Source organism: Micromonospora coerulea (assembly GCF_016598485.1).
GTDB lineage: Bacteria > Actinomycetota > Actinomycetes > Mycobacteriales > Micromonosporaceae > Micromonospora > Micromonospora coerulea.
Window position 1 is genome coordinate 1 of record NZ_JAEMUW010000031.1, and the last position, 53,830, is coordinate 53,830.

The 53,830-nt window shown below is 73.0% G+C and carries 42 protein-coding genes and 2 tRNA genes; 36 read left to right on the forward strand and 8 right to left on the reverse strand.

Features of this window, described 5'->3' with window-relative positions:
• Window positions 1-489: 489 nt before the first annotated feature.
• Window positions 490-2,325, reverse strand: a complete 1,836-nt coding sequence (locus tag I8N68_RS28010; protein WP_372433874.1) for a beta-N-acetylhexosaminidase — start codon at window positions 2,323-2,325, stop codon at window positions 490-492.
• 289 nt (window positions 2,326-2,614) lie between these two features.
• Here I8N68_RS28010 and ppdK point away from each other — a divergent pair, with 289 nt between their 5' ends.
• The 9 genes from ppdK to I8N68_RS28055 all read left to right on the forward strand — a co-directional run bounded on the left by ppdK (window position 2,615) and on the right by I8N68_RS28055 (window position 12,773).
• Window positions 2,615-5,323, forward strand: coding sequence for a pyruvate, phosphate dikinase (ppdK, locus tag I8N68_RS28015; protein ID WP_200215498.1), 2,709 nt, complete (start codon window positions 2,615-2,617; stop codon window positions 5,321-5,323).
• Between the two features lie 196 nt (window positions 5,324-5,519).
• Window positions 5,520-5,870: a VOC family protein gene (locus I8N68_RS28020; RefSeq protein ID WP_200215499.1), complete on the forward strand. Its 351-nt coding sequence runs from the start codon at window positions 5,520-5,522 to the stop codon at window positions 5,868-5,870.
• Window positions 5,871-5,873: 3 nt separating this feature from the next.
• Window positions 5,874-7,127 carry a deoxyguanosinetriphosphate triphosphohydrolase gene (locus I8N68_RS28025; protein ID WP_234040741.1) on the forward strand — a complete coding sequence of 418 codons (1,254 nt, stop codon included), beginning with the start codon at window positions 5,874-5,876 and terminating at the stop codon, window positions 7,125-7,127.
• Window positions 7,128-7,235: 108 nt separating this feature from the next.
• Window positions 7,236-8,069 carry a siderophore-interacting protein gene (locus tag I8N68_RS28030; protein ID WP_200215500.1) on the forward strand — a complete coding sequence of 278 codons (834 nt, stop codon included), beginning with the start codon at window positions 7,236-7,238 and terminating at the stop codon, window positions 8,067-8,069.
• 124 nt (window positions 8,070-8,193) lie between these two features.
• Window positions 8,194-9,168: an ABC transporter ATP-binding protein gene (locus I8N68_RS28035; RefSeq protein WP_372433872.1), complete on the forward strand. Its 975-nt coding sequence runs from the start codon at window positions 8,194-8,196 to the stop codon at window positions 9,166-9,168.
• Entirely contained in the window at window positions 9,165-10,016 is an 852-nt protein-coding gene (locus I8N68_RS28040; protein WP_200215501.1) for an ABC transporter permease, read from the forward strand. The genes I8N68_RS28035 and I8N68_RS28040 overlap by 4 nt, the downstream gene beginning before the upstream one ends.
• A gap of 10 nt (window positions 10,017-10,026) precedes the next feature.
• Complete coding sequence (locus tag I8N68_RS28045; protein WP_200215502.1) at window positions 10,027-10,275, forward strand: helix-turn-helix transcriptional regulator; 249 nt, start codon at window positions 10,027-10,029, stop codon at window positions 10,273-10,275.
• A gap of 69 nt (window positions 10,276-10,344) precedes the next feature.
• Window positions 10,345-12,237 carry a DNA primase gene (gene dnaG, locus I8N68_RS28050; RefSeq protein WP_200215503.1) on the forward strand — a complete coding sequence of 631 codons (1,893 nt, stop codon included), beginning with the start codon at window positions 10,345-10,347 and terminating at the stop codon, window positions 12,235-12,237.
• Window positions 12,237-12,773, forward strand: coding sequence for a hypothetical protein (locus I8N68_RS28055; RefSeq protein WP_200215504.1), 537 nt, complete (start codon window positions 12,237-12,239; stop codon window positions 12,771-12,773). The genes dnaG and I8N68_RS28055 overlap by 1 nt, the downstream gene beginning before the upstream one ends.
• 129 nt (window positions 12,774-12,902) lie before the next feature.
• On the opposite strand, the gene I8N68_RS28060 is transcribed toward I8N68_RS28055, so the two are convergent.
• The gene (locus I8N68_RS28060) at window positions 12,903-13,922 is read right to left on the reverse strand and encodes a TAXI family TRAP transporter solute-binding subunit (protein WP_200215505.1); all 1,020 of its coding nucleotides are present in this window, start codon (window positions 13,920-13,922) and stop codon (window positions 12,903-12,905) included.
• Window positions 13,922-16,204 (reverse strand): TRAP transporter permease, encoded by a 2,283-nt coding sequence (locus I8N68_RS28065; protein WP_200215506.1) that lies wholly within the window; start codon window positions 16,202-16,204, stop codon window positions 13,922-13,924. The genes I8N68_RS28060 and I8N68_RS28065 overlap by 1 nt, the downstream gene beginning before the upstream one ends.
• A 320-nt stretch (window positions 16,205-16,524) precedes the next feature.
• Here I8N68_RS28065 and I8N68_RS28070 point away from each other — a divergent pair, with 320 nt between their 5' ends.
• From I8N68_RS28070 to I8N68_RS28160, 19 genes are all read left to right on the forward strand, one after another.
• Entirely contained in the window at window positions 16,525-17,457 is a 933-nt protein-coding gene (locus I8N68_RS28070) for an ABC transporter ATP-binding protein (RefSeq protein ID WP_200215507.1), read from the forward strand.
• Window positions 17,458-17,465: 8 nt separating this feature from the next.
• Window positions 17,466-18,260, forward strand: coding sequence for an ABC transporter permease (locus tag I8N68_RS28075; protein WP_372433875.1), 795 nt, complete (start codon window positions 17,466-17,468; stop codon window positions 18,258-18,260).
• 11 nt (window positions 18,261-18,271) lie between these two features.
• A complete protein-coding gene (locus tag I8N68_RS28080) occupies window positions 18,272-19,081 on the forward strand; it encodes an ABC transporter permease (protein ID WP_200215509.1) in 810 nt (269 codons plus the stop codon).
• Between the two features lie 64 nt (window positions 19,082-19,145).
• A complete protein-coding gene (locus tag I8N68_RS28085) occupies window positions 19,146-20,282 on the forward strand; it encodes a YihY/virulence factor BrkB family protein (protein WP_200215510.1) in 1,137 nt (378 codons plus the stop codon).
• Between the two features lie 335 nt (window positions 20,283-20,617).
• Entirely contained in the window at window positions 20,618-21,796 is a 1,179-nt protein-coding gene (locus I8N68_RS28090) for an ROK family protein (protein ID WP_200215511.1), read from the forward strand.
• A gap of 47 nt (window positions 21,797-21,843) precedes the next feature.
• Window positions 21,844-23,424, forward strand: coding sequence for a sugar ABC transporter ATP-binding protein (locus I8N68_RS28095; protein WP_234040750.1), 1,581 nt, complete (start codon window positions 21,844-21,846; stop codon window positions 23,422-23,424).
• Complete coding sequence (locus I8N68_RS28100; protein WP_200215512.1) at window positions 23,421-24,530, forward strand: ABC transporter permease; 1,110 nt, start codon at window positions 23,421-23,423, stop codon at window positions 24,528-24,530. The genes I8N68_RS28095 and I8N68_RS28100 overlap by 4 nt, the downstream gene beginning before the upstream one ends.
• A gap of 93 nt (window positions 24,531-24,623) precedes the next feature.
• On the forward strand, window positions 24,624-25,676 hold the full coding sequence (locus I8N68_RS28105; protein ID WP_200215513.1) for a substrate-binding domain-containing protein: 1,053 nt from the start codon (window positions 24,624-24,626) through the stop codon (window positions 25,674-25,676).
• 20 nt (window positions 25,677-25,696) lie between these two features.
• Window positions 25,697-26,908, forward strand: coding sequence for a Gfo/Idh/MocA family protein (locus I8N68_RS28110; protein ID WP_234040742.1), 1,212 nt, complete (start codon window positions 25,697-25,699; stop codon window positions 26,906-26,908).
• A 415-nt stretch (window positions 26,909-27,323) separates the two neighbouring features.
• A complete protein-coding gene (locus tag I8N68_RS28115) occupies window positions 27,324-28,484 on the forward strand; it encodes an inositol-3-phosphate synthase (protein ID WP_200215514.1) in 1,161 nt (386 codons plus the stop codon).
• Window positions 28,468-29,361 carry an SCO3242 family prenyltransferase gene (locus I8N68_RS28120; protein ID WP_200215515.1) on the forward strand — a complete coding sequence of 298 codons (894 nt, stop codon included), beginning with the start codon at window positions 28,468-28,470 and terminating at the stop codon, window positions 29,359-29,361. Before I8N68_RS28115 ends, I8N68_RS28120 begins: the two co-directional genes overlap by 17 nt.
• Window positions 29,358-30,353 carry a sugar phosphate isomerase/epimerase family protein gene (locus tag I8N68_RS28125; protein ID WP_200215516.1) on the forward strand — a complete coding sequence of 332 codons (996 nt, stop codon included), beginning with the start codon at window positions 29,358-29,360 and terminating at the stop codon, window positions 30,351-30,353. Before I8N68_RS28120 ends, I8N68_RS28125 begins: the two co-directional genes overlap by 4 nt.
• Before the next feature lie 66 nt (window positions 30,354-30,419).
• Window positions 30,420-31,043, forward strand: coding sequence for an EboA domain-containing protein (locus I8N68_RS28130; RefSeq protein WP_200215517.1), 624 nt, complete (start codon window positions 30,420-30,422; stop codon window positions 31,041-31,043).
• Window positions 31,043-31,894, forward strand: coding sequence for a TatD family hydrolase (locus tag I8N68_RS28135; RefSeq protein ID WP_200215518.1), 852 nt, complete (start codon window positions 31,043-31,045; stop codon window positions 31,892-31,894). Before I8N68_RS28130 ends, I8N68_RS28135 begins: the two co-directional genes overlap by 1 nt.
• Complete coding sequence (eboE, locus tag I8N68_RS28140; RefSeq protein WP_200215519.1) at window positions 31,894-33,087, forward strand: metabolite traffic protein EboE; 1,194 nt, start codon at window positions 31,894-31,896, stop codon at window positions 33,085-33,087. Before I8N68_RS28135 ends, eboE begins: the two co-directional genes overlap by 1 nt.
• Complete coding sequence (locus I8N68_RS28145) at window positions 33,084-34,478, forward strand: alkaline phosphatase family protein (RefSeq protein ID WP_200215520.1); 1,395 nt, start codon at window positions 33,084-33,086, stop codon at window positions 34,476-34,478. Before eboE ends, I8N68_RS28145 begins: the two co-directional genes overlap by 4 nt.
• Entirely contained in the window at window positions 34,475-35,542 is a 1,068-nt protein-coding gene (locus tag I8N68_RS28150) for a polyprenyl synthetase family protein (RefSeq protein ID WP_200215521.1), read from the forward strand. Before I8N68_RS28145 ends, I8N68_RS28150 begins: the two co-directional genes overlap by 4 nt.
• Before the next feature lie 87 nt (window positions 35,543-35,629).
• Entirely contained in the window at window positions 35,630-36,508 is an 879-nt protein-coding gene (locus I8N68_RS28155) for a sensor histidine kinase (protein WP_200215522.1), read from the forward strand.
• Between the two features lie 311 nt (window positions 36,509-36,819).
• Window positions 36,820-37,830 (forward strand): sugar phosphate isomerase/epimerase family protein, encoded by a 1,011-nt coding sequence (locus tag I8N68_RS28160; RefSeq protein ID WP_200215523.1) that lies wholly within the window; start codon window positions 36,820-36,822, stop codon window positions 37,828-37,830.
• Between the two features lie 135 nt (window positions 37,831-37,965).
• On the opposite strand, the gene I8N68_RS28165 is transcribed toward I8N68_RS28160, so the two are convergent.
• From I8N68_RS28165 to I8N68_RS28180, 4 genes are all read right to left on the reverse strand, one after another.
• Window positions 37,966-39,150 carry an ROK family transcriptional regulator gene (locus tag I8N68_RS28165; RefSeq protein ID WP_200215524.1) on the reverse strand — a complete coding sequence of 395 codons (1,185 nt, stop codon included), beginning with the start codon at window positions 39,148-39,150 and terminating at the stop codon, window positions 37,966-37,968.
• A gap of 111 nt (window positions 39,151-39,261) precedes the next feature.
• Complete coding sequence (locus I8N68_RS28170; RefSeq protein WP_234040743.1) at window positions 39,262-40,335, reverse strand: sugar phosphate isomerase/epimerase family protein; 1,074 nt, start codon at window positions 40,333-40,335, stop codon at window positions 39,262-39,264.
• Window positions 40,336-40,417: 82 nt separating this feature from the next.
• Window positions 40,418-43,750, reverse strand: coding sequence for a ThuA domain-containing protein (locus tag I8N68_RS28175; RefSeq protein WP_200215525.1), 3,333 nt, complete (start codon window positions 43,748-43,750; stop codon window positions 40,418-40,420).
• 258 nt (window positions 43,751-44,008) lie between these two features.
• Entirely contained in the window at window positions 44,009-44,413 is a 405-nt protein-coding gene (locus I8N68_RS28180; RefSeq protein ID WP_200215526.1) for a hypothetical protein, read from the reverse strand.
• A gap of 275 nt (window positions 44,414-44,688) precedes the next feature.
• Here I8N68_RS28180 and I8N68_RS28185 point away from each other — a divergent pair.
• The 6 genes from I8N68_RS28185 (at window position 44,689) to I8N68_RS28210 (ending at window position 51,178) form a co-directional block, all read left to right on the forward strand.
• Window positions 44,689-44,761: transfer RNA gene (locus tag I8N68_RS28185), tRNA-Asn, on the forward strand.
• A gap of 199 nt (window positions 44,762-44,960) precedes the next feature.
• Window positions 44,961-47,099: an MMPL family transporter gene (locus I8N68_RS28190; protein WP_200215527.1), complete on the forward strand. Its 2,139-nt coding sequence runs from the start codon at window positions 44,961-44,963 to the stop codon at window positions 47,097-47,099.
• Window positions 47,089-48,372, forward strand: coding sequence for an NAD(P)/FAD-dependent oxidoreductase (locus I8N68_RS28195; protein ID WP_200215528.1), 1,284 nt, complete (start codon window positions 47,089-47,091; stop codon window positions 48,370-48,372). The genes I8N68_RS28190 and I8N68_RS28195 overlap by 11 nt, the downstream gene beginning before the upstream one ends.
• Window positions 48,373-48,390: 18 nt before the next feature.
• On the forward strand, window positions 48,391-49,338 hold the full coding sequence (locus I8N68_RS28200) for a hypothetical protein (protein ID WP_200215529.1): 948 nt from the start codon (window positions 48,391-48,393) through the stop codon (window positions 49,336-49,338).
• Entirely contained in the window at window positions 49,335-51,038 is a 1,704-nt protein-coding gene (locus tag I8N68_RS28205) for a M16 family metallopeptidase (protein WP_200215530.1), read from the forward strand. The genes I8N68_RS28200 and I8N68_RS28205 overlap by 4 nt, the downstream gene beginning before the upstream one ends.
• A gap of 63 nt (window positions 51,039-51,101) precedes the next feature.
• Window positions 51,102-51,178, forward strand: a tRNA-Ile gene (locus I8N68_RS28210).
• A 14-nt stretch (window positions 51,179-51,192) separates the two neighbouring features.
• Here the strand turns inward: I8N68_RS28210 and I8N68_RS28215 are convergent.
• A complete protein-coding gene (locus I8N68_RS28215) occupies window positions 51,193-52,191 on the reverse strand; it encodes a tyrosine-type recombinase/integrase (protein ID WP_372433876.1) in 999 nt (332 codons plus the stop codon).
• A 12-nt stretch (window positions 52,192-52,203) separates the two neighbouring features.
• Here I8N68_RS28215 and I8N68_RS28220 point away from each other — a divergent pair, with 12 nt between their 5' ends.
• Together I8N68_RS28220 and I8N68_RS28225 are read left to right on the forward strand one after the other, a co-directional pair.
• Complete coding sequence (locus tag I8N68_RS28220) at window positions 52,204-52,818, forward strand: DUF5753 domain-containing protein (protein ID WP_200215532.1); 615 nt, start codon at window positions 52,204-52,206, stop codon at window positions 52,816-52,818.
• A 711-nt stretch (window positions 52,819-53,529) separates the two neighbouring features.
• A complete protein-coding gene (locus I8N68_RS28225) occupies window positions 53,530-53,724 on the forward strand; it encodes a hypothetical protein (protein WP_200215533.1) in 195 nt (64 codons plus the stop codon).
• Window positions 53,725-53,830 lie beyond the last annotated feature (106 nt).

Genomic DNA, 53,830 nt, shown 5'->3' on the forward strand with positions numbered 1-53,830 from the left:
ACACGACACCCGCAGGGGGCTGCGGTGGTGCCGCGTGAAACGGAAAGTCTTGGCAGGATCTGCCCGGCGGCAGTGGCCTGTGCTCGGGCGTCCAGGGGGAGGTAACCACCCGGGCCGGCGGCGCATTCCACCAGGCTCACGGGCTCCGGCTGGGGCCGGGGTTCCAGGGGTAGGTAACGGTCCCGGCCGGCCGGGTGTTCCCACCGCCCTGCGGTTTCCAGGCGGCGCACCGGGGTGGGGTTCCTCGGTGGTATGCCATGTTCAACGACCCGGCACCCCGCCGCCATTCCACCCCCGGGGTGGTCCCGGCCACCGGACACTCCACCCCGAACCGGACCCCCCGCCCACCCGGGCCCAGCCCGACCCGGACACCCCGACCTTTCCGGGCGACGCCAGACGCCAGGGCCCGCAGTGGGTGGAGCGCGCGGCGACGGGCCGGCCGCCGGAAAACCGGTCACTGCTCGCGGCGGCCGATTTGGGCGCGGGTTGTCACGCTCCGTTCGTGGCGGGCGGAGGTCCGGGCGTTCCGGCCGGGTCGGGGTGGACCTGGCCGGAGGCCCGATCCGTGACCTCGGCGGTCAACTGGCGCGGCACCGTCGGCCGCGGCGCAGCCGGCTCGCCGGACCAGGGGACGTCCGGGGACCGGTGGAAGGCGATTCCCGCCCGGTCCCACCGCGGGCCCTGGCCGGCCAGTCGGTCCCGGAACCCGACCCAGTCGTGGGCCGCCCGGGGTGACCAGCCCAGTTCGGCGGTGGCGGGCAGCCGGGGCAGCAGCATGAACTCGATCTCCGCCAGCGAGGTGACTGACTCCGTCCAGAGCGGCGCCTCGACGCCGAGCACGGCGTCGGCCGGGACGCCGGTCAGGTGCGTCCCCGGGTCCCAGTCGTACGCCCGGCGCACGTCGATCAGGCCGGCCCAGTCGTGCCCGATGGGGGTGTCCGGGGCGTACTTCATGTCGAAGTAGGCGTGGTTGCCGGGGGAGAGGATCAGCCGGGCGCCCTGGCGTACGGCGGCGGCGATGTCCGGGTCGTCGCCGTTGGTGCCCCACCACTGGAGCACCCGCCCGTCCAGGTGCGCGGCCGGCGCGAGCTGGTGCCAGCCGACCACGGTCTTGCCCAGTCCGGCGACGATCCGCTGCGCCCGCTCGACGAAGCCGGTGTACGCCGCACCCTTGACCTTGAACGCCTCGTCGCCGCCGATGTGCAGCCATGGCCCCGGGGTGAGGGCGGCCACCTCGCCGAGCACGTCGGCGACGAAGTCGTACGTCCGCTCGTCGGCCGGATCGACGTAGCTGAAGCCGACGTCGGTGCCGGTGTACGGCGGCGGCGGGATCTTGCCCGGCGCCAGCTCGGGGTATGCGACCAGCGCCGCGTTGGTGTGCCCGGGCAGGTCGATCTCCGGCACCACGGTGACGTGCCGGCGGGCGGCGTAGCGGACGATGCGTCGGTAGTCGGCGGCGGTGTACCAGCCGCCGGGGCCGCCACCCACCTCCGTGCTGCCGCCGACGGTGGCGAGCCGGGGCCAGGAGTCGATCGCGATCCGCCAGCCCTGGTCGTCGGTGAGGTGCAGGTGCAGGTGGTTGAGCTTGTACCGGGCCAGGTGGTCGATCACCCGCAGCACGTCGGCCACGCCGAAGAAGTGCCGCGCCACGTCGAGCATCGCGCCCCGGTACGGGAACCGGGGCCGGTCCACGATCAGCCCACCGGGCACCACCCACCGCTCGGCGACCGGGGTCGGGCTGTCGATCGCCGCCGGGAGGAGCTGCCGCAGCGTCTGCACCCCGTGGAAGAGCCCGGCCGGGGTGACGGCGACGATCCGGACCCCGCCGGTGGTCACGTCGAGCCGGTACCCCTCGTCGCCCAGGTCGACCGCGCCGACCTCGCCGCTGACGCCTACGGCCAGCGGACCCGGGCCGGCCAGGGTGAGCACGAGCGGACCCTCGGGGTCGGCCACGTCGGTGACCGGCAGCGGGTAGCCGGTCGCCGGGCGCAGCAGCTCGGCGAGCTGCTCGCCGACGTCCCGGGCTGCCGGGTCGAGGCTGACCCGGACCGCGGCGTCCGCCGGTAGAACGAAGTCGGCGGTCGGGTCCGCCGCCACCCGCTCGGGGGCCGGGATCACGTCGCCGAGGCGGACCGGGGCCGGCCCGGCGAGCAGGTCGGCGGCCGTCCGCGCGGCCACCCGGGCCAGGTCGGCCGCCGCCGGCTGGTGGGCGGGGAGTCCGGCCGGGTCGGTCGCGGGTGCCGTCGTGGCCGGTCCCAACGGGTCCGGACCGGTGGCGGGGGTGGCGGAGGGGGTGGGCGGCACGGCGACGGCTCCCGGGTGTATTCGCGTCGGATATGGCAAAGGTGAGGTTCGGCAAAACGAGCGCTGTCAAGAGTACGAGGGGGAGCGGCAATGCGTGATCGTGCGCGTGGAACCGTTCCCAGAAACCGGCACGAACGCGGAAAGTCGTGATGGCTGTGCCTATTGTCACCGAACGGTCCCGGGCCACTCGATGTTCGCTTAACCTTCGCCCACGATCGCGGACGACACCGGGATTAGCGGTGGTCGGCTCCGGGGTATGAGCAACTGAACCTTCGTTAAGTGTCAATGCGGACGCGTGTGGGAGGCTCCGGTGGCAGCGCAAGAGACGGTCGATCACAAGTACGTCTACGACTTCGCCGAGGGCAACAAGGAGCTCAAGGAGCTGCTCGGCGGCAAGGGTGCCAATCTCGCCGAGATGACCAACCTCGGCCTGCCGGTCCCGCCCGGCTTCACCATCACCACCGAGGCCTGCAAGGCGTACCTGGCCACCGGCCGGGAGCCGGACGGGCTGGCCGGCCAGATCGAGGCGCACCTGGAGTCCCTGGAGCGGGAGATGGGGCGCAAGCTCGGCGACCCGCAGGACCCGCTGCTCGTCTCCGTGCGCTCCGGCGCGAAGTTCTCCATGCCCGGCATGATGGAGACCGTCCTCAACGTCGGCCTCAACGACCGCAGCGTCGTCGGGCTGAGCGCACAGGCGGGCGGGAACGACCGGTTCGCCTGGGACTCCTACCGCCGGCTGATCCAGATGTTCGGCAAGACCGTGTGCGAGGTGCCGGGCGAGGAGTTCGAGCACGCGCTCGACGAGGCCAAGCGCGCCAAGGGTACGACGAACGACCTGGACCTGGACGCGGACGATCTGCGCGGGCTGGTCGACGCGTACAAGCGGATCTTCGCCAAGCACACCGGCCGGGAGTTCCCGCAGGAGCCCCGGGAGCAGCTCGACCTGGCCATCCGCGCGGTCTTCGAGTCGTGGAACGCCGAGCGCGCGGTGGTCTACCGCCGGCAGGAGCGGATCCCGGCCGACCTGGGCACCGCGGTCAACGTGGTGGCCATGGTCTTCGGCAACCTCGGCTCCGACTCCGGCACCGGCGTCGCCTTCACCCGCGACCCGGGCAGCGGCGCGCAGGGCATCTACGGTGACTACCTGGCCAACGCGCAGGGCGAGGACGTCGTCGCCGGCATCCGCAACACCGTGCCGTTGCAGGAGTTGGAGCAGCTCGACAAGAAGTCCTACGACGAGCTGCTCAGCTTCATGGCCCGGCTGGAGGAGCACTACAAGGACCTCTGCGACATCGAGTTCACCATCGAGCGCGGCAAGCTCTGGATGCTCCAGACCCGGGTCGGCAAGCGCACCGCCGCCGCCGCGTTCGTCATCGCCGGGCAGCTCGTCGACGAGGGCCTGATCGACCTGGACGAGGCGCTGCACCGGGTCAACGGCGCGCAGCTCGCCCAGCTGATGTTCCCCCGGTTCCGGCTCGACCACGAGTTCCAGCCGGTGGCCAAGGGCATCGGCGCCTCGCCGGGCGCCGCCTCCGGCAAGGTGGTCTTCACCTCCGCCCGCGCGGTCGAGCTGGCCGCCGAGGGGGAGGCGGTGATCCTGGTCCGCCGGGAGACCAACCCCGACGACCTCAACGGCATGATCGCCGCCAAGGGCATTCTCACCTCGCGCGGCGGCAAGACCAGCCACGCCGCCGTGGTGGCCCGCGGCATGGGCAAGACCTGCGTCTCCGGCGCCGACGAGATCGACGTCAACGTGCCGGCGAAGAAGTTCACCGTGGCCGGGCAGACGGTCAGCGAGGGTGACGTCGTCTCCATCGACGGCACCACCGGCAAGGTCTACCTCGGCGAGGTGCCGGTCATGCCGTCGGAGGTGGTGCAGTACTTCGAGGGCAGCCTCGATCCGGAGCACATCGACAACGCGCTGGTCCGGGCCGTACACCGGATCATGACGCACGCCGACGGCAAGCGGCGGCTGGCGGTCCGGACGAACGCCGACACCGGCGCGGACGCCGCGCGGGCGCGGCGGTTCGGTGCCGAGGGCATCGGCCTGTGCCGCACCGAGCACATGTTCCTCGGCGACCGGCGGGAGCTGGTGGAGCGGCTGATCCTGGCCCGCACCGACGACGAGCGGGACGGCGCGCTGGCGGCGCTGCTGCCGCTGCAGCGGGCCGACTTCGAGGAGATCTTCCGCGAGATGGACGGCCTGCCGGTCACCGTGCGGCTGATCGACCCGCCGCTGCACGAGTTCCTGCCGCCGCTGGAGCAGCTCGCGGTCAACGTCGCGGTCGCCCAGGAGCGCGGCGAGGACGTGGCCAAGGAGGAGGCGCTGCTCGCCGCCGTGCGGCGGATGCACGAGGAGAACCCGATGCTCGGCCTGCGCGGCGTACGGCTGGGTCTGGTCATCCCCGGCCTGTTCGCCATGCAGGTCCGGGCGATCGCCGAGGCGGCCGTCACGGTCGCCCGCAGCGGCGCGGTGGCCAAGCCGGAGATCATGGTCCCGCTGGTCGGCGCGGTGCAGGAGCTGGAGACGGTCCGCGCCGAGGCCGAGAAGATCATCGCCGAGGTGGTCGCGGACAGCGGCGTCGAGGTGCTGATCGGCACCATGATCGAGGTACCCCGGGCGGCGCTGACCGCCGGGCAGATCGCCGAGGCGGCGCAGTTCTTCTCCTTCGGCACCAACGACCTGACCCAGATGGCCTGGGGCTTCTCCCGCGACGACGTCGAGGGGGCGTTCTTCTGGCGCTACCTGGAGCTGGGCATCTTCGGCATCTCGCCGTTCGAGTCGATCGACCGGGAAGGCGTCGGCCGGCTGGTCCGAATCGCCGCCGAGGAGGGCCGGGCCGCCCGGCCCGAGCTGAAGCTCGGCGTCTGCGGTGAGCACGGCGGGGACCCCGATTCGGTGCACTTCTTCCACGAGGTCGGCCTGGACTACGTCTCCTGCTCCCCCTTCCGGGTCCCGGTGGCCCGCCTGGAGGCCGGCCGCGCCGCGGTGGAGACCGACGGCTCCGACTCCCGCTGACCCGACCCACCTACCTCCCCACGCCCACCGCCGGGTCGATCCAGGGCAGGCCGTCGTTGGTTGATCTCCGATCACCGTGATCTCTCTGGATCGACGGCGGGGGCGCCACGGGAGGCGGTGGGGCGGGGGCGCGCCGAATCAGGCGGGCGGGCGTAGCCTTGGCGCACTGTCTGATCAACCGGGGAAGGATGGCCGCATGACCAGCGTCTGGGAGAGCCTGACCGTCGATGCCCAGGACCCGTCCCGGCTCGCCCACTGGTGGGCGGAGGCGCTCGGCTACCAGGTGATCAGCGACAAGCCGGACGAGGTGGAGATCCGGCGGGCACCGGACGTGGCCCCGGGCATCGTGTTCGTCCCGGTCGCGGACGGCAAGGTCACCAAGAACCGGCTGCACATCGACTTGCGCCCGGCCGACCAGGAGGCCGAGGTCGAGCGGCTGGTCGACATGGGCGCCCGGCACGTCGACGTGGGCCAGGGGGACGTGCAGTGGACGGTGCTGGCCGACCCGGAGGGCAACGAGTTCTGCGTGCTGCGACAGCGGGGATGACGGTTGAGCGCCGGTCCGTCTGACGATGCGGCGCGCCTGATCGACGAGGCGCCCAAGGACACCGGGTACGGGCGGTCGCCGTACGAGCGGGACCGGGCGCGGGTGCTGCACTCGGCCGCATTCCGCCGGCTCGCCGCGAAGACCCAGGTGCACACGGCCGGCACCGACGACTTCCTGCGAACCCGGCTGACCCACTCGCTGGAGGTGGCGCAGATCGCCCGCGAGATGGGGGCCCGGCTGGGCTGCGACCCCGACGTGGTGGACACCGCCGGGCTGGCGCACGACCTCGGGCACCCGCCGTTCGGGCACAACGGCGAGGAGGCGCTCGACGAGCTGGCCGCCGACTGCGGCGGCTTCGAGGGCAACGCCCAGACGCTGCGGGTGCTCACCCGGCTGGAAGCGAAGGTGCTCGCCCCGGACGGGCGCCCCGCCGGGCTCAACCTGACCCGGGCCTCCCTCGACGCGGTCAGCAAGTACCCGTGGCCGCGCCGCCCCGGCCGGCGCAAGTTCGGCGTGTACGCCGACGACCGCCCGGTCTTCGACTGGTTCCGTGCCGGCGCCCCGGCCGACGGCCGGCGCTGCCTCGAGGCGCAGGTGATGGACTGGGCCGACGACGTGGCCTACTCGGTGCACGACGTCGAGGACGGCATCCACGGCGGGTACGTCAGCCTGCGCCCGCTGCTCGAGGACGCCGACGAGCGGCGGGCGCTCTGCGCCGACGTGGCGGCCGCGTACTCGGGGGAGTCCCCGGACGACCTGGGCGGGGTGCTGGTCGAGCTGGCGGCCGACCCGGTGCTCGCCCCGCTCGTCGGGTACGACGGCAGCCACCGCGCCCAGGCGGCGTTGAAGGCGACCACCAGCGTGCTCACCGGGCGGTTCGTCTCGACCGTGGTGGCCGCCACCCAGCAACGCTTCGGCCCCGGCCCGCACCGTCGGTACGCCGCCGACCTGGTGGTGCCCCGCCGGATCCGGGCGCAGTGCGCGCTGCTCAAGGGCATCGCGCTGCGGTACGTGATGCGCCGCCCGGGCGCCGGCCCCCGGTACGCCGTGCAACGGGAGATCCTCGCCGAGCTGGTCGCCGTCCTGGTCGACCGGGCGCCGGAGGGGCTCGACCCGGTCTTCGCCCCGCTGTGGCGGGACGCGCCGGACGACGCGGCCCGGCTGCGGGTGGTGGTCGACCAGGTGGCCTCGCTCACCGACCCGGCGGCGCTCGCCTGGCACGGCCGCCTGGTGGGCGCCCGGCCCGGTCTCGGCTGACCGCCCGGCGGGTGGCCCCGCGCTCAACCGGCGCGCCCGGCGCCGGCGCCGGCGGGCGCGGGGGGCGGTCGGTGGGCGCTCCGGATGACTTAGGTTAGCCTAAGCAGCATGAGTGAGCGCCCGAAGAAGGTCACCGCCGCCACCGTCCTGCGGACCGAGCGGCCCACCCCGCACCTGATCCGGCTGGTGCTGGGCGGCGAGGAGCTGACCGGCCTGCCGGTGGGCGCGTACACCGACCACTACATCAAGTTCCTCTTCCCGCCCGCCGGGGTGGTCTACCCGCACCCGGTCGACCTGGCCGCGCTCAAGCGTGACCTGCCCCGGGAGCGGTGGCCGCGACTGCGGGCGTACACCGTGCGGGCCTGGGACGCGGTCGCGGGCGAGCTGACCGTGGACGTGGTGCACCACGGCGACGAGGGGCTTGCCGGTCCGTGGGCCGCCGCCCTGCGCCCGGGCGACCGGGTGCTCTTCACCGGCCCCGGTGGCGCGTACGCCCCGGACCCGGCCGCCGACTGGCACCTGCTGGTCGGGGACGAGAGCGCCCTGCCGGCGATCGCCGCCGCCCTGGAGCGGCTGCCGGTCGGCGCGCCCGCCAAGGTCTTCCTCGAGGTGGCCGGCCCGGCCGACGAGTTGCCGCTGGCCAGCCCCGGCGCGGTGGAGCTGACCTGGCTGCACCGGGCCGGTCGTTCGGTCGGCGCGGCGCTGGTCGCGGCGGTGACGGCGCTGGACTTCCCGCCCGGCGCGGTGCACGCCTTCGTGCATGGCGAGGCGGGCTTCGTCAAGGAGTTGCGCCGGCTGCTGCGGGTCGAGCGCGGGGTGCCCCGGGAGGCGCTCTCCATCTCCGGCTACTGGCGCCTCGGCATGAACGACGAGGGCTGGCGCTCCACCAAGGCGGACTGGAACGCCCAGGCCGAGGCCGTGGAGGCGATGGTCGCCGCCTGACCGGTCGCGGTCCGGCTCGCGGTCCGACGGCACCCTGCGCTCCGGCGGGAGTGGGTCTACCTCGGGATGTAGTAGGGGTGCTACATTTCGCCGTACTGATCCGACGCATACCCGGGGAGCGGCCATGACCGCGGTCGAACTACCGGGAGTCGACGCGGCTCCCCACGCACCCGACGACCACCTCGTCCTCGACGTCCGCGACCTGCGCATGCGCTACGGCAGCGTCGACGTGCTGCACGGGGTCGACTTCACCGCCCGGCGCGGCGAGGTGCTCGCCCTGCTCGGGCCGAACGGGGCCGGCAAGACCACCACCATCGAGATCCTCGAGGGCTTCCGGCTGCGTTCGGCCGGCGACGTCCGCGTCCTCGGGGTCGACCCCGGCCGGGGCGACGAGCGGTGGCGGGCCCAGATGGGCGTGGTGCTCCAGTCCTGGCGGGACCACGGCAAGTGGCGGGTCCGGGACCTGCTGGCCCACCTCGGCGACTTCTACGCGCCCTACGCGACCGACCGGATCCGTCGCCCCTGGCCGGTCGACGAGCTGTTGGACACGGTCGGCCTCGCCGTGCACGCCGAGAGGCGGGTGCACCAGCTCTCCGGCGGCCAGCGTCGCCGGCTGGACGTGGCGGTCGGCATCGTCGGCCGCCCGGAGCTGCTCTTCCTCGACGAGCCCACCGTCGGCTTCGACCCGGCCGCCCGCCGCGAGTTCCACGAACTCGTCCACCGGCTCGCCGACTCCGACGAGACCACCATCCTGCTCACCACCCACGACCTCGACGAGGCCGAGAAGCTCGCCGACCGGATCCTGATCCTGGCCGGCGGGCGGATCATCGCCGACGGCTCGCCGGACGAGCTGGCCCGCCGGGTGGCCGGGGACGCGGAGATCCGGTGGACCCGCGGCGGGGAGCGGTTCGTGCACGCCGCGACGGACGCGACGGGCTTCGTCCGCGAGCTGCTGCGGCAGCACGGCGACGCGGTGCGGGAGCTGGAGGTCCGCCGGGCCAGCCTGGAGGACGCCTACATGGCGCTGGTGTACGAGCAGGAGTCCGGTGCCCGGGTCGGCGCGGCCGCCCGGGTCTGGCAGACGGGAGACGAGCGATGAGCCCGACCGGAGCCGCCGTCCGGGCCGGCGTGCGGCGCGGCGTGATCGAGCTGCGCAACACCTTCACCAACTTCCAGGACCTGTGGAACTACTTCTTCCCCACCGCGGTGCTGCTGGTCGCGATGTTCTTCATGCGCGGCGCCACCGTGCCCGGCACCACCTTCTCCCTCGGCGCCCGGACGCTGCCCAGCGCCCTCGGCATGGGGTTGGCCTTCGGCGGCATGCTCGTGCTGGCCCAGCAGCTGGTGGTCGAGCGGGAGGACGGCACCCTGCTGCGCGCCAAGGCCACCCCGAACGGGATGCTGGGCTACCTGGTCGGCAAGATCACTTTGATGTCGGCGGTCGCCCTGGTCAGCATGTTCATCCAGCTGGTACCGGCGTTGTTCTTCCTGGACGGGCTCCGGGTGACCAGTCCCGCGGCCTGGTTCACCCTGGCCTGGGTCGCCGTGCTCGGTCTGGTCGCCACCCTGCCCATGGGTGCGGTCATCGGCTCGCTGATCGAGAACCCGCGCAACCTCGGCCTGGTCATGCTCCCGACGATGGGCCTGGTCGCCCTCTCCGGCATCTTCTACCCGATCAACGGCTACCCCGGCTGGCTCCAGGCCGTCGCGCAGGTCTTCCCGATCTACTGGCTAGGGTTGGGCATGCGCTCGGCGCTGCTCCCGGACGGCTTGGCCGCGGTCGAGATGGACGGCTCCTGGCGGCACCTGGAGACGCTCGGCGTGCTGGGCCTCTGGGCGGTGCTCGGGCTGGTGCTGGCCCCGGTGGTGCTGCGCCGGATGGCCCGCCGGGAGTCGGGCTCGCGGGTCGCCGCGCGCCGGGAGCGCGCCATGCAGCGGGTGGTATGAGAGGGCGGCCATGAGTGAGACGGTGTACAACCGGATCGCGATGCTGCGCGCCGAGCGGGGCATCTCCCGCCGGCAGCTCGCCGACGCCCTCGGCGTGCACTATCAGACCGTCGGCTACCTGGAGCGGGGCGAGTTTCGGCCGAGCCTGCACCTGGCGCTGCGGATCGCCGCGTACTTCGAGGTGCCGGTGGAGGTGGTCTTCTCGATCGAGCCGTTCCCGCGGATCGGGGACGCCGCCGCCGCCGGCCGCACCGCCTGACCCGGCGGCCGGCGGCGTTCGCCACACGGCCGTGCCCCGACCGCCGGATCGCCGGTCCGGCAGGGCAGGATGTACGCCGAGGAGGTGGCGCAATTGGCGGGGCGGATCCGGGACGAGGACATCGCGCTGGTCCGCGAGCGCACCTCCATCGCCGAGGTCATCTCCGACACGGTCACCCTGAAGTCGGCCGGCGGCGGCAACCTGAAGGGGCTCTGCCCGTTCCACGACGAGAAGAGCCCGTCGTTCAACGTCTCGCCCGCCCGCAACGTCTGGTACTGCTTCGGTTGCGGGGCCGGCGGCGACGCGATCAAGTTCCTGATGGACGCGGAGCACCTGAGCTTCGTCGAGTCCGTCGAGCGGCTCGCCGCCCGCGCCGGCCTCCAGCTGCGGTACGTGGAGGACGACCGATCCGCCCCGCGCAGCCGCCCCCAGCAGGGGCAGCGGCAGCGCCTGGTGGCCGCGCACGCCGCCGCGGTGGAGTTCTACCGGGGGCAGCTCACCACGGCCGGCGCGCGGCCGGCCCGGGAGTTCCTGGCCCAGCGCGGCTTCGACCGGGCCGCCGCCGAGCGGTACGGCTGCGGCTTCGCCCCGGACGGTTGGGACCTGCTCACCAAGCACCTGCGCCAGCAGGGCTTCAGCCACGACGAGCTGGTCACCGCCGGGCTGTCCCGGCCCGCCCGGTCGGGCTCGCTGATCGACCGGTTCCGCCGCCGGCTGCTCTGGCCGATCCGCGACCTCACCGGCGACGTCATCGGGTTCGGCGCCCGCAGGCTCTTCGACGACGACGACGGCCCGAAGTACCTGAACACCCCCGAGACGCCGATTTACAAGAAGTCGCACGTCCTCTACGGCATCGACCAGGCCAAGCGGGAGATCGCCAAGCAGGGCAAGGTGGTCGTGGTCGAGGGCTACACCGATGTGATGGCCTGCCACCTGGCCGGCGTCACCACCGCCGTGGCGACCTGCGGCACCGCCTTCGGCTCGGACCACATCGGCGTACTGCGCCGCCTGCTGCTGGACACCGACGCGGTGGCCGGCGAGATCATCTTCACCTTCGACGGCGACGCCGCCGGCCAGAAGGCCGCGCTGCGCGCGTTCGAGGACGACCAGCGCTTCGTCGGGCGCACCTTCATCGCGGTCAGCCCGGACAACATGGACCCGTGCGAGCTGCGGCTGGCCAAGGGCGACCTGGCGGTCCGGGACCTGGTCGCCCGCCGCGAGCCGCTGGTCGACTTCGCGCTCCGCCACCTGATCAACCGGTACGACCTGGACACCGTCGACGGCCGGGTGGAGGCGATGCGCCGGGCCGCCCCGCTGGTCGCGAAGATCAAGGATCGGGAGAAGCGCCCGGAGTACGTCCGCAAGCTCGCCGGTGACCTCGGTATGGAGATCGAGCCGGTGCAGCGGGCGGTGCTGACCGCCGGCAACGGCCAGCCGTCCGGCGAGCGCCCCGCCCCGGCCCGCCCGGCCCCGGCCGTGCCCGCAGTGGACAGCCCGCAGTCGATGGTCGAGCGGGAGGCGCTGAAGCTCGCCCTCCAGGAGCCGGTGCTGGCCGGCCCGATGTTCGACGCGATCGAGTCCGGCGAGTACCGGCACCCCGTCCACGGGGCGGTGCGCGCCGCGGTCGCGGCGGCCGGTGGCGCGGCGGCGGCCACCGGCGGCGCGGTCTGGATCGAGCAGGTCCGCGACGCCTGCGAGGACCTGGCCGCCCGCGCGCTCGTCGGCGAGCTGGCCGTCGAACCGCTGCGCATCGACGGCGAGCCGGACCCGCGCTACGTGTCGATCACCATGGCCCGGCTCCAGTGGGGCTCGGTCACCAGCCGGATCAGGGACCTCAAGTCCAAGATCCAGCGGATCAACCCGGTCAGCAACAAGGACGAGTACTTCGCGCTCTTCGGGGAGCTGCTCTCCCTGGAGCAGCACGCTCGGGCACTGCGCGAGCAGGCCGCGGGAGGGCTGTGATGGGACTGTTCAACCGCAAGCCGAAGCTGCCGCCGGCCGCCCGCCCGCCGCTGGCCGCCGACGAGCGGGTGCTCGCCTGGGCCGCCGTCGGCAACGGCGAGGGCGACGGCGTGGTCGTGGCCAGCAACCTCGGGCTCTGGCTGCCCGGCCGCGGGCACCGGCTGGGCTGGCACGACATCCTCAAGGCGGTCTGGTCGGGGCGCGAGCTCACCGTCACCCCGGCCGACCCGGTCGCCGAGCGGGACGGTTACCTGGTGGTGGCCGACTGCCCCGCCGAGACGTACCTGCTGCTCGACCCGGGGGAGCTGCCGCACCAGGTGCGGGCCCGGGTCACCCGGTCGGTGGCGTACACCGCGCACCACGAGGTGCCCGGCGGCGCCGGCCGGATCGCCGCCCGCCGGGTGGCCGGCGTGGACGGGCTGACCTGGACGGTCCGCTACGACCCGGGCACCCCGGTCGACGACGAGGCGGTGACCGCCGAGACCGACCGGCTGGTCGCCGCCGCCCGCGCCGCGACCGCTCCGGCCGACGTCTGAGGCGTACCCCAACGGTGGAGCCGAGCCGCCAGTGAACCGGGTGCCGGGGGCGGGCCCGGCGCGACCCGGGGCGAGCGCCCGGCCGCGATGCCAGGCCCGGACGGGATGTCCGGACCCGGCCCGGGTGGATCAGTTTGCGCCGAGGTCCTGCAACGCCTTGGCCGCGCCCCGGTGCAGTGGCACGGGGTCGGTCTTGCGGGCGTTCTCCAGGCTGATGCCCTTGGCGGCCGGATTGGCCTGGGCGAGGGCGTCCTTCTTCTCGAAGACCGTCTTCGTGATCGCGCAGGCGACGTTCGCGTCGAGGTTCTTTCGGACCAGCAGCACATTCGGCACCACGATGGTGGGGGTGTCTGCCGTGGTCCGGTAGACGTCCGCGCGGATCGTCCCGGCCTGGTACGCGGGGTTGAGTTCGGTCATCTTCGGCAGCAGCGGAGTGATGTCTATGAACTTCACCTTGTCGCCGGCGGTGGTGAACAGGTCGGTCACCCCGCCGGTGGGCAGCCCGCCGGACCAGAAGAAGCCGTCGATGCTGCCGTCCTTCATACCCTCGACGGTCTTGGTCAGGTCGAGCCGCTGCGCCTGGATGTCCTTGGCCGGGTCCAGCCCGGCGGCCTGCAGCAGCCGGTTCGCGATGACCTCGGTGCCGGACTTGGGGGAGCCGGTGGAGATCTTCCTGCCCTTCATGTCGGCGACCGAGGTGATCCCCGATTCGGCGCGGACCACCACCTGGGTGTAGTTGTCGTAGATCCGGGCGAGCGCCTCGACCGGCTGCGGGGCGGTGAAGCTGCCCTTGCCCTGCACCGCGTTGACCGCCGTGTCGAAGAGCGAGAAGGCGACGTCGTACTGGCCGCCGACCAGCTGCTCGACGTTCTGCACCGAGGCGCCGGTCTCCGCGGCGGTGCCGGTCAGCTTGCCGTCAGTGGCCGCGGAGAGCTGGCCGGCCAGGGCGTTGCCGACCACGTAGTAGACCCCGGTGGCGTTGCCGGTGGCGATGCCGACCCGCGTGTTCTCGGTGACCTTGCAGGTGACCTCGCTGGCGGCGTCGTCCTTCGCCGCGCCGCCCTGACGGCCCCCGCATCCGGCGGCACCCGCCGCGACGATGGCCAGCGCGCCCACCCCCGCGGCGATCCGCACGTTCATCCGTCCCACTACATCTCCTCCCGCTGGTTCACTGGTGATGGCGATGGCGCGTCGGCCCGGTCGGCGGCGCCGCGTCGTACGAGCACACCCGCCACCGTCGCGGCGGCCAGGACCGCGCCGACCGTGACGGGTACGGGTTCCAGCCAGAGCAGCGCCAGCCCGGCGAGCGCGCCGAGCAGCCGCTCCGGCGGGCCTGCCGGGCCGATGCCGGGCAGCCAGCCGCCCGCCGCGACGGCCAGCACGGCGACGCTGAGCGCAACGACCGCCCCGGCCACGGCGATCCGCCCCGGACCGCCGATGCCGAGCAGCCCGAGGCCAGCCGGGGTGATCACGAAGGCGATCGGGATGAGGTAGGCCGGCAGGGCGTACCGCAGGGTCTGCCACATGGTCGGCACCAGCCGGCCGCCGGTCACCGCTGCGGCGGCCACCGCCGCGAGCGCGGTCGGCGGGGAGACCTCGGACAGGACCGCGAAGTAGAAGACGAACATCGCCGCGGCGGGCGCGGCGACGCCCAGGTTGAGCAGGGCCGGGCCGATGATCACCCAGCCGATCACGAACGAGGCGGTGACCGGCACGGCCAGGCCGAGCAGGCTGAGCGCGATCGCGGCGAGCAGCGCGGTGAGCGCCAGCACCACCGCCGGGTCCGAGCTGACCGCCTGCGCCCCGCCGACCAGCAGCGCGGCCGCCTGCGGGCCGAGGCCGGTCTTGGTGGTGGTCGCCGTGATGATGCCCGCCGCGGCGCAGACCGCGGTCACTGCGAGTACCCCGCGCACGCCGCCGCTGAGCGCGGCCACCAGGCGGGCGGGGCTGAGCCGGTGCCGCCGGTCCAGGAAGGACAGCGCGGCGGCCAGGACGGTGGCGGCCACCACGGCCCGCGTCGCGGACATGCCGAGCGCGAGCAACACGATGATCACGAGCAGCGAGAGGAAGTGGTAGCCGAAGCGGGCCAGCAGCCGCCAGGCAGAGCCGGTGTCGATCACCACCGGGCGCACGCCGGAGCGCCGGGCGTCGATCTCGACCGAGAGCAGGATGCCGAGGTAGTAGAGGACCGTCGGGACGGTCGCCCAGCCGAGCACCTGGAGGTACGACACGCCCAGGTACTCGGCGATGATGAAGGCCGCCGCGCCGAGGGTGGGCGGGGAGAGGATCGCCCCCACGCCCGCGGCGGCCAGCATGCCGCCCGCACGCTCCGCCGGGTAGCCGGCCCGGCGCAGGATCGGCCAGGTCACCGCGCCGATGCTCACCGTCGTCGCGGCACCCGATCCGGAGACGGTGCCGAGCAGGAAACCGGAGGCGACGGCGGTGCGCCCGGCGGCCGTCCGGGAGCGCCGGAAGGCGGCGGCGGAGAGCTCCACGAAGAATCGGCCCGCCCCGGAGAGGTCCAGCACCGCGCCGTAGATGGTGAAGAGCACGATGTACGAGGCCGCGACGTCCAGCGGCGTCCCGTAGAAGCCGCTGTCGGAGTTGTAGAAGGCGTCGACGAGCTGGCCGAAGTCGAGGCCGGCGTGGGCCACCGGCCAGGACTGCGGCAGCAGCCCGCCGTAGTAGCCGTAGGCCAGGAAGAGCACGCAGACCGCGGGGAGGATCCACCCGGTGGTGCGCCGGCACGCCTCCAGCAGCAGGAGCAGCAGCACGGTGCCCATCGCGACGTCCAGCGGAACGAGCAGGCCCTGCCGGTCGAGGAACGCGTCGTACCCGCCACCGCCGGCGCCGAGGGTGACCGGTAGCACCGGGTAAAGGCAGCTCACCAGCGCCGCGACGGCGAGCGCCCAGTCGATCGGGGTGGGCCCCTTCGCCGCCCGGCCTGCCGCCGTCCCGACCCCCGTCGCCGCACCGTCGGCCGGTACGGCGGGCCCGTCGGCCGGTGGGCCGGGGGCGTCGGCCGTTCCGCGCCGGTGGGGCAGTCGCAGGTCCGCCGGGTACGCGAGGAAGACCATCGGCAGGACGCCGGTCAGGAAGATGATCAGGTAATACTTGCTGCCCTGCGGGAGCGGGAAGAAGACCTGCCAGAGCGCGAGCAGTGCGATCGCCAGCGTCGCCCCGCTGAACAGCAGCCCGATCGGTCCGGAAAGGACGCGCCCCGGTTTCTCGTCCTCGAACCGGGCGGCGAGTTCCCGGGTGTCGGGGTGGGCGCCGGTCGGTCCGTCGTCGGCCCAGGCCGGATCGCCGACCGTTCCGTCGTCGGGCGGGAGGGTGACCGGGGCGGCGTCGTCGGGCGCGGACGTCGTCTCCCGGGAGCCGGCGGGCCGGGGCTTCGGGGGAGAGCCGTCGGAGGAACGAACGGGCGACACGAGGGGAACATACGCGAATTTCGTACACTACGCATTGCCCCTCGTGATTGCGTCAAGTGACGGAAATCGGGTGGCGGTCACTCAGCGCACCCGTGTCCCGGAAGGGTTTCCGCAGTATCCGAGCAAGATCTGTGGCGATATCCGCGCGCCGCACGAGTCCGAAATGGATCTGTCCACTATGAGGCGGAATCGCCACGGCAATCGGCTCGCGGCGGGACCGTCAGGCTGCTCACGCCGGGTAGCGGACATTACTCTCCGTGTTGTCGTGGGTTGCGGTTAATCCGGTCGAAGCTGTCGGACCCGGCCGCTAGGGTCGGCCGGTGACCATTGCTCAACCACTCATCCAGGCTCGGGGGCTGGTGAAGCGGTTCGGCGACTTCACCGCCGTCGACGGCATCGACGTCGAGGTGCGAGCCGGCGAGGCGTTCGGCTTCCTCGGGCCGAACGGCGCCGGCAAGTCCTCCACCATGCGCATGGTCGGCTGCATCTCGCCGCCGAGCGGCGGCGAGCTGCGCATCCTCGGCATGGATCCGGTCCGGGACGGGCCGGCGATCCGGGCCCGGCTGGGCGTCTGCCCCCAGCTGGACAACCTCGACCCGGAGCTGACCGTCCGGGAGAACCTCACGACCTACGCCCGCTACTTCGGCATCCCCCGCCGGGTGGCCCGCGAACGCGCCGCCGAGCTGCTCGACTTCGTCCAGCTCACCGAGCGCGCCGACAGCAAGGTCGAGCCGCTCTCCGGCGGCATGAAGCGCCGGTTGACCATCGCCCGCGCGCTGGTCAACAACCCGGAGATCGTCCTGCTCGACGAGCCCACCACCGGGCTCGACCCGCAGGCCCGGCACCTGGTCTGGGAGCGGCTGTTCCGGCTCACGCAGCAGGGCGTCACCCTGGTGCTCACCACCCACTACATGGACGAGGCCGAGCAGCTCTGCGACCGCCTCGTGGTGATGGACGGTGGGCGGATCGTGGCCGAGGGCTCGCCCCGGGCCCTGATCGAGGAGCACTCCACCCGGGAGGTGGTGGAGCTGCGCTTCGCCGCCGACTCGCAGGAGGCGTTCGCCGGCAAGCTCGACGGGCTGGGGGAGCGGGTGGAGGTGCTGCCCGACCGGATCCTGCTCTACGTCGCCGACGGCGACGCGGCAGTCGCCGAGGTCACCGCGCTCGGCCTCGTCCCGGCCAGCGTCCTGGTTCGGCGCAGCAGCCTCGAGGACGTCTTCCTGCACCTCACCGGCCGGACGTTGGTGGACTGATGGCCGACATGAGCGTGGCGGAGCGGGTCCGGCCGGCGTTGCCGCGGGTGCCGGCGCTGGCGGTGCTCGCGCACTACCTGGTGGGCTACCGGCGCACCTGGCGGGCGGGGGTCTTCTCGTCCTTCCTGCTGCCGGTGCTCACCGTGCTCGGCTTCGGCGTCGGCGTCGGCGCGTACGTCGACCAGGGGGTCGGCGGCGTGCCCTACCTCGCCTGGCTGGTGCCGGGCCTGATCGCGTCCACCGCGTTGCAGGTGGCGATCGGCGAGTCGACCTGGCCGGTGCTGAGCAACTTCCGCTGGATCAAGACGTACTTCGCCCAGGTCGCGGCGCCGCTGCGGATCGGCGACATCCTCGCCGGGCATCTCGCCTTCGTGCTGTTCCGGGTGTTCACCAGCACGGCCGCGTTCCTCGTGGTGACCGCGCTGTTCGGGGCGCTGCGCTCGCCCTGGGCGGTGGCGGTGCTGCCGGTGGTGCTGCTGCTCAGCCTGGCGGTGGCCGCGCCGACGTTCGCGTTCAGCGCCTGGGCGCCGAGCGACAGCTACCTGGCGCTGCTGTTCCGCTTCGCGGTCATCCCGATGACGCTCTTCGCCGGGGTGTTCTTCCCGGTCGAGTCGCTGCCGTCGGGGCTGCGCCAGCTGGCGTACGCGACCCCGCTGTGGCACGGCGTGGACCTCTGCCGGGCCGCCACGCTCGGCGAGGCGCCCCAGTGGTCGGTCGGCGGCCACCTGCTCTACCTCGCCGCCTGGGCGCTCGCCGGCTGGCTGCTGGCCCGGCGGGCGTTCCGTCGCAGTCTCGTCGTCTAGGGGAGGATGTCGTGGTCGGTCTCGTCCTGCCCCGGCTGGTCAGCTTCGAGGGGGCGCCCCGCCGCTCCGCGTCGGTGGCCGAGCGCAACTTCACGTCGCTGAAGAGCGCCTACTGGCTGGTGCTCTTCTCCGGCTTCCTGGAGCCGGTGCTCTACCTGTTCTCCATCGGCATCGGGGTGGGCGCGCTGGTCGGCGACCTCACCCTGCCCGGCGGCCGGGTCGTCTCGTACGCCGCGTTCGTCGCCCCGGCGATGCTGGCCTCGTCGGCGATGACCGGCGCGCTGGCGGAGACCACCTTCAACTTCTTCGGGAAGATGAAGTACATGAAGCTGTACGACGGGATCATCGCGACCCCGGTGCAGCCGTTCGAGATCGCCCTGGGCGAGCTGGGCTGGGCGATGATCCGGGGGTCGCTGTACTCGGCGGCCTTCCTGGTGGTCATGGTGGTGATGGGCCTGACCGGCGTCGGCGCGGCGGTCACCGCCTTTCCGGCCGCGGTCCTGGTCGGCTTCGCCTTCGGCGCGCTCGGCATGGCCGTCGCCACCTTCATGCGCAGTTGGCAGGATTTCGACCTGATGGGTTCGGCCCAGTTCACCCTCTTCCTCTTCTCTGGCACCTTCGTCCCGGCGGAGGCGTATCCGGCCGTGCTGCGCTGGGCGGTCGAGCTGACCCCGCTCTACCGGTCGGTGCACCTGATCCGGGGCATCGCCGTGGGCGCGTCCGGCTGGTCGTGGCTGCTCGACGTGGCGTACCTGCTGGTGCTGACCGCGGTGGGTCTCCTCGTGGCCTCGCAGCGGATGGGCAGGTTGCTCTACAAGTAGGTGGTTAACCCCCTTTCCGTTCGGGCATGTCGAGTCGGACGATGCCGAGCATGAGGGAGGGGCGATGGCCTCCGACGAGTCTTCCGCCCGGGGCGGGCGCGACCGCGATGAGTCCGGCGTGGTCTCCGCGGCCCGCCACGGCGTGGAGCGGGCCCGGGACCGGGCCCACCTGCGCGGCGGGCAGCCGGCCGGCGACGGCCGGAACCGGCGGGGCGGTGCCCCGGGCCGTTCGGGGCCGGTCGGCCCGGACGAGGGGCCGGAGAGCCCGGCCCAGCTGCCGGGCGCCGGGTGGAAGGCCGCGCTGAAGCGCACGGTCAAGGAGTTCCAGGACGACAGCCTCACGGACTGGGCCGCCGCACTCACCTACTACGGCGTCCTCTCGATCTTCCCGGGCACGTTGGTGCTCATCTCGGTGCTGGGGCTGCTCGGCGAGGGTGCCACCGAGGGGGTCAAGGACACCGTCAACCAGGCGGTGCCGCAGGAGAACATCCGCGACATCATCGAGACGGCGATCGAGCAGGCGGGCGCCTCCGGCGGCCTGGCCAGCGTCGCCGCGATCCTTGGTGTGCTCGCTGCCTTCTGGTCGGCCTCCGGCTATATCGCCGCCTTCATGCGCGCCTCGAACAACATCTACGACGTCCCCGAGGGCCGGCCGATCTGGAAGACCCTGCCGATCCGGCTCGGGGTGACCGCGCTGGTCGGCGTGCTGCTGCTGGCCGCCGCGGTGATCGTGGTCTTCACCGGTGGGCTCGCCGAGCAGGTGGGCAGCGCGATCGGGCTCGGCTCGACCGCCCTGACGGTGTGGAACATCGCCAAGTGGCCGGTACTGCTCATCCTGGTCAGCCTGATGTTCGCGATCCTCTACTGGGCCTCGCCGAACGCCCGGCACGGTGGCTTCCGCTGGGTCAGCCCGGGCGGCGTGCTGGCCGTGGTGATCTGGCTGGTGGTCTCCGGCCTCTTCGCCCTGTACGTCAGCAACTTCGGCTCGTACAACAAGACCTACGGGACGCTGGCGGGCGTGATCATTTTCCTGGTCTGGCTCTGGCTGAGCAACATCGCGATCCTGCTCGGCGCGGAGTTCGACGCCGAGCTGGAGCGCGGCCGGGCCATCGAGGCGGGGCACCCCGTCGAGGAGGAGCCGTACGTGGAACTGCGCGACGACCGCAAGCTCAGGAAGAAGCGCAACGCCGCTGGTCGCTGACCCGCTCGACCCGAGCGCCCCGCCGCACCCGCGCGCGGGGCGCTCTCCGTCCCGGGCCCGGCCCGGGCGACGTAGCGGACCCGGTGCGCAATCGCGGGCAGCGCCCCGGGCTCGGGCCGCGCGTGGCACTGCCACGCGCGGCCCTCCTGTTTCCGGAAGCCCGGTGACCAGCGTTGCTTTCCGTGATCCACTACGCGCTTTTGCTCAGATGGACAAAAGTTTGCGTCGGATCGGCCGAAGCTATGGACACGCGGCCCGGAAGGCTCCTACTGTGTCGAGCACGACACATCGCCGTTGCGTCGATGTGAACGACTCCGATGCGGAGGTGAGTCCCGGTGCGGACGGTGGACCCCCTGCACGTACGGCTGCTGCGGCTGCTCCGCGACGAGGGGGCGGTGTCCCGGGCGGAGCTCGGCGACCGGTTGCAGATGCCGCGCCCCCGCCTCCTCGCCGAGCTGGAACGGCTGGTCGGCCTCGGCTACGTCGCCGAGGCGGGGCTGGCCGCGTCGCGGGGCGGCCGACGCTCCACTCTGGTCGAGCTGAGCCCGCAGCTGCGCTTCGCCGCGGTCGACCTGGGCGCCAGCTCCATCGATGTCGAGGTGGTCAACGGACGGCTCGAACCGGTGGCCGCCTATACCGAGCCGGCCGATATCCGCTCCGGTCCCAAGGTCACCCTCCAACGGGTCAACGAGCTGTTGCACAAGGCCAAGGTGGACGGCGCGTACGAGCGGCTCGACGCGGTCGGCATCGGCGTGCCCGGGCCGGTCAGCTTCCGCGACGGCGTGCCCGTCTCCCCGCCGATCATGCCCGGCTGGGACCGCTTCCCCGTCCGTGAGCTGCTCACCCGGGAGCACGGCTGCCCGGCGGTGGTCGACAACGACGTCAACATCATGGCGATCGGCGAGCGGCACGGCGGGGTCGCCCACTCGGTGGACGACTTCCTCTTCATCAAGATCGGCACCGGGATAGGGTGCGGCATCTACCTCAGCGGTGAGGTCTACCGGGGCACCGACGGCTGCGCCGGGGACATCGGCCACATCCAGGTCGACGCGAACGGTCCGATGTGCTCCTGCGGCAACCTCGGCTGCCTGGAGGCGCTGTTCAGCGGCGCCGCGCTGGCCAAGGAGGCGACCGCGGCGGCCCGGGCCGGCATCTCCCCGGCGCTCGCCGAGCGGCTGACCGCCCGGGGCGCGCTGACCGCGCTGGACGTCGCGCAGGGCGCCGCGGAGGGGGACGTGACCTGCATCCAGCTCATCCGCGACGGCGGCCGGCGGGTCGGCAGCGTGCTGGCCGGCCTGGTCAGCTTCACCAACCCGTCGATGATCGTGATCGGCGGCGGGCTGGCCCAGCTCGGGCACATCCTGCTCGCCGAGATCCGCAGCGTGGTCTACCGCCGGTCGCTGCCGCTGGCCACCGGCAACCTGCCCGTCGTCCTCTCCGAGCTCGGCCCGCGGGCCGGGGTCGCCGGGGCGGCCGTGCTCGCCAGCGACCTGGCCTTCGGGGAGGCGTCATGACCGCATCCGACGCCGCGAGCGCGCCGACCCCGCCGGACCCCACCACCATGAGCGAGGAGGTCGCCGTGACGAAGGCGCCGCTGGTCGAGGCCCCCGCCGACACCGTCGCGGGCGAGGTGGTCCTGCGCCTCACCGACGTGGTCAAGACCTTCCCCGGCGTACGCGCGCTGGACGGGGTGCAGCTGGAGGTGCGCGCCGGTGAGGTGCACTGCCTGCTCGGGCAGAACGGCGCCGGCAAGTCCACCCTGATCAAGGTGCTCTCCGGGGTGCACCGGCCGGACTCCGGCGACGTGTACTGGCGGGGCGAGCCCGCCACCTTCGCCAACCCGCAGGCCGCGATGCGGGCCGGCATCGCCACCATCTACCAGGAACTCGACCTGGTCGAGGACCTCTCGGTCGCGGAGAACGCCTTCCTCGGCCACGAGCCGCGCCGGCTCGGCTTCGTCCGCCGGGGCCAGATGGCCCGCCGCACCCGGCAGATCCTCGGCCGGCTCGGCCACCCGGAGATCCCGCCGGGCCGGATGGTCCGGGCGCTGCCCGCCGCCGGCAAGCAGATCGTCAGCATGGCGCGGGCGCTCTCCCACGAGGCCCGACTGATCATCATGGACGAGCCGAGCGCGGTGCTGGCCCACGACGAGGTGGGCAACCTGTTCCGGATCATCCGGGAGCTCACCGCGCAGGGCATCGCGGTCATCTACATCTCCCACCGGTTGGAGGAGATCCGCGAGATCGGCGACCGGGTGACCGTACTCAAGGACGGCCGGACCACGGCGGCGAACCTGCCGGCGCGCGAGACCCCGACCCGCGACCTGGTCTCGCGGATGACCGGCCGCAGCATCGAGTACGTCTTCCCGGACCGCCCGGCCGCCGAACCGGACGGCGCCGAACTGCTGCGGGTGGACGGCCTGACCCGGGCCGGCGAGTTCGCCGACGTGTCGCTGACCGTGCGGGCCGGCGAGATCGTCGGCATCGCCGGGCTGGTCGGCTCTGGCCGCTCGGAGCTGCTGGAGACCATCTTCGGTGCCCGGCGCGCGCAGGCCGGCACGGTCCGGATGGGCGGTCGCGCGCTGCGGCCCGGCAGCGTCGGCGCGGCGGTGCGGGCGGGCATGGGCATGGCCCCCGAGGAACGCAAGAGCCAGGCGCTGCTGCTCGGCGAGCCGATCTATCGCAACGTCACCCTGGCGACCTTCGGCCGGTACGCCCGCCTCGGTTTCACCGACACCGGGCGGGAGCGGGCCGAGGCGGACCGGATCGCCGACTCCCTGGAGCTGCGTCCCCGCGACGTACGCCGGCCGGTCCGCACCCTGTCCGGGGGCAACCAGCAGAAGGTGGTGGTCGGTCGCTGGCTGCTCGGCGACACCCGGCTGCTGCTGCTCGACGAGCCGACCCGGGGCGTGGACGTGGGCGCCCGGGCCGAGCTCTACCAGGTGATCCGCGCGCTGGCCGCCCGGGGCGTCGGCGTCCTGCTGGTCTCCAGCGAGGTGCCCGAGGTGCTGGGGCTGGCCGACCGGGTCCTGGTGATGCGGGAGGGCCGGGTGGTCCGCGAGGCCCCGGCCGGCGAACTCGACGAGAACACGGTGCTCGACCTCGTCATGGCGGGGTCCCTCATGGAAGGTGCGCCAGCATGAGTGAGATGACTCCGACGGCGACGTCGGCGCGGGCGGACCTGCCGGCGCCGTCGCCGCCGGTCGACCCGGCCGAGACGGCGGCGAAGGCCGACGCCGCGCGGCGGCTCTCCTGGTGGCGGGGTGACGGCGGCGAGGGCGTCCGCCGCAACCTCGGCCTCATCGGGGTGCTGGTGGTGCTGATCGTGATCGGCATCCTCACCCGACCGGATCTCTACGGCGACTCGAACTGGGTGTGGGACAACATCCTCACCATCCTCAAGCTCGCCTCGGTGGTCGGCGTGGTCACCGTCGGGATGACCTTCGTGATCATCGGTGGCGGCATCGACCTCTCGGTCGGCGCGATCGTCGCGCTGGCCGGGGTCTGGGCCACCACCGTGGCCACCCAGAGCTACGGCGCCGGGGGCATGGTCTTCGCGGCGCTCACCGTCGGGCTGGCGGTCGGCCTGGTCAACGGGGTGCTCATCTCGTACGGCCGGCTGGTGCCCTTCATCGCCACGCTGGCCGTGCTGGTGGCCGCCCGCGGCCTGGCCGCGGAGATCTCCGACAAGCAGACCCAGGTGTCCAGCAACACCTTCATCAACGGCATCGCCAGCAACAAGCTGCTCGGCATCCCGCTGCTGGTCTACATCCTCGCCGCGGTGGTCGCGGCCGGCTGGGTGCTGCTCAACCGCACCACCTTCGGGCGGCGCACGGTGGCCGTCGGCGGCAACCCGGAGGCGGCCCGGCTGGCCGGCATCAACGTCCGGCGGCACACCCTGCTGCTCTACGCGCTCTCCGGGCTGTGCTGCGGCATCGCCGCCATCATGCTCACCGCCCAGGCCAACTCGGCCCAGGCGGCGATGGCCAACCTCTACGAGCTGGACGCGATCGCCGCCGCGATCATCGGCGGCACGCTGCTCAGCGGCGGGCGGGGAACGATCATCGGCTCCCTGCTCGGCGTGATCATCTTCTCGACGATCACCAACCTCTTCGCCATCAACGGCCTCTCCACCGAGGCCCAGAACATGGTCAAGGGCGGCATCATCGTCGCCGCCGTCCTGGTCCAGCAGGTGCAGTTCCGCAGCCTCACCCAGTTCCTCGGCCGTAACCGGGCCACCACCACCTGACCCATCGCGACATCGGCGGCCACCTCGACAGCGACGGTGGCCGGGCTCAGCACACCCTTTTTCCACCCCACCACCTCATAAATGGAGGTCGTCATGACCCAGCACAGTCGCGATCTGTCGCGCCGCCGGCTGCTGTTCGGCGGGGCCGCGCTCTCCGCCGGCGTCGTGCTCGCCGGCTGCACCAGCAACGAGACGGCGCCGACCGCCGCCCAGACGAAGGCCGCCGCGGCCGGCGGCAACGCCGACCCGGGCAAGAAGGTGACCATCGGCTTCTCCGCCCCGGCCGCCGACCACGGCTGGATCGCCGCCATCACCAACAACGCCAAGGCGCAGGCCGGGGCGTACTCGGACGTGGAGTTCAAGAGCGTGGAGGCCGGCGCGGACGCGGCGGCCCAGCGCGCGGCGCTCTCCACGCTGATCTCCCAGAAGCCGGACGTGATCGTGCTGCTGCCGTACGACGGCAAGGAGCTCAACGCGTTCGGCCTGGAGGCGATGAAGGCCGGCATCCCGGTGGTCAACCTGGACCGGGCCTTCCCCGACGCGCGCGCCTACCGGCTCCAGATCAAGGGTGACAACTACGGCATGGGGGTGGCCGCGGCCACCTACATCGTCGCGCAGCTCAAGGCCAAGGGCGTGAGCAACCCGGTCATCGGCGAGATCCCCGGTATTGACTCGCTGGAGCTGACCCAGGAACGCTCCAAGGGCTTCGCCGACACCCTCGCCGCGAACGGCCTGAAGGTGGCCAACCGGCGCCCGGCCGAGTTCACCGCCGACTCCGGCCAGCAGGCGGCCACCGGACTGCTCCAGGCGCTGCCGAAGATCGACGCGCTCTGGAACCACGACGACGACCAGGGCATCGGCGTCCTGGCCGCGGTCAACCAGGCCAACCGCAAGGAGTTCTTCATGGTCGGTGGCGCCGGCTCGAAGAAGGCGATGGAGGACATCCAGGCCGACAACACGGTGCTCAAGGCCACCGTCACCTACAGCCCGTCGATGGCCTCCTCGGCCATTTCCCTGGCCCGCCTGATCGGCCAGGGCAAGGGCATGTCCGACCTGGTGGAACTCCAGGTTCCCAAGGAGATCGTGCTCGCCTCGGAGACGATCACCAAGGAGAACGCGGGCGACTACCTGAAGCTCGGGTTCTGACACACGGGGGGAGACCCACCTTGTCCACTCACGACAGACACCTGCGGGTCGGCATGGTCGGCTACGCGTTCATGGGCGCGGCGCACTCCCAGGCGTGGCGCACCGTGAACCGGGTGTACGACCTGCCCGCGCGGGTCCGGATGTCGCTCGTCTGCGGCCGGGACGAGTCGAAGGTGGCCGACGCCGCCGACCGGCTCGGCTGGGACGGGTACACCACGGACTGGCGGCGGCTGGTCGAGTCCGACGAGATCGACGTGGTCGACATCTGCACGCCGGGTGACAGCCACTGCGAGATCGCGATCGCCGCGCTGGCCGCCGGCAAGCACGTGCTCTGCGAGAAGCCGCTGGCCAACACCGTCGAGGAGGCGCGCCTGATGGCGGCCGCCGCCGCCCGGGCCCGGGCGGACGGGGTGCGCGCCATGTGCGGGTTCAACTACCGCCGGGTGCCGGCGGTCACCATGATGCGGCAGCTGGTCGCCGACGGACGGCTCGGCGTGATCCGGCACGTCCGGGCGGCGTACCTGCAGGACTGGATCGTGGACCCGCAGTTCCCGCTGGTCTGGCGGTTGCAGAGGGACAGGGCGGGCTCCGGCGCGCTCGGCGACATCGGCGCGCACATCATCGATCTCACGCAGTTCGTCACCGGGCAGCGGATCAGCGGGGTCAGCGCGCTGACCGAGACCTTCGTCAAGGAACGGCCGTTGCCGACCGGGTCGAGCGGCCTGGCCGCCCAGGCGGACGGCAACGGCCGGGCCACCGGCCCGGTCACCGTCGACGACGCGGCGGTCTTCGTCGCCCGCCTCGACGGCGGGGCGGTGGCCACGTACGAGGCGAGCCGCTTCGCCACCGGGCGGAAGAACGCGCTCCGGGTGGAGATCAACGGCTCGCTCGGCACCGTGGTGTTCGACCTGGAACGCCTCAACGAGCTGGAGTTCTACGACGCCACCCGGCCCGCGGCCGAGCAGGGGTTCACCCGGATCCTGGTGACCGAGGGCGAGCATCCGTACATGTCGGCCTGGTGGCCGCCGGGGCACATCATCGGCTACGAGCACTCCTTCACCCACCAGATGCGGGACTTCGTCGAGGCGGTCGCCACCGGCGCCGATCCGACCCCGTCGTTCGCCGACGCGTTGCAGGTCCAGCTGGTGCTGGACGCGGTGACCCGCTCGGCCGAGCAGGGTTCCTCCTGGACGGAGGTGACACCCGCGCTGGCGGCCGAGGTGGCCGCCTGACCCACCGCGGCGCCGGCCGACCCGCCGGCGCCGCCCGACCGGCTTTCCGGAGCCGGCCGGCGAGGGACCGGCCGCGGTTGCGCCCCGCGGCCGGGCCGAGGCCGGCGCCGGAGGGCGTGCCACCGGAACCACTCCGGTGCGGCACGAGCAGCACGGCCGTCCGGTGCGGCCGGACCGGGATTCCCCGGCCGCACCGGCGGACGCGTACCAGGGATGCGGGGGAGGTAGGACCGGGACGCCGACCGGGCCTGCCTGCCAGCCTCGTCCGTCACCCGCCCGGGACCCCGTCCAGCGGCGCTGCCGCCGACTTCGCCGCCGGACCCGGACGCAACCCGCGACGGACCGGCGGACGGGGCCCATCCGCACCTCGACGACCAGCGAGAACTCGGCACGGAGGTTCCAGGGGAGGAGCACGATGCGTACGGGAGTCTGGCTGATGGGAGTGCGTGGCTCGGTCGCGACCACCAGCATCGTCGGGGCGCTCGCCCTGCGGGCCGGGCTCACCGGCCCGACCGGCTGTGTGACCGAGCTGCCCGAGCTGCGCGGGCCGGCCCTGCCCGCCTTCACCGATCTGGTGGTGGGCGGGCACGACGTGGCGGCCACCCCGCTGACGAAGCGCGCCGAGGCGCTGGCCGCGGCCGGCGTGCTGCCCGGCCGGCTGGTCGACGCGCTCACCGACGAGCTGGCCGGCGTCGAGGAGGCGCTGCGCCCCGCGCCGGTCGGGGGCACCCAGGCCGAACGGGCCGCCGCGGTGGTCCACGACCTCACCGACTTCCGGCGGCGGCACGGGCTGGACCGGGTGGTAGTGGTGAACGTCTCCGCGACCGAACCGGCCGCCGTCCCGCACCCCGCGCACCTCGACCCCACCGCCCTGCGCGACGCGCTGGCCGGCCCCGAGGAGGTGCTGCCGGCCAGCTCGCTGTACGCGTACGCGGCGTTCACCGCCGGCTGCCCGTACGTCGACTTCACGCCGTCGACCGGGGCCCGGCTGCCGGCGCTGGCGGCGCTGGCCGCCGAGCGCGGCCTGCCGTACGCCGGGAACGACGGGAAGACCGGGGAGACCCTGGTCAAGTCGGTGCTGGCGCCGATGTTCGCGATGCGGCACCTGGCCGTCCGTTCCTGGTCCGGAGTGAACCTGCTCGGCGGCGGCGACGGCGCGACGCTGGCGGAGCCGGCCGCGAACGCCGCCAAGGTGAGCAGCAAGCAGCGGGTGCTCGCCGAGACCCTCGGCTACGTCCCGCAGGGCGGCACCCGGATCGAGCACGTCGAGGAGCTGGGCGACTTCAAGACCGCCTGGGACCTGGTCACCTTCGCCGGCTTCCTGGGCACCGGGATGCGGATGGAGTTCACCTGGCACGGCTGCGACTCGGCGCTGGCCGCCCCGCTGGTGCTCGACCTGGCCCGGCTGACCGCCGCCGCGCACGCCGCCGGCCGGCGCGGGCCCCTCGCCGAACTGGCCTTCTTCTTCAAGGATCCGCTGGACGCCCGCAGCCACGGCCTCGCCGAGCAGTGGGTGACGCTGCGCGACTTCGTCGCCGAGCTGCACTCCGGGAGCGCCGATGACCAGGCTCGCTGACCTCGCCGAGCTGGTCCGCGCGCCGGCCGCGCTCTCCGTACCGGGGGACGTGCTGGCCGGTGCCGCGGCGGCGGGTGTCCTGGGTCGCCGGACGCCGGCGCTGGCCGGGTCGTCGGTGCTGCTCTACTGGGCCGGCATGGCGGCCAACGACTGGGCCGACCGCCGGCTGGACACGGTGGAGCGGCCGGAGCGGCCAATCCCGTCCGGCCGGGTGAGTGCGCCGGCAGCGCTCGGGCTGGCCGCCGGCCTCACCGCCGCCGGGCTCGCCCTGGCCACCGCCGCCGGGGGCCGGCGGGCGGCGGCCGTCGCGGTGCCGCTCACCGCCGCCATCTGGGGGTACGACCTGCTGGCCAAGAACACCGCCGCCGGTCCCGTCGTGATGGCGGCCTGCCGGGGGCTGGACGTGCTCCTCGGCGCGACCTCGGCCGGCCCCCGGACGAGTGGCCACCGGCTGGGCGGTGGAGCGTCGGCGGGCGCCCGCCTCGCCCGCGCGTTGCCGGCGGCGCTGACCGTCGCCGCGCACACCTGGACGGTCACCGCCCTGTCCCGCCGCGAGGTCAGCGGCGCCGACCGGCGGCTGCCCCGGGCGACCCTCGCCGGTACCGCCGTCGTGGCGGCGACCGCGCTCGGCCGGACAAGTCCGGTCCCGGCCGTGCTCGCCGCCGGCTACGCCGCCCGGTACGGCTCGGCCCAGGCCCGGGTGCTGGCCGACCCGTCGCCCGGCCGGGTCCGTGCCGCCGTCGGCGCCGGCATCACCGGACTGCCCGCGTTGCAGGGCGCGCTGACCGCGCGGGCCGGCGCCCGAGTACTGGGCCTGGCCGTCGCGGCGGCAGCCCCGCTGGGGCGCCGTCTCGCCCGGTTGGTGTCGCCGACATGACCGGGTCGGCGGCATCGGGAGCGGCCGGGGCGGAGGCGGCTGCGCTGCGCCCGACCGGGCTGCGGTTCGGCTACGGCACCAACGGCTTCGCCAACCACCGGCTGCCCGACGCGCTGGCGGTGATCGCCGACCTCGGCTACCAGGGGGTCGCGCTCACCCTGGACCACGACCACCTGGATCCGTTCGCACCGGGGCTGGCCCGGCGGGTCGCCGCCGTGCACCGCCGGCTCACCGGGCTCGGCCTGACGGTGGTGGTGGAGACCGGCGCCCGCTACCTGCTCGACCCGTGGCACAAGCACGCGCCGACCCTGCTGCACGACGACCCGACCCGGCGGATCGAGTTCCTCCGCCGGGCGGTGCGGATCGGTGCCGATCTGGGCGCCGAGGCCGTTTCGTACTGGGCCGGGGTACGCCCGCCGGAGGTGCCGGCGGCCGTCGCGTGGGACCGGCTGGTGGCCGGCTGCGCCACGGTCTGCGCCGCGGCGGAGGCAGCCGGGGTGCCGCTCGGCTTCGAGCCCGAGCCCGGCATGCTGGTCGAGGACGTCGCCGGTTGGTGGCGCCTGCGGGCCGCGCTCGGCGAGCCACCCCGGTTCGGCATCACCCTCGACATCGGACACTGTCGCTGCCTGGAGCCGACACCGGTGCCGGACTGCGTGACGGCGGTCGCCGAGCACCTGGTCAACGTGCAGATCGACGACATGCGCCGGGGCGTGCACGAGCACCTGGAGTTCGGCAGCGGTGAGATCGATTTCCCGCCGGTGCTGCGCGCCCTCGCCGACGCCGGCTACCGCGGCCTGGTGGCGGTGGAACTGCCCCGGCACTCGCACGCCGCGCCGGCGGTGGCCGCCCGTTCGATCGAGTTCCTGCGCGCTGCCGCCCGGACCGCCGACGCGGTGGCCCCTTCGCTCCGCGGCAGCGACGGCAACATCCGACGTCCGGTGTCCGGAGTGCCCCTGTTGCCTGGGGCGCAGCAGAGCAGAGGCGGTGGCTGAGCACCGGCCACCTGGCGGAGCAGGCGGTGGCTGAGCGGCCGCCACCTGGCTGAGAGGGGAGACGGCATGACACCCGACCGACTGCGCGCCGCGCTGCGGGGCGTACCCGATCCGCGGTGGCTGGACGCGGCGCTGCGCCGCGTCCGCACCGAGCCCGCCGCGATCACCCGGCTCTTCCCCGCCGCCGCGCGGCACTGCGGGCGCGGTCCGCTGCCCGACCTGCCCGGCTGGACCGTCGACGAGGCCGCCCGGGCGCTGCTGCTCGCCGCCCTCCCCGCCGACCACGCGGCCACCACCGCCGAGGCCCTGTACCGGTACGGTGACGCCGCCGAGAAGCGGGCCGTGCTGCGCGCGCTGCCGCTGCTGCCGATCGGCGCGGCCTGCGTGCCCCTGCTGCACGACGCCATCCGCACCAACGACACCCGGCTCGTCGCCGCCGCGCTCGGCCCCTACGCCCGGCACCTGGAGCAGGCGGCCTGGCGGCAGGCGGTGCTCAAGTGCGTCTTCACCGGCGTGCCGCTGGCCGTCGTCGACGACCTCGACGGGCGTGCCGACGCCGAGCTGGCGGCGATGCTGGCCGCGCTGGCCGCCGAGCGGCACGCGGCCGGCCGGGCCATGCCGGCCGACGCCACCGACCTGCTCGACCGGCTCGGCGCCGGCTCGGACCTGACCACCGCCAGGGAGGCGTGATGCGCATCTTCGACCCGCACATCCACATGACCTCACGGACCACCGACGACTACGAGCGGATGGCCGCCGCGGGCGTACGCGCGGTGGTGGAACCGGCGTTCTGGCTGGGCCAGCCGCGCACCAGCGCGGCCACCTTCGTCGACTACTTCGACTCGCTGATCGGTTGGGAGCCGTTCCGGGCCGGGCAGTTCGGGGTCCGGCACCACGCCACCGTCGCGCTGAACCCGAAGGAGGCCAACGACCCGCGCTGCCACCCGGTGCTCGACCTGCTCCCGCGCTATTTGGACAAGGACGGCGTGGTGGCCGTCGGCGAGATCGGCTACGACTCGATGACCCCGGCCGAGGACGCCGCGTTCGCCGCCCAGCTCGCCCTGGCCGTCGGCCACGACCTGCCCGCCCTGGTGCACACCCCGCACCGGGACAAGGCGCGCGGGGTCGAGCGCAGCCTCGCGGTGGTCACCGAGTCGGGCATCGACCCCGGCCGGGTGCTGGTCGACCACCTCAACGAGGTGACCGTGAAGCTGGTCCGGGACACGGGCTGCTGGCTGGGCTTCTCCATCTACCCGGACACCAAGATGACGCCCGGCCGGATGGTGGAGCTGCTGAAGACGTACGGGACCGAGCGGATGCTGGTCAACTCGGCGGCCGACTGGGGCCGCTCCGATCCGTTGCTGACCCGGGCCACCGGCGAGGCCCTGCTGCTCGCCGGCTTCACCGACGACGACGTCGACCGGGTGCTCTGGCGCAACCCGGTGGAGTTCTACGGCCAGTCCGGGCGGCTCGACCTCGGCGACCTGGACGCCCCGGCGGCCACCTTCGCCGGCAACTCGATCCTGCGCGGCGGCGAGTGATGCGGCTGCGGCACGCCGACGGCAGCACCGTGCACCTCGGCTACTGCACCAACGTCCACCCGGCCGAGGACCTGGCCGGCATCCTCGCCCAGCTCGACCGGTACGCCGTCCCGGTCCGTCGGGCCCTCGACGCCGACCTGCTCGGCCTCGGGCTCTGGCTGGCCGCCCCGGTCGCCGCCGAGTTGGCCGCCGACCCGGCGCTGCGCCGGCGGCTGCGCGCCGAGCTGACCGTACGTGGGCTGGAGGTGGTCACCCTCAACGGCTTCCCGTACGCGTCGTTCCAGGCGCCGGTGGTCAAGGGCGCCGTGTACCACCCGGACTGGACCACCGGCGACCGGTTGGCGTACACCCTGCACCTGGCCCGGGTGCTGGCCGACCTGCTGCCCGACGACGCGGCCCGGGGCTCGGTCTCCACCCTGCCACTGGCGTGGCGCGAGCCGTGGGACGCGGGTCGCGCGGAGGCGGCCCGGAGACGGCTCGGCGAGCTGGCGACCGGGCTGGCCGCCGTGGAGCGGGAGACCGGCCGCCCGATCCGGGTCGGCTTCGAACCGGAACCGGGGTGCATTGTGGAGTCCACGGGACAGGCGAGCGCGGTATTGTCAGCCATGGATTCTGACCGGCTCGGGATCTGCCTCGATCTGGCGCACCTCGCCTGCGCCTGGGAGGAGCCGGTCGAGGCGCTGGGCCGACTGGAGTCGGCCGGGCTGCCGGTGGTCAAGGTGCAGGTCTCCGCCGCCGTCGAGGCCGCCGACCCGGCCGGCTCGGCCGGCGCGCTGCGCCGCTGGGTGGAACCCCGCTTCCTGCACCAGACCCGGGCCGCCGGCTGCGCCCGGGCCGCCGACCCCGCCGACGCGGCGTACGCCGCCGACGACCTGGACGCCGCCTTGGACGCGAAGCTGCCGGGACCGTGGCGGGTGCACTACCACGTGCCGCTGCACGCGCCGCCGGAGCCGCCGCTGACGTCCACCCTGCCGGTGCTGCGGGCCGCCCTCGCCGGGCTGTACGCCGGCCCGGTCGCCGGCTGCGACCACCTCGACGTCGAGACGTACACCTGGGGGGTGTTGCCGGCGGCGCGGCGGCCGCGCACCGACGCGGAGCTGGCGACCGGGATCGCCGCCGAGCTGGCCTTCGCCCGCGACGAACTGGTCGCCGTCGGCCTCGTGGCGCCGGCCGGTACGGGGGTGGGGCGATGAGCCGCCGGCTGGTCGTGCTGGACGTGGTCGGGCTGACCCCGCGCCTGCTGGCGCACATGCCCAGGCTGCGCGCGGTCGCCGAGGCGGGCTTCTCCGCCGAGCTGGGCACCGTGCTGCCCGCCGTGACCTGCTCGGTGCAGTCCACCTTCCTCACCGGTGAGCCGCCGTCGGGGCACGGGATCGTCGGCAACGGCTGGTACTTCCGGGACCTCGGCGAGGTGCTGCTGTGGCGGCAGCACCACGCGCTGGTGGGCGGGGAGAAGCTCTGGCAGGCGGCCCGCCGGGTCGAGCCCGGCTACTCGGTGGCGAACGTCTGTTGGTGGTACGCGATGGGTGCCGACGTGGACTGGACGGTCACCCCCCGCCCGATCTACTACGCTGACGGCCGCAAGGAACCGGACTGCTGGACCGACCCGCCCGAGCTGCACGACGGGCTCACCGACGCGCTCGGCACCTTCCCGCTGTTCACCTACTGGGGTCCGGGTGCCGGGCTGCCCTCGTCGCGCTGGATCTGCCGGGCCGCCGAACGGATCCTCGCCGACCAGGCGCCCGACCTGACCCTGGTCTACGTGCCGCACCTGGACTACGACCTGCAACGCTTCGGCCCGAACTCGCCCCGGGCCGCCGCCGCGGCGGCGGAGCTGGACGCCGTGCTCGGCCCGCTGCTGGACGCCGCCCGCGCCAAGGAGGCCACGGTGGTGGCGCTGTCGGAGTACGGGATCACCGACGTGTCCCGCCCGGTGGACGTCAACCGGTTGCTGCGCGCCGAGGGGCTGCTGCGGGTCTACACCCAGGCCGGCATGGAGTACCTCGACCCGTGGACGTCTCGGGCCTTCGCGGTCGCCGACCACCAGGTGGCGCACGTCTACGTCCGGGACCCGGCCGACGTGCCGGCGGTGGCGAAGCTCTGCGCGGCGCTGCCCGGGGTGGCCGAGGTGCTGGACGCCGACGGCCAGGCCGGGTACGGGTTGGCTCATCCCCGCTCCGGGGAGCTGGTGCTGGTGGCCGAGCCGGACGCCTGGTTCACCTACTACTACTGGCTTGACGACGCCCGCGCGCCCGACTTCGCGCGGCTGGTGGAGATCCACCGCAAGCCGGGCTACGACCCGGCCGAGCTCTTCTTCGACCCGGCGGCCCCGGGCGCGGCGAAGCGCCGGGCGGCGGTGGCGCTGGCGCGCAAGAAGCTCGGCCTGCGCTATCTGATGAGCGTGGTCGGGCTGGACGCCGGGGCCCGGGCGGTCCGTGGCTCGCACGGCCGGCTCCCGGCCGACCCGCTGGACGGGCCGGTGCTGCTCTGCTCGGACCGGTCGGCCGCCCGCGACCGGCTCGCCGCCACCGACGTGAAGGCGCTGCTGCTCCAGCTCGCCGGACTGGCCCGGGAGGCGCCGTGACCGTAACCGTCGTGCCGACCGACGCGGCCCTGCTGCGGGCCCGCTTCGACGCGGAGCTCGCGGCGTTCCTGCATCGGCAGGGGCCGGGTCGGTCGGACGGCGTTCCGGGGGCCGTGCACGCCGCCCTGCACCGGTTCGTCCTGGCCGGTGGCAAGCGGCTGCGGCCCCTGTTCTGCTACTGGGGCTTTCGGGGTTTTGGCGGCTCGGACGGACCACCGATCGTGGTCGCCGCGGCGGCGCTGGAGCTGTTCCACGCGTTCGCGCTGATCCACGACGACATCCTGGACGGCAGCGACCGCCGGCGCGGCCAGCCCACGGTGCACCGGCACTTCGCCGACCTGCACGCGCGCTCCGCCTGGCGGGGTGACCCCGGGGCGTACGGCCGCAACGCCGCCCTGCTCTGCGGGGACCTCTGCGCCGCCTGGTCACAGGAGATGTTCCACGGCTGCGGGCTCGGCGCCGAGCAGCTGCGCCGGGGGTACGCGGTCTTCGCGCTGATGCGTGCCGAGGTGATCGCGGGGGAGTACCTGGACGTGGTGGCGGCCGCCGGCGACGGCTCGGTGGCGAGCGCGCTCACCGTGATCCGGATGAAGACCGCCCGGTACACGGTGACCCGGCCGTTGCAGATCGGCGCCGCCCTGACCGGCGCGGACCGGGCCGCGGTGGACGCCCTCGCCGAGTTCGGCGACCCGCTGGGCGACGCGTTCCAGCTCCGCGACGACCTGCTCGGGGTCTTCGGCGACCCGGCGGTCACCGGCAAGTCCACGGTGGACGACCTTCGCGAGGGCAAGCCGACGGTGCTGATGGCGTTGACCCGGGCCGCCGCCGACCGCACCGGGGCGGCCCGGCTGCGCGCGCTGTTCGGCAATCCGGCGTTGGACGCGGCGGGCGCCGCCGAGCTGCGGGGGGTCATCGAGGCCACCGGGGCGCGAGAGCGGGTCGAGCGGATGATCCAGGCGTGCGCGGCGCGGGCCCTGGCTGCGCTGGACCGGCTGCCGCTGGCGGAGCCCGCTCGGGCGGCGCTCGGCGAGCTGGCGGCCCGCGCGGTCCAGCGCCGGCACTGACGCCACTTTTTGCCGTCGGCCCAGCCGGACGGCACGGTGCGGGTGGCGCCAGGTGCGGGGCGGGGTCGCTGCCGTACCTTGGGCCGCATGGGACGCCTCGCGCAGTGGCGCCGGATCGCCCGGGCGCACCCGGGGCTGGCCGACGCGCTGCTGGCCACGGTGCTCTTCGTGGTCAGCCTGCTGCCGGTGAACCCGCCGGGCGGCCCGCCCCGCGATCCGCTCACCGCCGGAGCGGTGCTGCTGGCGCTCGTCGGCTGCGGCGCGCTCGCCCTCCGCCGTCGGTACCCGTTACCCGTGCTCGGCGTGATGCTCGCCGCGGTGGTGCTCGCCCTCGTCACCCACCAGGCGCGCGGTCCGTTCGTGATCGCGGTGGCGATCGCCGGGTACACGGTCGCCACCCGCGCCGACCGGCGTACCGCGTTCCTCGCCGGTGACGCACCCACCGAGCCGGCGCCCAGCCTCAACCGGCTGGATGCGCTGGTCGAGGGCTTCGCCGCGGGCCAGCCGGTGCGCTGGAGCCTCGCCGGGCAGCCCCGGCCGCTGCCCAGCGCCGTCGACGTCGCCGCCTACCGGATCATCCAGGAGTCGCTGATCAACGCGTACCGGCACGCGCCGGGGGCGGCCGTCGCGGTCCGTCTGCGCTACGACCCCGAGGGCGTCACCATCGAGGTACGCGACGACGGCGCCCCCGGTCGGCGGGGCGCCGGTGCGGCGGCCGGCCTGCCGGGGCCCCAGCGGCCCGCCGAGGTTCCGCCCTCCGGGCGGAGCCCGGGCGGCGACGAGCGGGCCGGGCTGGAGCAACCGCACGGCCCTCCCGGGACGCCTCGTCCCGGCGCCGGGCTCGGGCTGCTCGGCATGCGGGAACGGGCCGAGGCGGTCGGCGGGGTGTTCAGCGCCGGCCCGCGTCCCGAGGGCGGCTTCCTGGTCCGCGCCGAACTGCCCGCCCCCGAGGAGCTGGCAGAGTGATCCGGGTACTGCTCGCCGACGACCAGCGCTGATCCTGACGCCTTCGAGGTCGACGAGTACGTCTTCCAGGCGCTGCGCGCCGGGGCCAGCCCGGGCGGCCGGCCGGGACCGGTGCGGGGCCTTCCGCGCCGGTCCGGGTCGACCTAGAGTGAGGGCGGCGACCGCGAGGTGGCCGGTGACCCGACGGGAGGCGCAACCCGTCGGGCCCAGGCGCGTGATCGCGCCCACCGGTGCTCCGTCGGCCGCCCGTACCCGGTCGCCCTCGCCCCGGTTTGCTGCGGAATCCCCCACCACGACAGGGGAGAAGGACAATGGCGCGACCCATCACGCTCTTCACCGGCCAGTGGGCCGACCTTCCGTTCGACGAGGTCTGCCGGCTGGCCGCCGAATGGGGCTACGACGGCCTGGAGATCGCCTGCTGGGGCGACCACTTCGAGGTCGACAAGGCCCTGGCCGACGATTCGTACGTCGACCGCAAGCGGGCCACCCTGGCCAAGCACAACCTCCAGGTCTTCGCCATCTCCAACCACCTGGTCGGCCAGGCGGTCTGCGACCACCCGATCGACGAGCGGCACCGCGACATCCTGCCCGCCCGGATCTGGGGCGACGGCGAGCCCGAGGGGGTGCGCCAACGCGCCGCCGAGGAGATCAAGGACACCGCCCGGGCGGCGGCGAAGCTCGGGGTGCGGACGGTGGTCGGTTTCACCGGCTCGTCGATCTGGCACACGCTGGCGATGTTCCCGCCGGTCCCGCCGTCGATGATCGAACGCGGCTACGCCGACTTCGCCGACCGGTGGAACCCGATCCTCGACGTCTTCGACGAGGTGGGCGTGCGCTTCGCGCACGAGGTGCACCCCAGCGAGATCGCGTACGACTACTGGACCACGAAGCGGGCCCTGGAGGCGATCGGCCACCGCCCGGCGTTCGGGCTGAACTGGGACCCGTCGCACTTCGTCTGGCAGGAGCTGGACCCGGTCAACTTCATCTTCGACTTCGCCGACCGGATCTACCACGTCGACTGCAAGGACGCCAAGGTCCGCACCGGCGACGGCCGGCGCGGGCGGCTCTCCTCCCACCTGCCGTGGGCGGACCTGCGCCGCGGCTGGGACTTCGTTTCCACCGGCCACGGGGACGTGCCCTGGGAAGACTGCTTCCGCGCGTTGAACGCGATCGGCTACACCGGCCCGATCTCCATCGAGTGGGAGGACGCCGGCATGGACCGGCTGGTCGGCGCGCCCGAGGCGCTCCAGTTCGTCCGCCGGCTCGCCTTCGACGCCCCGGCGGCCGCCTTCGACGCCGCGTTCAGCAGCAACCGGGACTGACCGCCGCCAGGGGCCGCCCGTCGCCCGGTCGGCCCCTGGCGGTTCCCGCCGACCGCGTCCCGGCGGACGTCGAGGCGGACCGGGTCGGCCGTCCGCCGGCCACCCGGGCGATCCCGGCCGGGCCGGCCGCCGTGGTCAGCGGGCCGCGTAGACCTGGTCGCTGATCAGGCGGGCCGCGCCGACCAGGGCGGCCCGATCGTCGAGGTCGGACAGGACGATCGGCATGCTGCCGGTGGCCAGCGGGGTCGAGCGCCGGTAGACCACCGCCCGGATCTCGGCGAGCAGCACCGGCCCGATGCCGGGGGCCGCCCCGCCGATGATCACGATGGCCGGGTTGAAGAAGCTGACCAGGCCGACCAGCACCTGCCCCAGCCGGCGGGCGCCGTCGCGGACCAGGGCCTGCGCCGTCGCGTCGCCGGCCACCGCCGCCCGCGCGACGTCCGCCGCGGTCAGTGTCCCGGTCCGGGCGAGCTGGTCGGCCAGCGCCGGGGACCGGTCGGCCCGCGCGGCGGCCAGCGCCTCCCGGACCAGGGCGCCGTCGCCGCAGTACGCCTCCAGGCAGCCGGTGTTGCCGCAGGCGCAGAGCGGGCCGTCGTCGGTCAGCCGCAGGTGCCCGATGTCGCCGGCCCCGCTGGTCGCCCCCCGGTAGAGCGCGCCGCCCAGCACCAGCCCGCACCCGATGGCGCTGCCCAACTTCACGTAGAGGAAGTCGTCGAACGCCCGGCCGGTGCCGGCGTGCAGCTCACCGAGCGCCAGCACGTTGGCGTCGTTGTCCACCTGCACCGGGCAGCCCAGCTCGGCGGCGATCGCGTCCCGGACCGGGTACTGGTGCCAGCCGGGCAGGGCGGGCGAGGAGGCCGGTGCCCCCTCCCGCACGGCGACCGGCGCGGGCAGGGCCACCCCGACCCCGGTCAGCCGGGACAGCCCCGCCTCGGCGCGGAGCTTGCCGAGCAGCTCGACGGCCCGGCCGACGAGCGCCTCCGGCCCGATCCGGACGTCGACCGGCTCACCGAGGCGGGACAGCACGGTCAGCTCGCCGTCGGTCAGCGCGACGTCGAGCCGCCCGGCACCGACGGCCACCGCACCGAAGCGGACCTGCCCGGCGATCCGGAGCAGGGACGAGCGGCGCCCGCCCCGGGACGCGGCCGGCCCGGCGATCTCCACCAGGCCCTGGGCGGTCAGCCGGTCCACCTCGGCGATGAACCGCGCCCGGGTGAGTCCCAGGGCGTCGGCCAGCTCGACCCGCGAGCGGGGGCCGTCGTCGCGCAGCATGCGCAACAGCCGTGCCTGGTCCGGGTTGTCCGGTCCGATCAACGTCATGGCGATCACCTCCACCGGCGAATCTTCCACACCCCCGTCACGGGTGCGTGACGCGAGGGGGCCGCGCCCGGAAAACCGGACGCGGCCCCTGCGGTGTTCCGGTCGGGTCGGTCAGCCCCGCAGACCCGACATGTGCTCGTAGCTGATCTCCGCGTAGCGCAGCGACCGGCCCGGGTCGGCGGTGCCGCCGGGCGCGTTGTCCTGCTCCCACATCGGGTTGTGGTAGCCCTTCGCGCCCATGTTGGCGAAGAAGGTGCCGTAGTCGATGTCGCCCTGGCCGAGCGGCACCATGTCGTAGCCGGCGGAGTTGGCCGGGTTGAACGCGCCGTCCTTGGCGTGGAACAGCGGGAAGCGCGTGGTCCGGGCCGCCACCGTGGCCAGCGGGTCGAAGACGTTCGTCTGGGTGACGCCGTCGGGGTCGGTGTAGCTGCGGTACCGGTACTGCGCCACGTGCGCCCAGTAGATGTCCATCTCGAACCAGACCCACTCCGGGTTGGTCAGCCCGAAGAAGTACTCCAGCTTCCGGATGCCGGAGGACCGGGTCGGCCGGCCCAGCGCGTCCAGCGGGCCGCTGTCCAGCAGGAAGTTGTACGCCGCGTCGTGGTTGTGGGTGTAGAGCTTCAGCCCACGGGCGGCGGCCATCTCGCCGAAGGTGTTCCACCGGTCGGCTGCGGCGTCCCAGTCGGCCTTGTAGTTGCTGCCGGTCGGGTCGTTGCCGGTGCCGATGTGCGTCATGCCGAGGATCTCGGCGGTGTCGAGCGTCCGCTCGAAGGCGGCGATGGTGTCCGGGGTGACCGTGCTCGGGACGGAGGCGTGCGAGCCGTTGGCCCGCAGCCCGTTGTCGTCCAGGATCTTGCGGATCTCCTCGGGGGTGATCTGTCGGCCGAGGATCCCGGTGTTCTGGGTGTACCCGGCGAACTCGACCTCCTGGTAGCCGATCTCGGCGAGCCGGCCGAGCACCCGCTCGAACCCGTACGGGACGCCGGAGGTGTCCGGTGCGGCGCTGATCCGGTCGCGGACGCTGTAGAGGATGATGCCGCGCTTGCCGGTGGGGATGAGCAGGCCGTTGCCCTCCGCCGCGGCGGAGGGGGCCCAGCCGGCGGCGCCGACGGCGACCGCTCCGGCGGCGCCGGCGAGGGTGCCGAGCATCCGGCGGCGGCTCATTCCGTGCTGTGTGTCGGTCATGTCCTGGCTGCCTTTCCGTGCTGACTGGTGATGGCTGGTGCTCGGGTGGGGCCACCGGCGGTGGCCCCACCCGGGGCGGTCGTCACGGGGTGACGCCGATGCCCTGACCGGTGAACTCGACCCAGTTGAGGTTGCCGAAACCGCTGGCCGGGCCACCGGGAACGGTGGTGAAGACGAGGTAGAGCCGGTGCGTGCCGCCCGGGTCGGTGATCGGCACGGTGGTGCTGGTGAAGGCGGTGTTGCCGCTGGTCGCGTTGACCGTGGCGGTGGTCAGCAGCGGGCCGGTGGGCGAGTCCAGCCGGAACTGGACGCCGAACCGGGGCTGCCCGGCGGTGGCCGCGCTGCCACCGGAGGTGCGCAGCGTCACCGACTGCATGTTCGTCAGGTTCACGGTGTTGTTGATCGCGATCCAGTCGCCCGGGTCGAGGCCGCCGCGCTGCTGGCCGCCGCCGGTGTCGGCGCTGGTGCCGACGGTGGTGCCGGACTCGTCGGCGGCGAACTCGACCTCCTGCCGCTTGGCCTGGATGATCTGCTGGTCCACCGTGGTCAGCGCCGGCTGGCCGTTCGCCCCGCCGTCGGTGTACGACGCGCTGACCACGCCGTAGATGTAGCCGCCGTGCGAGGCGTCGTCGGCGTCCGTGGGCAGCACGCCCGAGCAGCCGAACTGGTTGGTCTCGCCGTGACCGTGCTGGTCGTGGCCGAGGACGAAGGTCACCTCGACCTTGGCGCAGTCCACCGGCCCGTCCTCGGGGTCGGTGACGGTCACCGACCACGGGATGTTGTCGCCCCAGCTGAAGAAGCCGCCCTCGAGCGGGGTGGTGACGGTGACGGTCGGCGCGGTGTTGCCGACGGTGATGGTGGTGTTCGCCGACGCGGTCTTGCCGCTGGAGTCGGTCACCGTGAGGCGCGCGGTGTAGACGCCGTTGGTGGTGTAGGTGTGCGTCGGGTTGGGGTCGATGGAGTCGGTGGTGCCGTTGCCGTCGAAGTCCCAGGCGAACGAGATGGAGTCGGCCGGGTCCGGGTCCTTCGACCCCTCGCTGGAGAACGAGACCGTGAGCGGCGCGATGCCGTTGGTGGGTGTCGCGTTGAGCACGGCGGTGGGCGCTCGCAGGCCCTTGACGTAGCTGAACTTCAGCATCGCCGCGTCCGGGTTGACGTTGAAGAATCCGTCGCCGTACGTGAGCAGGTAGAAGTTGCCGTCCGCGCCCCAGCGCATGTCCATTGGGTTGTCGCAGAGGAACGGCTTGGCCGGCGTGGTGGGCGCCTGACCGCAGTTCAGCACGTTGTTGATCTTCAGGATGTCACCCTTGTCGTCGAGCCGGATCTCCTTGAGGGTGTCCCGGGTGAACTCGCCGAAGAAGATCGCGCCGTCGTAGTACGCGGGGAACTTCGTCTCCGACCTCAGCTCCGGGTCGAAGTCGTACTTCGCCGCGCCGTGCGGGCCGACGCCGCCCGTGCCGAGCTCGGGGAAGAGCACCGGACAGGTCTGCGTGGGCGTCGACAGGTACGACTCCGGGCACGGGGTCGGTGCCTGGAACGAGTACCACAGCTCGGACTTCTCCACGGCCGGCAGGGCGGTCAGACCGGTGTTGTGCCGGGACGTGTTCTTCGGCGCCGCGCAGTCGAACGGCGCGACCGGCGAGATCGGGGTGGTGGTCCAGTTCATCTCGATGTACGGCAGGTTCGGCTGCACGCACATCGGCCAGCCGTAGTTCGCCGGCTTGTCGACCACCATCATCCGGCCGGTGCCCGCCGGTCCCCGGCCGACCGCGGCGGTGGAGGAGTCGGGGGAGTAGTCGGTGATGTAGGCGACGTCGTTCTTGTCGAGGGTGATCCGGAACGGGTTCCGGAAGCCCATCGCGTAGATCTCCGGGCGGGTCTTCTCGGTGCCGGCCGGGAACATGTTGCCCGTCGGCACGGTGTAGGAACCGTCCCCCTGCACCGAGATGCGCAGGATCTTGCCGCGCAGATCGTTGGTGTTGGCCGAGCTGCGCCGGGCGTCCACGAAGGGCGCCTGGTAGACGCCGGTGGCGCTGACCGAGTCGTTGTGCGGCGAGAAGCCACCGGACCCGCCGCCGCCGGCCGGGGTGTCGTCCCCGGTGACCAGCCAGAGGTTGTTCTTGGAGTCGAACGCGATGTCACCGGCCACATGGCAGCAGGCGCCCCGGTCCACCGGTACCTGGAGGATCTTCTGCTCCGTGCTCAGGTCCAGCGACGGGGTCTCGCCGTCGACGAACTTGAACCGGGAGAGCTGGAAGTATCCCTTCCACTGGTCCCAGGCCGCCGGATCGGTGCTGGTGGTCGGCGCACTCCCGGTCGGGGTGTTCAGCGGCGGCGCGTAGTAGAGGTAGATCCATTTGTTGGTGGCGAAGTCGTGGTCGATCGCCGGGCCGTACATCCCGTCCTCGCTGTTGGTGTAGACCGGGATCTGCGCCAGCACGGTGGTCTCGTTGCTCGCCGGGTCGTGCAGGCGGACGCCGCCGCGCCGGTCGGTCTGGATCACCCGGCCGTCGGGCAGGACGTCGAAGCCGATCGGCTCGTTGACGTTGGGCTGTGCCCCGACGACCGTCATCTGGTAGTTGGCCAGCACCGTCGCGCCGCAGTCGCCGTCGGTCACCCCGGCCGCCCACTGGATCGCGCCGCCGAGGTGGGCGCGCAGGTCGGTGCTGGCGAAGCTCTCCGCGGTGGCCCCGAGTCCGGTGTAGAACGACCGGCCGCCCTGGTAGTCCTTGCACCAGGTGACCGGGTGGTCGAAGCCCATCGTGCCGCCGCTGTACGTCTTCTCGTCCACCGTGGCCAGCACGTGCGAGACGCCTCGGACGTTGGCCGCGAAGTTGTACCACCGGTCGGTGGTGCTCCAGCGCTGCGGCAGCGTCGCGGAGGCGGGGTGCACGCGGTCGGCGACGGTGACGGTCGCCCGGCTGACCGGGGCGGCGGTGGTGGCCCGGGTGCCGAGCACGTTGGTCAGGAACGACCACTCCGGCTCGGCCTCGATCGCGGAGTGGACGCCGACGAAGCCGCCGCCGTCGCGGTAGTACCGCTCGAAGGCGGCCTGCTGGGTGTTGGTCAGCACGTCGCCGGCGGTGTTCAGGAAGACCACCGCACGGAACTGCTTCAGGTGTGCCTCGTCGAACTTGCGGGCGTCGTCGGTGACCTCGACGGTGAACCGCCGGTCGCGCCCGAGCTGCTGGATGGTCTGTACGCCGGCGGCGGTGGCGGACGGGTTGCCGCCGGCCGACCGGGTGAAGACCAGCACCTTGTACTCGATGCCGTTGCTGACGGGTGCCGGTGCGGTGAGGACCGGCGCGGCCTGCGCCGGGGTTGGCTGCCGCTCCGCCGTCGCGACGAGTGTCGCGCCGACGAGGGCGAGCAGGCTCAGTTGGAGAACGGCCCTGCGGCCGAATGGTCTGCGCATCGAACCTCGCTCTGGTCGGGCGGGTCCGCCTCAGCCGGGACGAGGCTGAGGAGGTCGCTGGGAGTGACGAGAGCCTGGCCAGGTTCTACGCAGGACCATATTTGCGTACGGGAAGAAAGAAAAGAGGTTCGCGGTCAAAGTTTTAGATGAATCACTCCGACTTTCGTTCGTCACCGGCAAAAGTGGTGTGAGCTGGTCGGTGCAGACGACAGCGGGCCGGTCACCCGAAGGTGACCGGCCCGCTGTGATCGGTGTGGGTCAGAGGTTGCTGCCGTTGGTGCCCGTGCCGGACGGCTTCGTCCGGGGGGTCGCGGTGGTCGACGACCCGGAGGTCGAGCCGGTGGAGCCTCCGCTGGCCGATCCGGACTTGGCGCCCACTGTGGCCGGCGTGCCGGCGAACGGCTTGTCGGCCGCGGTCAGCTCGGACGTGTTGCCGTTGCCGCTGAGCTTCTCGCCGAGCTTGGTCTGCCCCAGCCTGTCCTTGCCCTCGCTGTAGAGCCGGTTCGCCTGAGCCTGCGCGACGCCCGCCGCCTCCTGGACGGTGGGATGGTCGAGCACCTTGCGGCCCCGGACCACCAGCTCCTCGTACTTCTCCCGGCCGGCACGGGCGCCCAGGACGAATCCCGCAGCCAGCCCGCCAAGAAACATGATCTTTCCGCGCATGGCGGCTCCTCTCGTACCTGACGCGCCGCCGTTCCCGCCCGGGTGGTCCCCGCCGGGAGCGGCCAACTCGCGCCTGTGTCCTCTGTCGGCAGCTAACTACCCATCCTGCTCCGTGCTCATACCTCCTTGCGCCCGGATGACGATTTGTCCCTTTTATGGGGCGCGTCGGCCGCCCGAACGGCCGGGGTAACCCCCTGGACCAACACCCCCGGATGTCCTGTACTCTTGTCCCGTCGCACGGCGCCGGAGAGATCCGGAACCGGGCGTTCCTACGGTCCCCCGTAGCTCAATTGGCAGAGCAGCCGGCTGTTAACCGGCAGGTTTTTGGTTCGAGTCCAAACGGGGGAGCTTCGCTCCACAGCACGCCCGTCGGCCCCGCCGACGGGCGTCTTCTGTTTTCGCGACCACCCGCACCAGTCGACCTCCAGTCTCCCCCGTGCGCGCCGTGGGAGGTTTCGCCCCGAAGAGTCAGGTCGACCGGCAGGATGGTCGATGTCGGCTTAGACTCCCGCTGCGTCGATTGGTGCGTCGATTCCAAGGGGTGGAGATGACCGGAGGACGGGGTCGTTGGACGGCCACGCTGATCGCCGTGGCGGTCGTGCTCGGCTGGCTGATCGTCGGCGGGATCGCCGGGCCGTACTCGGGGAAGCTGGGCGAGGTCGCCACCAACGACAACGCGGCCTTCCTGCCCACCGACGCGGAGGCCACCCGCGCCCAGAACCTCTCCGCCGGCTTCGTGGAGAAGGAGACCACCCCGGCGCTCGTCGTCTACGAGCGCACCTCCGGGATCACCCCCGCCGACCAGCAGCGGGTGCAGGCCGACGCCGCCCGGTTCGCCCAACTGCCCGGGGTGCTCGGCCCACTGCCGCCGCCGATCGTCAGCCAGGACCGCCAGGCCGTACAGGTGGTCGTCCCGATCGACGCCGCCGAGGGCGAACAGATCCGGCAGGTCGTCCACCAACTGCGCGACATCGCCGGCCCCGACCGGGACGGGCTCACCGTCAACGTGGCCGGACCTGCCGGCCTGCTCGGCGACCTCATCGAGGTCTTCACCGCCATCGACGGCCCGCTGCTGCTGGTCACCCTGGTCGTGGTCCTGATCATCCTGCTGATCGTCTACCGCAGCCCGGTGCTGTGGATCTTCCCGCTGCTCGCCGCCGGGATGTCGTACTCGCTGGCCTCGGTCTTCGTCTACTACCTGGCCAAGCACGACGTGATCAAGCTCAACGGGCAGGCTCAGGGCATCCTCACCGTGCTGGTCTTCGGCGCGGGCACCGACTACGCCCTGCTGCTCATCGCCCGCTACCGGGAGGAACTGCACCGGCACCACCAGCCGTGGGACGCGATGAGGACCGCCTGGCGCGGCGCCGCCCCGGCGATCATCGCCTCCGGCGCCACCGTGATCGTCAGCCTGCTCTGCCTGCTGCTGTCCAGCCTCAACTCCAACCGGGCGCTCGGGCCGGTCGCCGCCCTCGGCATCGCCGCCACCCTGCTGGTGATGCTCACCTTCCTGCCCGCACTGCTGGTGCTCGGCGGACGGTGGGCGTTCTGGCCGCGAACGCCCCGCGAGGACCGATCCGACCGGCGGGCCGAGCACGGCATCTGGAACCGGATCGCCGGTTTCGTCGCCCGCCGGGCCCGCACCGTCTGGCTGGTCACCGCCGTCGCGCTCGCCGCACTCACCCTCGGCCTCAGCCAGCTCGGCGCCACCACCCTCGGCCAGTCCGACCTGTTCACCAGCCGCACCGACTCGGTGGCCGGCCAGGAGGTGATCGCCCGGCACTACCCGGCGGGCACCGGCAGTCCGGCCACCATCTTCACCACCCAGGCGACCGCGCAGCAGGTGGCCCAGGTGGCCCAGGGCGTGCCCGGGGTGGCCTCGGTCCGCCCGCTCACCGAGCAGGGCCAGGCCGGCCCGCCCGACCCGAACGCGCAGCCCAAGGTGGTCGACGGCCGGGTGGAACTGCAGGTGACGCTCGCCGACCCGCCGGACAGCGACGGCGCCGAACGCGCCATCCGCGACCTGCGCGAGGCGGTGCACCAGGTGCCCGGCTCCGACTCCGTGGTCGGCGGCTTCACCGCCATCAACGTGGACACCGCCGCCGCCTCCACCCGGGACCGCAACGTCATCATCCCCGTGGTGCTGGTCGTCATCGCCGTCATCCTGGCGCTGCTGCTGCGCGCCCTGCTCGCCCCGGTGCTGCTCATCGCCACCGTGGTGCTGTCGTTCCTGGCCACGCTGGGGCTCTGCGCCCTGATCTTCAAGTACCTGCTGGACTTCCCCGGCGTCGACCAGTCCTTCCCGCTCTTCGCGTTCGTCTTCCTGGTCGCCCTCGGCATCGACTACAACATCTTCCTGATGAGCCGGGTCCGCGAGGAGTCGGTCAAGCGGGGCACCCGCGCCGGCGTGCTCGGCGGCCTCGCCGTCACCGGTGGCGTGATCACCTCCGCCGGCATCGTGCTCGCCGCGACCTTCTCCGCGCTCGCCGTGCTGCCGCTGGTGGTCCTGGTCGAGCTGGGCGTGGCGGTCGCCGTCGGGGTGCTGCTCGACACCATCGTCGTCCGGTCGCTGCTGGTGCCCGCCCTGGCGTACGACATCGGGCCGAAGATCTGGTGGCCGGGCCGGCTGTCGCGGACGAGCCGCGAGGGAGACCGGGCCGGCGCGGAGGTGGCCGGTGCTCGCTGAGACCGACGTGGTCGTGGTCGGCGGCGGTCTGGCCGGCCTCGCCGCCGCCCGCCGGCTGCACCGGGCCGGCGTGCCCTGGCGGTTGTTGGAGGCCGGCGACCGGCTCGGCGGCCGGGTCGCCACCGACCGGGTCGACGGCTTCCTGCTCGACCGCGGCTTCCAGGTGCTCAACACCGCCTACCCCCGGCTCGGCACCCTGCTCGACCTGGCCACGCTCGACCTGGGCTGGTTCACCTCCGGGGTGTTGGTGCGCCGCGGCGACCGCCATGACCGGCTGGTCAACCCGCTGCGCGAGCCCACCGGGACGGCGCGCACCGCCACCGCCGGGGTCGGCTCCCTGCTCGACCGGCTGCGCTTCGCCGCCCTCGCCACCGGCTGCGCCACCCTGCCGGTCAGCCGGCTGCTCGCCGCGCCGGAGACCACCAGCGAGGCGGCGCTGCGCCGGGCCGGCCTCTCCGCCGGGATCATCGAGGAGCTGCTCCGGCCGTTCCTCTCCGGCGTCCTCATCGACCGGGAGCTGGCCACCTCCAGCCGCGTGCTGGCCATGGTGCTGCGCTCCTTCGCCCGCGGCCGGATCGGCCTGCCCGCCGCCGGCATGGGCGCGCTGCCCCGCGCCATCGCCGACCCGCTGCCCGCCGAGCTGATCGAGCTGGACACTCCGGTGGCCGAGGTCGCGCCCGGCCGGGTCCGCACCCAGGCCGGCGACATCGCCTGCCGCGCCGTCGTGGTCGCGGTGGACCCGCCGGCGGCGGCCAGCCTGCTGCCCCGCCTCGGTCGGGTACGGATGCACAGCTACCACACCTACTACCACGCCACCGACAGCGCGCCGCTGGACGAGCCGATCCTGCTCGTCGACGGCGACCGGCGGGAACTCGTCGCCAACACGGTGGTGCTCAGCAACGCGGCGCCGACATACGCGCCGGCCGGACGGCACCTGGTCGCCACCTCCGTGGTCGGCCCACAGGCCCCGCCGGAGCCGGCGATCCGGCAGGAACTGGACCGGCTCTACGGCCGGTCCACGGCCGACTGGACGCACCTGAGCACCGTGTCGATCCCGGAGGCGCTGCCCGCCGCCCCGCCACCGCAGGGCCGGCTGCGCAAGCCCGTGGCGCTCGGTGACGGGCTCTTCGTCGCCGGCGACCACCGGGACAGCCCCTCCATCCAGGGCGCGCTCGCCAGCGGCTGGCGCACCGCCGGGGCCGTCCTGGCCGCGCTGCGCCCCAGCCCGGGTGGTGCGTCCGAGCTGGACGGGGGAACCGAGGCCGGCTCGTGATCACTTATGATCGCCGCCATGCCCGCACCCCTCCCGGCGATCGACTTCGACCCGGCCGCCGCCTTCCCCGAGGTCAACGACATGCGCGCGGCGCTCGCCGCGCGGGACTGGCCTCGGGTACGCCAACTGCTCGACCCCCGCGACTGGGCCGGCCGGGCGTTCCTGGCCGGCTTCGCCGACGAGCAGGCCGGGATCGGCGAGTGGCTCCGCCACGTGCTCGCCCGGCAGCCGGGCGACACCGTGGCTGCCACCATGCTCGCCGCGCACCTGATCGACGCCGGGTGGAAGATCCGCACGGACAAGCTGGCGAAGGACGTCAGCCGGGAGCAGTTCGCCCAACTCCACGAGCACCTGCGGCAGGCCGAACAGATCCTCATCGACGTGTGTGCCCGGGAACCCGGCAACGTCCTCGCCTGGGAGGAGCGGCTCACCACCGCGATGGGGCTGAGCCTCGGACAGGCCGAGGCACGCCGCCGCTACGACCGGCTCGCCCGGTATGCGCCGCACCACCGGTCGGCCCAGTCCCGGCTCCTCCAGCAGCTCTGCCCGAAGTGGGGCGGAAGCTGGGAGAAGGTCTTCGACTTCGCACGGGAGTGCATGCACGCCGCCCCGGAGGGCGCACAGAACGCCGTCCTGCTCGCCGAGGCACACCTGGAGCGGTTCGTGTGTTTCGACACCGACGGCGAGCGGGGGGCGTACCTGCAGGATCCGCAGCTGGTCCAGGACATCTGGGCGGCGGGGCAGCGCTCGGTGCTGCACCCGAACTTCCGGCACGATCCCGGCTGGGTCTCGACTCGCTCCGTCTTCCTCTTCTGGTTCGGCCTGACCGGACAGTGGCCCGCCGCCGCGGCCCAACTCACCGCCCTCGGCCACCTGGGCAGCCAGCACCCCTGGTCCTACGTGGGCGGCACCCAGGTGCTCGACAACATTCGCGCCGAGGCGTACGCGAAGGGGGCCCTGCGATGATCCGGCAACTGGACGTGGACGGGGTGCCCACCCTGCTGGCCGCCACCGCCGGGCCGATGCGGGCCGGGCTGACCTTCCGCGTCGGCACCGCCGACGAGACCCTGTCCCGCAGCGGCATCACCCACCTGCTGGAACACCTGGCGCTCGCCCCGCTCGGGCTAACCGACTACCACTTCAACGGCGCCACCGCGCCGATCTTCACCTCCTTCTACATGCAGGGCTCCGAGTCCGACATCGCCGGCTTCCTCACCGCCGTCTGCCACACCGTCCACGACCTGCCGATGGCCCGGCTGGAGGTGGAGAAGGAGATCCTGCGCACCGAGTGGAGCAGCCGCGGCACCGCGGCCATCGACTCGGTGCCACTGTGGCGGCACGGCGCCCGCGACCACGGCCTGACCAGCTACCCCGAATTCGGGCTGCACGCGATCACCGAACAGGACCTGCGAGCCTGGGCGGCCCGCTGGTTCACCCGGGAGAACGCGGTGCTCTGGATCGCCGGGGACCGGGTGCCCACCGGGCTGCGGCTGGCGCTGCCGTCCGGCGTACGGCAGCCGGTGCCGCCGGTGTCGTCGGCGCTGCCGCGCACCCCCGCGTACTTCGTCAACGGCTCCGGGGCCGTGGTGCTGGACGCCGTCGTGCGGCGGCGGACCGCCGCGAGCGTCTTCACCGGGGTGCTGGAGCGCGAGATGTACCGCTCGCTGCGCCAGGAGGACGGGCTCTCCTACACCATCAACACCGGGTACGAGCCGCGGGGCGACGGGCACGCCACGCTGCGCGCCCTCGCCGACGCGCTGCTCGAGAAGCAGGACGCGGTCCTCGGCGGCTTCGTCGACGTGCTGGCCAAGCTGCGCGTCGGCCGGATCGAACAGGCCGACCTCGACGCCACCGTGGCCAAGCGGGAGGACGCCCTCGGCGCCGCCGAGGTGGACGCCGCCCGGCTGCCCAGCCAGGCGCTGGACCTGCTCACCGGCCAGCCCACCGTCACCGTCGACGAGCTCCGCGCGGAACTCAAGACCGTCACCCTCGCCGACCTGCACCAGGTGGCCCAGGAGGTCACCGCCACCGCGCTGCTGATGGTGCCCGACGGCACCACCGCCGACTGGGCCGGCTTCACCGAGGCCCCCACCCGTTCCACCCACACCGTGACCGGCACCGCCTACCGGGAACGCGACGGCGAGGGCGAGCTGCGGGTCGGGATCGACGGGGTCAGCTACCTCGGCCCCGGCGGCCCGCTCACCGTCCGGTACGCCGAGTGCGCCGCCCTGCTCGCCTGGCCCGACGGCGCCCGCCGGCTGATCGGCCACGACGCCATCGCGATGCACATCGAGCCGACCCTGTTCGACCTGCACCCCGGCGCCATCGGCGTGATCGACCAGCAGGTGCCCGCCGACCGGCGGGTGCCCATGCCGGCTCGCCCCCCGGAGAAGATCCCCCAGCCGTACGCCGCCACCAACCGGCCGCCCGCGCAGCAGCGCCCGGCGCCGGCCAAGCGCTCGTGGTGGGAGGTTCCGCTGATGGTGATCAGCGGACTGGCCACCCTCGGCGTCGGCGGGATCACCCTGCTGCTCACCCTCGGCATGTTCATCTCCGACGAGGCCGACGGCGACGAGGGCTGGCTGTGGGGCATGGTCGGGGTGGGTTGGCTGCTCACTGTTATCCTCGCGTTGCCCATCGTGCTGTTGCGGCGACGGAGACGCTGAGACGCCGGCCGTTTTCGTGGTGGCCGGTGATCGACCGGGCGGGTTACGATCCGGCGCGGTAGCGGGGCGGTAGCTCAGCGGGTTAGAGCAGGGGACTCATAATCCCTCGGTCGCGGGTTCGAGTCCCGCCCGCCCCACCAGCCGTTTTCCCTGGTCAGCCATGCTGCCGACGACCCGGACGAACGGCGTCAAGATCGGGGCCGACGCCCTCAGTCCGCACTGAGTCCGCAGCAGCACGGCCCGCTGCCCGGTCGAGGCGGTCCGCCACCTGGTCCAGGTCGTCCTCGAACAGGTCCGCGTACACGTCCAGCGTCATGGCCGCCGAGGCATGCCCGAGCATCCGCTGCACCGCCTTCACGTTGGCGCCCTCAGCCACCGCCAGACTGGCCGCCGTGTGGCGCAGCTCGTGCGGCGTCAGGCCGGCGAGCCCGACCGACTCCGCAGCCCGGTCGAAGACACGGCGACGGAAGTTGTTGTTGCGCAGCACGTCACCGGCCGGGGACGTGAACACCAGCTCGTCACCGGGACGGCCGGCGACCTGCGCGGCGATTGGCTCGACCAGGAACCGGGGGAGCGGCACCGACCGGCGTTGGTGCGTCTTCGGCGTACCGAACACGGCCCGACCGTTGACCTCGGTCACCGACTCCGCCACCAGCAGCCGGCGCTTCACGAGGTCCACCCGGCGCACCCGAAGCGCGGCCAGTTCACCCCAGCGCAGCCCGGTGTAGGCCAGCACTCGGATGATTAGCCCGTAAGGCTCTGCCGCTGCCGCCAGCTCGCCGACCTGGGCGTGCGTCAGGAACACCTTGTCGGCGCGCCCAACGCGGGGGAGGCGCACACCGGCCGCGACGTTGCGAGTCAACCGGCCATCCCGAACGGCCAGAGCCAGCAGCAGCGAGGACACCCGGTGGGCTTGCCGAACGGTGGACGGAGCAAGACCGGCCTGCGTCATGCGGCGCACCCACTCGCCAACGTCGGCGTGCGTGACTGCCGAAAGCGGGACGCGTTCCCACACCGGAAGCACCTGTATCCGCAGGAGACTGGCGTACCGCTGGCGAGTCGACGGCTTGAGCTGCACCTGATTGGCGAACCACTGGGCGGCCCAGTCGCCTACGCCTGGGCGCGTGCCTGCGGCGCGGACGACGCCGCCCAGGACTTACTGCGGATGCTCGGCGAGGTCCAGGCCGTGCACCGCGACTGGCGCCGCCGGATGCGCCAGGGCCAGGCCGCTGTCCAGGACAGCTACAACCAGCTCGTCGCAGAATCGCGCCTGATCCGGCACTTCGAGACCGTCTACGTGCCCGGCCTGCTCCAGACCGCCGACTACGCGCGGCGCATCCTCACCGAGATGGTCGAGCTGCACAACCTCGACATCGCCGACGTGGACGCCGCCGTAGCTGCCCGCATGCAGCGCCAACACCTGCTGTACGACACCAGCAAGCGGTTCGAGTTCCTGCTAGCCGAACCCGTGCTGCGGTGGCTGTTGTGCCCGCCCGACGTCATGCGCGGCCAGCTCGACCGCCTGCAAACCGTGGCCGGCGTACCGAACATCCGATTCGGCATCCTGCCCCTCGGCGTCCAGCTCGCCACCACCCCGCAGAACTCCTTCCAGATGTACGACGACGTCGCCATCGTGGAAACCTTCGTCGGCGAAACCACGCACCGCGACGACGAGGCCGCGGCGTACGCCAAGGCCATCGAACGACTCTGGGACGAAGCCGTCACCGGTGACGACGCCCGGAGACTCATCGTCCGCGCAGCTCAAGAACTCCACAACTAGCGCGCCCGTCCTGGTAGACCCGGCGGCGGCTCGATCGGGCGAAAGGCTGCCCCGCTACCAGGCGGCCATCCTGGTTGAGCTACCCGAGCCACGATGGGCCTGCGGAGAAAATCGGAGTACGGGCCGCCCGTCGCGTTCGTTCGAGAAATACGTACAGTCATGAGCCCCAGCGCTGTACCTGTGGCGCGTCTCACACAGTGGTTCTCCGGCGTGTCCCGTCCGGTACGGGTCTTTGTACCTCACACACGTCGCTGACCTGTGCTGATGCCAGGGGATGCCAGCCGGTGCCGTCTCGAACGCACGTGCTGCACGGTGCCCAACTGTGCTCAGTGCACCTGTATGCAGTCCGTGTAGGTCAGTTGAGGTCAGTCGTAGCGCTGTGCGACACCTGCGGCAGGTAGAGGACTGGCGGGGTGTGCCGTTAGTGTGCTCGTCAGCAGAACGCAAGTGCGGTGCCTCTCCAGTGGAGAGACACCGCACTCGATGAATTGAACCTCCCACCCCGGGGGCCTAATCCCCGGACGGAAGCCGGATGTGCAGGGGCCTAATCCTGTTGCATCCGTGCACAACTTAGCGCTGTGCCGTGGCCGTCTCAACTACGAGACGGCCGAGGATGGCCAACGGCGACTGACTGCGGTCGCCGTCGACTACACAGCGTAGCGTGCGACCGTCCACCGAACCGGGGTGGGCTGACCGAAAGGTTGCCCACCGATGGCATCGAACCACCCGTCCAACCCGCAGCCCAGCTCGCGCGGCCGTCAGATTCCGCTGAGCACTGCCGCGTACCTGCTGATCGCAACGGTCGTCGGCGTCACGGCTCACCAGCACCCCGACGGGGTGGCGCCGCTGAGCCTGGCCCTCGCTACGTTCCTCACGCTGGAGCGCCTGCACCGGTCGATTCGCTGACGCAGTCCGGCCCCCGCATTCGCCTTCCGTGCGGGGGCCAATCCCGACCAGTGCTAAGCGAGTGGAGCCGCCCGTCCGAGCGCGTTGCCGAATTACGCTCTATCAG

Bases quoted from the DNA above. Each gene is read 5' to 3' on its own strand.
- I8N68_RS28020 (WP_200215499.1), top strand. From the start codon at position 5,520: ATGACCAGCGTCTGGGAGAGCCTGACCGTCGATGCCCAGGACCCGTCC.
- I8N68_RS28030 (WP_200215500.1), top strand. From the start codon at position 7,236: ATGAGTGAGCGCCCGAAGAAGGTCACCGCCGCCACCGTCCTGCGGACC.
- I8N68_RS28035 (WP_372433872.1), top strand. From the start codon at position 8,194: ATGACCGCGGTCGAACTACCGGGAGTCGACGCGGCTCCCCACGCACCC.
- I8N68_RS28040 (WP_200215501.1), top strand. From the start codon at position 9,165: ATGAGCCCGACCGGAGCCGCCGTCCGGGCCGGCGTGCGGCGCGGCGTG.
- I8N68_RS28045 (WP_200215502.1), top strand. From the start codon at position 10,027: ATGAGTGAGACGGTGTACAACCGGATCGCGATGCTGCGCGCCGAGCGG.
- dnaG (WP_200215503.1), top strand. From the start codon at position 10,345: ATGTACGCCGAGGAGGTGGCGCAATTGGCGGGGCGGATCCGGGACGAG.
- I8N68_RS28055 (WP_200215504.1), top strand. From the start codon at position 12,237: ATGGGACTGTTCAACCGCAAGCCGAAGCTGCCGCCGGCCGCCCGCCCG.
- I8N68_RS28075 (WP_372433875.1), top strand. From the start codon at position 17,466: ATGAGCGTGGCGGAGCGGGTCCGGCCGGCGTTGCCGCGGGTGCCGGCG.
- I8N68_RS28085 (WP_200215510.1), top strand. From the start codon at position 19,146: ATGGCCTCCGACGAGTCTTCCGCCCGGGGCGGGCGCGACCGCGATGAG.
- I8N68_RS28095 (WP_234040750.1), top strand. From the start codon at position 21,844: ATGAGCGAGGAGGTCGCCGTGACGAAGGCGCCGCTGGTCGAGGCCCCC.
- I8N68_RS28100 (WP_200215512.1), top strand. From the start codon at position 23,421: ATGAGTGAGATGACTCCGACGGCGACGTCGGCGCGGGCGGACCTGCCG.
- I8N68_RS28105 (WP_200215513.1), top strand. From the start codon at position 24,624: ATGACCCAGCACAGTCGCGATCTGTCGCGCCGCCGGCTGCTGTTCGGC.
- I8N68_RS28115 (WP_200215514.1), top strand. From the start codon at position 27,324: ATGCGTACGGGAGTCTGGCTGATGGGAGTGCGTGGCTCGGTCGCGACC.
- I8N68_RS28120 (WP_200215515.1), top strand. From the start codon at position 28,468: ATGACCAGGCTCGCTGACCTCGCCGAGCTGGTCCGCGCGCCGGCCGCG.
- I8N68_RS28125 (WP_200215516.1), top strand. From the start codon at position 29,358: ATGACCGGGTCGGCGGCATCGGGAGCGGCCGGGGCGGAGGCGGCTGCG.
- I8N68_RS28130 (WP_200215517.1), top strand. From the start codon at position 30,420: ATGACACCCGACCGACTGCGCGCCGCGCTGCGGGGCGTACCCGATCCG.
- I8N68_RS28135 (WP_200215518.1), top strand. From the start codon at position 31,043: ATGCGCATCTTCGACCCGCACATCCACATGACCTCACGGACCACCGAC.
- eboE (WP_200215519.1), top strand. From the start codon at position 31,894: ATGCGGCTGCGGCACGCCGACGGCAGCACCGTGCACCTCGGCTACTGC.
- I8N68_RS28145 (WP_200215520.1), top strand. From the start codon at position 33,084: ATGAGCCGCCGGCTGGTCGTGCTGGACGTGGTCGGGCTGACCCCGCGC.
- I8N68_RS28155 (WP_200215522.1), top strand. From the start codon at position 35,630: ATGGGACGCCTCGCGCAGTGGCGCCGGATCGCCCGGGCGCACCCGGGG.
- I8N68_RS28160 (WP_200215523.1), top strand. From the start codon at position 36,820: ATGGCGCGACCCATCACGCTCTTCACCGGCCAGTGGGCCGACCTTCCG.
- I8N68_RS28165 (WP_200215524.1), bottom strand. From the start codon at position 39,150: ATGACGTTGATCGGACCGGACAACCCGGACCAGGCACGGCTGTTGCGC.
- I8N68_RS28170 (WP_234040743.1), bottom strand. From the start codon at position 40,335: ATGACCGACACACAGCACGGAATGAGCCGCCGCCGGATGCTCGGCACC.
- I8N68_RS28175 (WP_200215525.1), bottom strand. From the start codon at position 43,750: ATGCGCAGACCATTCGGCCGCAGGGCCGTTCTCCAACTGAGCCTGCTC.
- I8N68_RS28180 (WP_200215526.1), bottom strand. From the start codon at position 44,413: ATGCGCGGAAAGATCATGTTTCTTGGCGGGCTGGCTGCGGGATTCGTC.
- I8N68_RS28190 (WP_200215527.1), top strand. From the start codon at position 44,961: ATGACCGGAGGACGGGGTCGTTGGACGGCCACGCTGATCGCCGTGGCG.
- I8N68_RS28200 (WP_200215529.1), top strand. From the start codon at position 48,391: ATGCCCGCACCCCTCCCGGCGATCGACTTCGACCCGGCCGCCGCCTTC.
- I8N68_RS28205 (WP_200215530.1), top strand. From the start codon at position 49,335: ATGATCCGGCAACTGGACGTGGACGGGGTGCCCACCCTGCTGGCCGCC.
- I8N68_RS28220 (WP_200215532.1), top strand. From the start codon at position 52,204: ATGCTCGGCGAGGTCCAGGCCGTGCACCGCGACTGGCGCCGCCGGATG.
- I8N68_RS28225 (WP_200215533.1), top strand. From the start codon at position 53,530: ATGGCATCGAACCACCCGTCCAACCCGCAGCCCAGCTCGCGCGGCCGT.